Genomic DNA, 57671 nt, shown 5'->3' on the forward strand with positions numbered 1-57671 from the left:
AGTCGGGGGCTTCCCCCTGCAAGAGTAGGACGTCGCTGGGCACAAGGCCGTCTCCTTATGGAGACGGTTTTTTTGCGCAATTTTCGGCGATTCAATCACTCTTTCGAGGGAAAAGGACAAATAACTAATAATTAGAGACAATAGCCAAACACAGCTGAAGCCATCATTTTATTGATAAAAGCCCTCGATGTTTTTAAATGACATTTCACCTGGTTAATTAGGAAAAAAATATGGATATTCCCAACATACTCCTGTCAGTCTTCCACTGTTAATGTTAATATATAGGGAAATAGTATGTATCCAAGATAGGCGTCGCAATGGGGTATGGCGGAGATGTAGAAGAAGCCGCCGTCGTCTTAGGACGCACCGGTGAGACGTTTGTCGTCAAAAGGGTGGATTAAGACTACTTTTCAAGCAGTGAATAAATCATGGAAGAGGAATCAGGGAATAATGGCACGGAAAAAGAATGACCAACTGTATAACGGACTGACCGGGCTTCTATTTGCAGCCGGAGGCTTGACCTACATAAATACACAATCAATTGAAGCAGCTGCGTTTATCTTTTTCGGAGGTTTAATCGGCCTGTTGTTGATTTTCTTTGCCCTTGGATTGCTGAAAGAGCGGAAACTCAATGCATCCGGCATCCGTCAGGTGGACGAGATGAGCGGCAAGGAGTTCGAGCAATTTCTGAAACTGCGATATGAGGCAAGAGGCTATAAGGTTCGCCGGACTCCTTATCAGAATGATTTTGGGGCCGATCTCGTCATGGAGCGGGATGGCCGACGGATTGTCGTCCAGGCAAAACGGTGGAAACAGAATGTCGGCATCAAGGCTGTTCAGGAAATCGTTGCAGCCAAAAGTCATTATAGGGCCGAAGATGCTTGGGTGGTGACGAACAGCCAGTATACAAAAGCCGCCAAGGAACTTGCATTAAGTAATGGTGTTCGCCTTGTCGACCGGGCGCAGCTCATTCATATCCTTTTGGAGAAACAGTCTGCTTGAACCTGATAGAGAAATCATAAGCTGATTCCCTGAAATCGGGTGTCAGCTTATTATTGTTGCCGTCATTGCGGGACACTTTAATGGCACCTTCGAGCCAATTTCCTCATAGCCTACAGGATGAAGAAAGGGGGGAGGGCGCCTGTCCGCTTCCGCGTTTGTCCTGACGATGATCCCTCTTTACCTAATGGCATTGATTGGCTTTGTTGCGAGGAAAATGAACATTCTTAGCCGTCACGCCAACCCGGTAATTATACAACTGATGCTGTACGTCACTTTGCCCGCTCTGATTCTGTTTTCGCTTGATACCACATTTTCAAAGGAACTATTGATGGATTTCTCTTGGCTCATCGCCATGTCTGTATTTGTCATGACGGTTTCAATCGTTATTGGCGCTTTTCTAAGGTGGCGGGCTGCACTTCCCGAGGGGCAGAAAAGTGTGTACGAGAGCCTGATTGTTTTCGGCAATCAGGGGTTCATCGGGTTTGCGGTGATTTATATGCTGATGGGGGAACAGGGGGTGGTCTACCTGACTCTCTTCAACATCTTATATCTGGTACTGATCTGGTCCTACGGGATTTATCTGTTCACCAGGAATGATGCGTCCGTGACTTGGCGGGCACTCTTTCTGAACCCGGGCATCCTCGCCACGCTGGTCGGTCTGGCCATGCTGTTTCTCCCTTTCAACTGGCCGGACATGCTGTTGAGGACGTTTGAGGATGTCGGGAAGATGACGGTTCCCCTGTCGATGATTCTGATCGGCAGTCTGCTTGCGGACACACGGTTTGAAGACTTTAAGTTGTACAGCAAAAATCTTTATATCTGGTCTGCTTCCTTAATGAAGTTATGGATCCTCCCGTTGACTCTGCTTGTTTTTCTCTTTCTCCAAGTCCCCGAACAACTGCTTCTCATTGCTGTGCTGACAGCCGGTATGCCCAGTGCCACGACCACAACGGTGTATGCACAGAAGTTTGGGGCAGACGCGGTTTTCGCCTCTTATGGTGTAATTCACTCCACAACTCTTTGCATGTTGACGATTCCTTTGATGTACAGCCTCTTGCAATGGATGATCAAATAGGGATGAGTGGTTTCGTCATACGCCCGTTTGATTTCGTCACTAAACACAGGATTTTTCGTCATTTGGCGCCAGAACCTGGCTGAATAGCGAAATTCGGACCGCCAATGCAGGAATATCGAATGACGAATCCAGAGTCCGTCTTTGCGTGATATTCCAAGAAAGCTGGTACCCGTTTTCGGGTGCCGGTTTTTTATTGGCTTTTGTTGCTTCCCACAAATAGCCGGCAAGATCTTTGGGCTATTTCCCATATCCCCTCACGACTAATTGAGTTAATATTTAAACAATTCATCTATCAAGGGGGATAGTTGTTATGGCTAAACTTGCAGGCGTAGAAGAACTCGGTCATCCGAAAAAACCGAGCTTTTTCCAAAGAATGCTGAATGGGGTGGAGAAGGCAGGTAACAAACTGCCGGATCCTGTCACGCTTTTTGCCATCTTTACTGTTTTGATCCTTATTGCCTCCGCTATTTTTGCAGTACTCGGCACTTCCGCAGTCCATCCGGGTACTGGTGAGACCATTAAGGTCGTGAACCTGCTGAATGCAGAAGGCATCAGAAGCATTGTCACCACGCTCGTCCCGAACTTTACCGGATTTCCGCCGCTCGGTATGGTGCTTGTTGTCATGCTCGGGGTGGGGCTTGCCGAGTCCACTGGTCTGGTGACGTCTTTCATGAAGACGACTATCCTGAATGCACCGGTAAAAATCATTCTGCCGACTATCCTGCTGATCGCCGTTCTTGGAAATACGGCTGCCGATGCAGCACAGGTCGTTCTTCCACCGATCGCAGCCATGATCTTCGCGGCACTCGGGAGGAACCCGATCGCTGGTCTCGTAGCCGGTTATGCAACTGTCACTGGAGCTTTCAGTGCCAATCTGATCGTTTCGATGCTGGACCCGCTCCTTTTCGGATTTACACAGTCGAGTGCCCAGATGATTGACTCCTCTTATGTGGGGAACCCGGCTGTTAACTGGTATTTCATGATTGCGTCAACATTCGTCCTCATTCCGGTAGCTGCATTTGTTACGACCAAGATTGTAGAGCCAAGGCTGGGAACATTCCAGGGTGAGGTAGAAAAGCTCGAGAAAACAACACCTGAAGAAAAGCGGGGCCTTCTCTGGGCAGGGATTTCCCTTGCAGCCTACACTGCACTGATCCTATGGCTCGTTGTTCCGGAAAACGGCATCCTCCGTGACCCCGAGACAAACGGCATCATCGTCTCTCCATTTATGACGGGCATTGTCCCGATCATGCTGTTCGGCTTCCTGATTCCTGCACTCGCCTATGGTTTTGCTTCCGGTTCACTGAAGAACGATAAAGATGTGGCTGAGCATCTGGGCAAGGCAATGGCCGGAATGGGCGGCTATATCGTGCTTGCGTTTGTGGCTGCCCAGATGATTTCATTTTTCGGAATGAGTAATCTCGGACCGATCATCGCCATCAAGGGAGCTGCATTCCTGAAAGGGATCGGCTTTGAAGGATTGTCCCTCTTCCTCGGCTTTATCGTGATCGCAGCGCTCATCAACCTGCTGATTGCAAGTGCTTCTGCCAAGTGGGCACTGCTTGCGCCGGTATTTGTACCGATGTTCATGCTCATGGGTTATGATCCGGCGGTCACACAGGTGGCTTACCGCGTGGCCGACTCGATCACGAACCCGATCACGCCTATGCTTGCTTACTTCGCGATTCTCCTGACGTTTGCGAAGAAGTACGACAAAAACATTGGTATCGGTACACTCATTGCGACGCTGTTGCCGTACTCCATCGCATTTGCGATCTTCTGGATTATTCTGTTCTCAATTTGGTTCCTGCTCGGCTTGCCTCTCGGACCTGGCGGAGGCATCATGCTGCCATAACAACTTCTAAGGGGGATTTGGATGGTTTTAAAAATACAGAACGTCACGTTATATACAGGCAATGGGGAAAAGCAGCTGAACACATCGATCGTGGTTGAGGGAAAGAAGGTTCTTGCCGTGGGCGAGGAGGCAAACCGCCTGCAGGCCGACACTGTCATTGACGGAACCGGCAAGACGGTCCATCCCGGAATGTTCGACATGCACGTCCATCTCGGGATGGACGGAGTAGGTGACCCATTTGCACAGGTTGCCGGTGATTCGCCTGCACGGTCGGCGTATCGACATCACATAAACGCCCAAAAGCAGCTGAAATCGGGTGTCACGAGTGTGCGTAACCTCGGATCCAAGTGGCATATCGACCTGGATTACCGCAACTCCGTCGCGGATGGGCTGATGACGGGACCTACCGTATACGGCTCCGGGCAGGCGATCGTCATGACAGGCGGTCACGGTTATCCGTTCTCGACTGAAGCGGACGGAGAGGACGGCGTCAGAAAGGCAGCGCGGGAGACGCTCAAGGCCGGTGCGGACGTCATCAAGCTGATGGCCACGGGAGGTGTGATGACTCCGGGCATTGACCCGGGATCCCCTCAATTGTCGGAAAAGGAAATGAAGGCAGCCGTCGAGGAGGCGCTCCATGCCGGCAAGACAACTGCCGCCCATGCGCAGGGAACGGCAGGCATCCAAAACGCAGTCAGGGCCGGGATAACCACCATCGAACACGGAATCTTCCTGGACGATGAGACGATAGAGCTGATGATCAAACACGGGACGGTTCTCGTACCGACGCTTGCCGCTCCTTATTACATCGTGCAGCATGCAGAGTCGGGCGGGATTCCGGCACATGCCGTCAAAAAAGCGGCTGTCTGCTTTAATGTCCATCAGGAAAGCTTCAAAAAGGCGCTAGCCGCAGGAGTCCGGATTGCAGCCGGCACCGATGCCGGAACGCCGTTCAATGTGCACGGAGACTTTGCAAAAGAGCTTGAACTGATGCACGAATATGGCATGGAAGTGAAGGACATCATTTCCGCTGCAACGGTAGAAGCGGCGAAAACGCTGAACGTCGAACAATCGGTCGGAACGCTTGAAAAAGGAAAAGTGGCGGACTTTGTCATACTCGACGAAGACCCGGAATCCGATATCCGTGCGTTCCGCAAAATCCATTCCGTATACAAAGAGGGGGAGTGTGTTCATGAGTCCGCAAACAAACTTGAAGCCGTCGTTGGATGAAGAACTTCAGGCATGTGTGGCAACGCTTGAGAGCCTGTTGCCTGAAATGACCGAAATCAGAAGGCATTTGCATCAATATCCGGAACTGTCCCACCAGGAAGTGGAGACCCCGAAGTTCATTGCAGAATATTACCGAAAACTTGGATTGGATGTCCGGACGGAAGTAGGCGGGCGGGGCGTCGTGGCCACATTCCGTGCATCAGAACCCGTCAAGACGATTGCGTTCAGGGCCGATTTTGACGCACTCCCCATCCAGGACGAGAAAGATGTCCCATACAAGTCGAAGAACCATGGCGTATCTCATGCATGCGGACATGACGGGCATACGGCCGCACTTCTTGGATTTGCCAAAACCTTGGTCGAAAACAAGGACCGGATCCGGAACAACGTCGTGCTGATCCATCAATTCGGTGAGGAGCTTTACCCGGGCGGCGCCATGGCGATGATCGAAGACGGCTGCCTTGATGGGGTGGATGCCGTCTACGGCTGCCATCTTCAGAGCATGATGCCTGCCGCCAAGATGTTTTTCCGGGAAGGCTTTATCCAGGCGGCAGTGGACACATTTGAAATTACGGTCAATGGGAAAGGCGGGCACGGTGCGGTGCCACATGAAGCAATCGACCCGATTGTTGTGGCCTCCCATATCGTGACGGCCCTGCAGACGATTGTCAGCAGAAGCACGGATCCTCTTGAGCAGCTGGTCGTTTCCGCCGGGTCCATCCATGCAGGGGATGCCAACAATGTGATTCCCGGTGAGGCGGTGCTGACTGGAACAATTCGCTCCTATGCTCCGGAAACCAGGAAAATGGCTCGGGAGAAGCTCATAAAAATTGCTTCCAGCGTTGCGGATGCTTTGGACGCCCGTGCCGAGGTCGAACTGGAAAGCGGATATGATGCGCTGTGGAACCATCCCGAAGAAACGAAGGTTGTGAAAAAAGCCATGTTGACTCTCTTCTCGGAGGAGGATGTATTGGAAACGCCGCCGGTGATGCCGGGAGAGGACTTTTCCTACTACACACAACATGTTCCCGGTTCCTTCTTTTTCGCGGGGGCCCGTCCCGAAGGGGAAGCATATCCTCACCACCATGCAAAATTCGACTTTGATGAATCGGCTATGCTGAATACGGCAAAAACATTTATGGCAATCCTGCATCAATACTGAAGCGTTTTTCAAAAGGCACCCTGTCCAGGGTGTCTTTTTTATTTCGAGAAACACTCAATTTAAATATTCCATCTGTTTGGAATTATGCTACGATAGTGAGCATATAAGGGGGGGATCGGATGGTGAATAAACCTCAAGAAGAGCGCCATCTCTCGTCAGCCAGAGCCGAAGCTGTGTTCAATGTGGCCAATGCGGTAAACTCCACATTGGAGTTGGATGAACTATTTGAACTGACCCTTTCTGAAACCATTCGGGCAATTCCAGATGCCGATGGGGGTGCACTGTTTTTATTTGACCCGGCGTCACGGCTCCTGACATGCCGAGCTTATGTGAATTTCGATGAAAAAGTCGAGCAGATCCGGCTTTTGCCCGGTGAATCATTTACAGGAGACTGCTATAAGAAGAGAAAGCCGATCCTCCTTTCGAACAGAAATGAAATCACCGGATACCCCCGCTCAATGAGACCTGAAAACAGGCAATTGCTGAACCATTCCATGGCCATGCATCCCAGCAATAACTCGTACCGGGCGATGAGTGTCCCGCTGATTACGGCCAAAGAGGAATGCATCGGTGTCGTGACACTCAACGGCTTTGCCGAGCAAGGCACGTTTACTGTTGCAGATGTTGAGCTCCTTGAAACAATCGCCGGACTCGCGGCAACCGCATTGGAAAGAGCCAAACTTTACGAAGATATCAAAATTAAAAACCATACATTCAAAACCATGATTGACTATCAGCAGAGCCAACTGGTCAATATGAACTCCGGTAAAGGACTGGACATCATGCTGGAGCAGTTGTTTGAAGTAGTCGGAAAGCCGCTTTCGCTTTTGACGGTCTATGGAGAGGCTTACAATACCTCTTCAATTCCAGTGGATCTGAGGCCGGTCAATGAATATATGATCAGGGACGGGCGTCAGCTTCTCGGCAAATTGCTGATCTACTCAAATAGCTCTAATGACCTTAGGCAGACCGATGATTATTTTATCCAGCAGAGTCTCTTGTTTTTCGCTCTGGAAATCAATAGGCAGGCAGCGGTCCGACAAGTAGAGGTACGTTATAAAACGGAACTGATGGATAAATTGATGAAGGGGATTTTGACTGAAGACTTCCTGGCTAAAGCAGCAAGTCTCGGATTGGATACGGCGGGTGCATTCCTGCCGGTAGCTGTGCGAACCGGGAACTCAAAACCGGCCCGGCCGATTGATCAGCTGATGAAGCAAAATGAAATAGCAGTGTTTCTGGAGATGGAGATTGGCAGGGTGTTTCCGGGAAGTCTAGTCGTATTGCATGATCAAATTTATCTCTTGTTGCTGGCGGTCAACCCAAAAGCGAATGACAAAGAGATACAACGACGTCTGTCGGCAATTGCAGAAGAAACCGAACGATTTTCAAATGAATACGGGGAAACTGCGAATGCCAGATTCGGTGTGGGAATGTTGGTTCAGCGGATCGAAGAATTGCCGGATTCTCTTCAGTCTGCGATAGATACACTCAAACTTATGGAAGAATCCAATTGCCGGGAGCGGATCGCAGACAGTTCCAGATTTCTGCTCGAACGACTGATTTCGGGAAGTTCAGGAAAGGAAGTCGGTCAGTTCATTAATACGTTTCTCGGTCCAATCTACAGATACGACCGGGATAAAGGTACGGAGCTTGTAAAGACATTGCAAGCTTACTGCAGAAATCTGCAACGTCCTGGCCATGCTGCAAAAGAACTTCATATCCATACGAATACCCTCCAGTACAGGATCAAGCAAATCTCCCGTCTATTGGATGCCGATCTGGCTGATCCTGAAATCCTTCTGAATTTACAGCTCGCCTGCCGGCTTGCCGGAGATAATAATATTACAATTGATAATCAGTGACTGAAGCAAGCCGTTGCACAAGCAACGGCTTGTTTCATTTGAACACTATTGGGCAAGCACTTTTGTGAGGTATAGATCTTCTATCCCGAGACATTGTCCTCATTCTTCCAGACATTTGCTTTGGTTAGAATTCCAAAACTATTCTTCCTTGGGATATTGCTTGTAGAAAAAAATAAACCGAAAGGCGTAAGATATGGAGTGAGGCTTTATTCTCATCCTTCTTGCACTTTTGCTTTGGTATGATAGAACAGCAGCAATTATTTTGAAAGTGAATAAAGATATTTTCAAATCACTTTATGGAGGGTGTTAAAATGAAAAAAATCCGTCTAAGTATGATGATGATTGTCTTACTGATCATGTCATTAGCGGCATGTAATTCATCCGCTTCAGATCAAATGAGTTTAGATAAAGAGTTTGAAAAATACCGTGCAGAAGTGATTGAACCTTTAAATGACCGGGCTATCAAAACGGCAGAAATGGGCGGTCGATATACCATGTTGCTCGAAGAGACGGAAGAAGCATATAACTATATCAATGATGAATTGATTCCATATGCAACAGAAACTAGGGACTTGGCTTTGGAAGCACAGGATGGGCTGGTTAATCCGGAGATTCAAGAGTTAAATGAAATCTTGATTGAAAACCTGGAGCTGACACTAAAATCGTTTGCGAAGACAGCAGCCATGACTGAAATGAATATTCCACCAATCGAGGACGAGAAGGCTGCTTACGAAAAAACAGAAAAAATCTATGCTGAGCTCATGGAGTTACAAGAAGAGATCGATCGTACATCAGCTGAATATGAAAAGCGGGTAGATGCGTTAGCGGAAGAATAAAGGTTCTCAATAAAAGATAAGTCCAATATTGGAGTGAGGTAGTATGAAATGAACCGAAGAAGCTTTTTGCTCAGTTTGCTCATGATGGCTTTAATGTTCCTTGCCGCCTGCAGCAGTTCCGGAACTAGCTCCGGCTTGAATCCCGCTGAAGAGTTCGATCAATATCGGACGGAAGGGATCGAGCCGCTCCATGAGCGGTCTTTGGAACTCGCCGAAATGGGTGGTCATCTCAACGCCATGATTCCGCAGCCGGAAAAGGCCCGTGACTATATCACCGACGAGATGATTCCTCATATCAAAGAAACACAAGGGTTGGCCGAAGAGTTGCAGGACGGCCTGATCAATCAGGAAATCAAAGAAGTGAATCAAATTACGATTGATCAACTGAATCTGATGGCCGATTCGTTCAATAAGCAGGCGGAGTTCCTTGAGCTGCACATCTCACCGGTAAGCGATGAATCGTATGCAGAGTCTGAAGCGGTCTATGCGGAGATCATGCAGCTGCAGGAGCAGATTGACGCGAAAACTTCAGAGTACAACACCAGCTTGGATGACCTAGTGCAGAAATACCGAAAATGATACGCGAAATGAGCTGGTGCCCGGGGGCATCGGCTCTTGTTTTAGAAGTAGTTGACCATTTTGATGACGACATAAATAAATGTTGCGGCTATGCATATCAGATAAAGGCTGCCGAGCAGGAAAAAGAGAAGGTTGACGAGGCGGGATTGCGTCTGTCTGGATGTCATGCTGGTCATGGTGAAGAGTGCCTCCTGTCTTTCCGTGTGATTGCTCATAGGACGAAGCATATTCGACGATGGTTCCGGGTCAATCTGACTAAATGAAGTGCACATGGATAAGCGAGTGCGTTTTAAGGATTGTGTTATACTTGGACCATATTTTGTTGTTTGTACAGAAGGTAGGAATCAAATCATGTTTCGAATCGGTGTGGTCGGTCCGGCTCCGTCTGTTGAACGGATTATCGGGGTCGCCAAGGAAATTGAACAGGAAATCGAACTGATCCCTTATCCGTATCAGGAAACAAGGGAAGTAGCGGACGTCGTGCGAAACTATGACCGCCAAGTAGATTATTGGCTGTTTTCGGGTTTCATTCCGTATCAGGTAGCCAAGAAAATCATGCCGGCCGCTGACCGCCTCGTTTACATTTACTCCACAGAATCCAGCATTTATAAGAGTTTCATGGAACTTGTCTATGCACAGGGAAAACTGTTGGAGCGGATCAGCATCGATATGATTCCAACTACGAATATTGGTGAAGGAGAAAGCCTTGAAACACTAAAAGCGATCGTGCAGGAACTGTTTGTCCGTACCATCGAGGCTGACACGGAATCCCAAGACCTGCTCCGGTTCCATATAAATCTGTGGGAAGAGGGAAAAACGGATGGTGCCCTGACCTGTTATCCGACTGTCCGGGACGCTCTGGAGAAAGCAGGGATTCCAGTTCGGCTGATGTCACCAACACGGATAGAAATTTTCCAGACTTTGCGCATTTTCTTTGAGAAAGTCAAAACCTCCTACTATAAAGACACCCAGATTGGTGTGGAAAAAATTGAAATCAAGGATTTTGATGTAATCAAGGAAAAGATGGAAAAAACGTATCAGATACAGTATTTGGAGCTCCGGCTCAAAGAGACACTGATCCAACTCTGCGAAAAGATTGATGGTTCCCTGGTCGACGAGGGAAATGGCAAGTATTCCATTTTCAGCTCGCGCGGTGCCATCGAGCGCGAACTCCAGGCACTCAAGGACAAAGCCCGCTTTTTGTCGGTTGAAGCGGATACCCCCGTCTCTGTAGGAATCGGGTTCGGCACTACGGTTCTGGAGGCGGAAATCCATGCGCACCGAGCACTCCAGACATCAAAAAAGGACAACGGTCAGGAGATTGTCATCATTCAGGATGATGGTACCCTCATCGAAGCTGCAGGGGATCAGGAAGAACTCACCTATTCCTACCGGACCGATGATCAGGATATTCTGGAGAAGCTGAGGGAAGCCAAAATTAGTGTCAAGTCGTATAAGAAAGTCGAAGCCCTCGTCCAAAAAATGGGCTGGCACCAGTTTACGACGAAGGATCTGGCAGCCCATCTCCAGATGACGGAGCGGAATGCCCAGCGCATCGTTTCAGATTTATGCGAAGCAAAGCTGGTCGAAAATGTTGGGGAGGAAGCCCAGTACACACGCGGAAGGCCGATAAAAATTTACCGGTTAAAATAAAACGGAAATGAGCATCCCAACTGGGGTGCTTGTTTTTTTGAAAAAATATATTGCGCAACAAAGAAACCTGTTATAAAATCAATAACGAAAGTTTCGCTTTATAGTCGCTAATAAACATCTGAAACTTATGTAAACGCTTTTTATAAGTTGGAAGCGTTTCATCTCTAGACCAACCACCAAGATTTGCATCTTAAAGAATAGGAGTTGAAATTCATGCTTCCAAAACGCGAACGCAATCTCATTCTGATCCTGCTTTTCCTCGGCTGGTGCCTGGGTAACCTGGACCGCTATATCATGAACTACGCTGTCCTTCAGATCACGGAGGATTTGAGCTTGAGCGCATCCGCAACAGGGATTATCCTCAGCAGCTTCTTCCTGGGCTATGCGATCATGCAGATGCCGGGCGGCTGGCTTGCTGACCGATTTGGGGCCCGGAAAGTGCTATTGGCCTCTGTCATTTTATGGTCCATCTTCACTGGGCTGTCGGGTGCCGCATGGTCTCTTGCTTCCATGGTCATCATCCGCTTCCTGTTCGGAATCGGGGAGGGCGGTTTCCAGCCGTCCAGCTCCAAAATCATTTCGAACACATTCCCGGTCAAGGAGCGGGGCAGGGCGATGTCCGTCATGCTTTCATCAAGCGGGATTGTCGCCCTAATCATCCCTGTATTGTCTGCATTTCTGCTGACTGCAATCGGATGGCGGACGACATTCGTCGTTTTCGGTGTAATCGGCGCCCTGATCGCTTTCCTTTACTGGAAATTTGTCCGGCTTCCTGAGGATCAGCCGGAAGAAAAGCTGGCGCGTGCCACTAAGCCTTCAGAAAAAGGTCTTGTCGGTTCACTGATGAAAACTCCGCTGATTTGGAATATGGTCATTGCGTATTTCTGTATTTATGCAGTGAACTGGGGACTGGCCACCTGGATTCCGACCTATCTTGTACAGGACCGAGGCCTTGATCTGATCTCAATCGGCTGGGTTCAGACGATTCCTGGAGTTACCTTGCTGCTGGGCATTTTCCTGAGCGGTTATCTGGTTGATAAACTTCCTGAAGGCAAGGAAAAGATCGTCGGTGCCATCGCCTGTGCGCTGACCGGGCTGATGCTTTACCTGATGTTCACCGCACCAAGTGTCGCAGCGTTCATCACTTACCAGACTATCGTCAATCTCTTCATCGCCTTCGTCATCACCCTTCTTCCGGTCATCATACTTAAACAATTGCCGACTTCGGTTACCGGTACTGCGATGGGGATCGCCAATACTGGAGGGCAGCTGGCCGGATTCGCCACACCGATGGCGATCGGATTCATCGTCGATGCATTCGACGGCTCGTTCAATGCAGCATTCTGGATGCTGATCGTATTCGCGGTCATCTGCATCATCGCCATCCTCACGATGCGCAATAAAGGTGAATTGTTCGACCGTGCCAAAGCAGAAGCATCTGCGTGAGCTAACTCAAGGAGGCGCTGAGTGTGGAATTACATGAAATCATTTCGAATTTGATAGAAAAGAAAAAAGACAGATATATCGAACTGAGCGATCAAGTATGGAGCTGTCCGGAACTTTACTTTGCCGAACATCGCTCTTCGGAAATTCTGGCCGGAGCGCTGGAGGAAGAGGGATTTGAGGTGCAGCGGAAAGTAGCCGGACTCGAGACCGGGTTTGTTGCGAGCTTCGGCAGCGGCAAGCCGGTCATCGCGGTCCTTGGCGAATTCGACGCATTGGCAGGGCTGAGCCAGAAAAAAGGGCTCACCGAACATAATCCTGTTGAAGCAGGAGGAAATGGCCACGGCTGTGGTCATAACCTTCTCGGTACCGGTTCACTGGCCGCTGCGATTGCAGTCAAGGAGTACATGCAGGAAACCGGATTACAGGGAACCATCCGTTATTACGGCTGTCCTGCAGAGGAAAATGGGTCGGGAAAAGCCTATATGGTACGCGCGGGGCTGTTTGAAGATGTCGATCTCGCCTTTTCATGGCACCCGATGACCAAACCGAGCGTCTGGCATGTCAGCACACTTGCCAATTACTCCGTCAGGTTCAAGTTCAAAGGGAAAAGCGCCCATGCGGCCGCTGCTCCTCATCTGGGAAGGAGCGCCCTTGACGCGGTTGAGCTGATGAATGTTGGTGTGAACTATATGAGGGAACATATGGTGCCGGAAGCCCGAATTCATTATGCGATAACCGATTCCGGAGGCGCATCCCCGAATGTGGTCCAGGCTAATGCGGAGGTCCTCTACCTGATCCGTGCTCCGAAAATGCAACAGGTTCAGGAGCTCACCGAACGTGTAAACAATATCGCGGAAGGGGCTGCCCTCATGACCGGAACATCGGTTGAGGCAGTGTTTGAAGGAGCGGCTTCGGACCTGCTGCCGAACACTGTCCTTGCGGAGACCATGTACCAGCACCTTACCGCAATCGGTGTCCCTGCGTATGACGAACAGGACTACCGGTTCGCAGAAGAAATCCAGGCCACGCTTTCTCGAGAAGATATCGAGGCTGACCTGAGTGGCCCTGACCGGGAAACAGTCAGGAAGCTGAAAAATAAGGCCATCGCGGACTTTATCGCACCGTTTGCAGAGGAAGCAGCAATGGCCGGATCTACTGACGTTGGTGATGTCAGCTGGGTCGTACCGACGACACAATGCCTGACTGCCTGCTTTGCGCTTGGCACGCCGCTGCACACCTGGCAGGTGGTTTCGCAGGGCGCCATGCCGATTGCCCATAAAGGCATGCTGCAGGCAGCCAAGATCATCGCCTGCACCGCGGTTGATGCAATGAAAAACCGGAAAATCATCGACAGGGCGACTGCTGAATGGAAAGAACGTCTGGACGGCGAGTCTTATGTCTCCCTGATTCCTAAAGACAAAATGCCGCCGAAGAGATAAATAAAACTGGAAGAACTGGTGAGAATCATCGCATTCTCATCATTTCTTTTGCCTGAAAGGAAGGAGAATCCGGCATGTCAATGGTGAAAGAAACGCTGCCGAATCATCACGAAACCACTCATGACCTGCAACGATTTGCCGCGCAGCTGGACAAGTGGGTGGAGAATGACCGTTTCTATACAGCTGAAGGAGCGTGTGCTTCCTATATCCCAGCCCTGCAAAAAGCCGATCCTGCGCAGCTTGGTGTGGTCATGGTCGGATCGGATGGAACGGTCCTCCAATCCGGAGACAGCGAAGCCTCGTTTACCCTGCAAAGCATTTCGAAAGTGATCAGCTTCATGGCCGCCTGCATCGACTTTGGAACGTCGTATGTCTTGGACCGTGTGGATGTTGAGCCGACAGGCGATGCGTTCAACTCGATTGTCCGCCTAGAACTTCACAAGCCGGGCAAGCCGTTCAATCCAATGATCAATGCAGGTGCGCTGACCGTGGCATCAATGCTCGGAAAGCGGACCCCACAGGAAAAAGTGGAATCGTTCGTTTCGCTGATCAACAGAATGACCGGTAGACGCCCGGCGATCAATGAGGAAGTCTTCCAGTCTGAATGGATCACTGCCCACCGCAACCGCGCACTCGCTTATTACCTGCAGGAAAACGGCTATCTGGAAGCAGATGTGGAAGATGCACTTGAAGTGTACCTGAAGCAGTGTTCGGTGGAGATCAATGCCACGAACATAGCCATGATCGGCCTGGTCCTGGCACACGATGGCTATCATCCGATTCTAAAAGAACAGATTCTCCCGGTGCAGGTCGCCCGCATTACCAAAGCACTGATGGTGACATGCGGCATGTACAATGCCTCCGGGAAGTTTGCGGCGTTTATCGGCTTGCCGGCAAAAAGCGGCGTATCCGGAGGCATCATGGCGGTTGTTCCGTCACACGCAGGCTCCCCGCAGTCCCCGTTCCCGAATGGATGCGGAATCGGAATCTATGGGCCGGCCATCGATGACGTCGGTAACAGTGTCGCTGGCAGCAAGTTGCTGAAGCAGATTGCAAGGGAATGGAACATGAGCATCTTCTGATGAGTTCATATATTAAGACATAATTTGTTAATTTTCCGGGTACAAAGAGAAGGGAGACATTGTTTCCTTTCTCTTTTTTATTTCTTTCGACCGTTTAGGCATCATTGCAGCTCTCAAAAGGAGCCTTTCGGCACCTGCCGTTAATCCTATACTTACAGTCCTTTCACTTTGCTATGATAAAAGTAACTGAATTGGAAAAGGAGATTTCGCGCGATGGCCTTATTAACTGCTTTGATCGCACAATTCCAACTGAAGAAAGAACAGTTGAGAAGACTGACTGTCTGTGCGGTGAATCTGGGTAATTTGGACGGAGACTTCTCGCAAAACAGAAGTCTTTTGGAGGAGCCGGAGCTAACGGTAAAAACATGGAAAGGAATGCTTTCGGATAAGTTTCTTGAATATCGTGACGTAATGGCTGTGCAATACGACGATATTTCCAGTGTCCAGCTCACCCTTTCCAGACAGATGCTCAGTGAAAAGATTGCCCAAATCAAACTGGAAATCATGGCGCTTGAAGCCAGCATCGCAGCGGAGCGGACAAGGCTGGCTGCTATTCGTGCAGGAAAGGACTGATGTCATTGACTAATCAGATCAAGGTCGAATTTGAAACCGTCAGGCAGTCGGTTTCAAACATGGAAAGCATGACCGAATCTCTGGACCCCGCTCTTCCCAAGGATCTTGCGGGAAGCAATGTGCTGGATCTTATTAAGAAGATCAACCAGCTCAACCTTATCCTTGAACAGCAGGGGGAGGAATTCAAGAGGATCCTGAGGCTTAATCACGAGTCGGTCAGGGAATCAGCGGATATGCTTGATGAAACAGATCATCAGCTGTCCATTTCAATGGATGCGAATTAAGGGGGTGAAGACATGAAAACGCTGGAGGTAAGCTCGCTGCTGGAAGGAATCGATGCGGTTGTCCGACAGATCGAGTCTCAGACGGCACAATTAAAGGAGCTTGAAAGAGCGGTTGCGTCATTCACCGATCTCGGAGATTCGTTCACGGGAGAAGGCGGGAACGCCATACGCCGTTTTTATCGGGAATGGCATCTTCCTCTGATTGCCTACAGGTCACTGACACTGGAAAAGTATGAAGGACTTTTGCAAAACCTGAAACAGGCGACATCAGCCCTTGAGCCTGCTTCTGACGGATATATTCTGGAATCGTTTCTTGAGGGGCCGCTGATGAATGGAGTAACAAAGTCGGAAAGTGTAACGGCAGCTCTGGTCGACGAAGGGAACAGCTACATGGATGCGGTGAGCGACATCATCAGCTTGCCGAGGCTAAAGGACGATGCATTTCGGGAGGGTGTCCGTGACGCAAAACGGCATATCCTTCAAACCAGCCAAGATCTAAATACATATAATCATAGCCAGACCGGGGAACTGTCCGCACTTGACGCTGATTTAGATCTGATGGACGGCTACTTGAAAGACTTGTCCGGTATCTTTGGAGATTCGTCATTCCGGATTGAGACATATGATCTCCAGGTTCAGGATTTCAGCGGATATCAAAAGCTGCGCGTAAATCTGGCGATGGAGCACTTCAAAGAGTTCTCCGTTAGATTTTCAATGTTCTTCTCAAGTTTCTGGGCGATATTTGGCCCACACCTCATCCAGAGCGGAAAATCCGATGAATTCGTTTATGAGATGCTCCGTGGTTACGAGCGACGTTATGAAGAGCTAGAAAGGATAATTGAGTCTGATTTGGAATCCCGGGGGGAGGAGTTTATCCGAGGTCCTCACCAGGTGGCACGAGGGAAAGAGATCGACCTGGCCGCTATTGATGCAATGGACGGTATTTCAATTGAAACATACAATTTGAGGGGCGTTCCCCTGCACTATGCCATCATTAATGAAAAGTTGGTCATATTTAGGGATAATCCGAACCTTTGGTACTCGATTCAGAATGCAGAAGTCACGCTCCTCGAGGAAGCTATGGCAACCACCGCGAAAAACGTTGCTATGGAAGCTGGGGATAGGTTTCTCGGCAAGTTAGGCAGTAAACTGCCTGGCTCAACTACAGTCACAGGGAAAATTGAGGGGTCTCCGGAAATTCCATTCACAGGGAAAAAGTCAGGAGAAATCGTCAAAGAAGAGATTTCAGAAAACATCCAGAAGAAGATCCCGCTTTGGGGTGAAATCATTTCTGCCGATGTTCCTAAAGCGGGAACCAAACAGGTCATTGTTTATCTGTCCGGTGATGGTGTCCAGTATGATCGCCGGGTGAGCATGACACTTGGAAAGGACGGGGTACTCTCCATCAAGGAGTGGTATACCGGTGAGCTGAACACTCTTAAGCAAAAAGATCACGATGAAGTTACTTTCAGCGATCTCTGGAATTGGACACAGAATAATACAGACCCGAACTTCAGTAAAGATTCGCCGGAAGAAGCGAAACAGGCAGTGAATGATTTTGCGCTCAAGGGAAATCAGCCGGAAGGATCTGTGAAGGGAATGGGCTTGGACCTCAACAAACTTGAATTTACAGATGGAGTGGATATCAACACAACAACGGTAAACGAAGTCCCAATCAATTACAGTGTGGTCGGTCAGGAACTCGTGATATTCCCGGATAATCCCGATGTTCATTACTCAATTCAAAACGTAGAGCACGGCAAACTCAATGAGGTGCTCGGAAGTCTTGCCAAGCGGACGCTGGAGAGTGCCGTCGATGAGCAAATCGGGAGTGGCATCGGAAAAATCAAGGGTATGGACGGTTTTGACGAGTATCTGAAACGGCTGCCTGGACAGGACACGTCTGAAGTGATCAAAAGCTCAGCCTCTCAGTTTGCGCAAAACCAGATTCCCGGATGGGAAAAAATCAAAAGTGCACCAGGTCCGTCAGCAGGTGAAAAGGAAGTTCTCCTGACCATCAGCGAAGACGGTAAAAAACCGTCGGGCGTCAAACTGTTCCGGCTCAATACGGACGGAACCATCACACTGTATTAAGATATACGGGATGAAATCGCCGAAGTTTAGGAGTAAAAGTAATGAAACGATCTATATTTATGTTTTTCCTGGTGTTACTGTTGGCGTTATTCCTCGCTGCCTGCAACAGTGGCAATGGAGCAGAATCACAGAATATCAGTGTCGAAAAAGAATTTGAAGAATATCGGAAGAATGTCCTCGAACCACTGGATGAGCGATCCTTCGAGTTCGCGGAAATGTTCAACCACTCTGCTTCCATCATCGAACAACCCGAGGAATCTCACCGCTATATGGAGGAAGAAGTGATTCCCTTTATGGAAGAGACCCGAAAAATTGCAACTGATGCCCATGATGGACTGGTAAATGAAGAAATCAAGAAACTGAATGAGACTACGATCAAGTATTTGGATCTGACGGTCGATTCCCTTCAGAAGAGCGCTGAGTTATCGGCAATCGAAGTTGCTACGGCGGATGTTGATACGGTGACCGAAGAAACGTACCAGAAGGCTGTTAAGATCCATGAGGAGAACATGGAGCTGCAAGAAAAAATAGAACGAACCGGAGCGGAAATGGACCGGCAAATCGATGCACTCGTCAATGAACAATGATTCGGGCCGTATGGCCGGAACGCCATTAAGAGACCGGTGAATTGGAGGTGCATCATGAAAAGATTGATCCGGCTGATGGGGCTGTTGCTGGTGTTCGCGCTGGCGGCTTGCAGTGGTCCGGGAATTGCAGCCGAATATAAGGAATACAAAGAAGAGGGCAGCACTCCGATCTACCAGAATTCCATGGAACTGATTATGATGAGCACTCAGTTGAATGCCATTCTGGACAGTCCGGAGCAGGCCAATCAGTACCTGAAAACAGAAATGCTCCCGCTGGTTGAAGAATCCAAGGCATTGTCGGAAGATTGGCAGGGCCGTCTGACCCACGAAGAGCTCAAGGAGCTGAACGGGCTGAAAGGTCAGGAACTGGCCTTGCAGATTGAGTACCTCGGAAAGCTTTCCGAAGTACTTGAACTGACCGCAGAGCCAGGGGAAGACTTTGAACAAAAGATAGCTGAACTGTCCAGAGGAATTTCTGATAAACAGGAGCAGCTCGATAAGGTTACAGATGATTATGCAGCGAAGTATGAGGAACTGGATGGGAAGTACGGATCTGAATAACATGAAAATTTCCCGGGAATGCACGCTTCCCGGGTATTTTTTATTCAGGCGAAATAACGGTAAATCTTGTTGTTGTTTTGCACACTTCAAAGAAGGGGATGATTTAGGAAGGGATACATAACCGGTACATCCGGAAGAAGATGAAGGGAGGTTTATAAATGGGGGCAATCTGGAGATTTTATCGGGACCAGTCATTCATGCTCAAAATGTCCGTCGGTTTTCTGTTGGGCATCGTTGTCGGACTCATTTTTGGGGAATCGGCAGGCGTGCTGTCGCCGCTCGGGGATCTGCTGCTGCGACTGTTGAATCTCATTGTGATCCCGCTCATTGTCTTTACGCTGATTGCAGCGGTGGATCAGCTGAATCCCGCGAAACTTGGAAGAATCGGCGGGAAAGTGTTTGTCTTCTATTTTATCACCACAGGAGTTGCCATTGTTTTTGGCATTCTGCTTGCGCTTCTGATCAGGCCGGGTGTGGGTCTTACACTCCCAAATGCACAGGTGGATGTACCGGAGCGTCCATCCATTGTGGATACCTTGCTGGCAATTGTACCGAATAACTTATTTTCGTCATTGGTGAATGCTGATATTCTTGCGCTGATCTTTGTTTCGGTCGTTATCGGATTATCCATTTCATCGATGATCCATTCCGGTGAAAAACGGATCAGCAAGATGGGGCACTTCCTCAATGATCTGACTGCCAGCCTGAGTGAAGTTACATTCCGGGTACTGAATGGCATCCTCCAATATGCGCCTATCGGCATCTTTGCGATTGCGGCTGCAGCAATCGGCTCTCAAGGACTTCAGACACTGATTTCTCTGGGCAAACTGGCAGCAGTAATTTATGGAGGAATTGCACTCCAGTTTGTACTGGTATATTTTGTGATCATGAAGCTCTTTGGAGTGCAAATCAGGGAGTTCTTCAGGAATGTCAAAGATGCAATCGGGACAGCATTTATGACCTCATCCAGTTTGGGAACACTTCCTGTCACGCTCAAGGCAGCAAAGCGTGCCGGCATCAGCGAAGATGTTGCCACATTCTCGTTGCCGCTTGGCGCCACAGTCAATATGGATGGGGCGGCGATCCGGCTCGGTGCGTCGGTAGTGTTCGCTGCTGATATTGTGGGTCTGGAGCTTGGCTTTGCTGCCATCCTCGGCATTATCGTAACCGGCACACTCGCTTCGGTCGGTACCGCAGGAGTCCCGGGTGCAGGACTGATTGCTCTGTCGATTGTCCTTACACAGGCCGGCCTGCCCATCGAAGTTGTGGCACTGGTCGCCGGTATCGATGCGATTCTTGGAATGGGCGCAACGGCCACCAATGTGACTGGAGATCTCGTCGGTGCCGCTGTCGTGGACAAGAGTGAAGAAAAACGTATGGCAAACCTTCATAGCGCCTGATTAAAGCGATTCGTCCAAAAAGGCGGATCGCTTTTTATCTTTGATGAATAATTATGTGAAACTTTTCACAGGCAATGGCCGTAAATAAGATATAAGGAAGTCATACAGATACCATACACAACAAAGTAGGGGATGCATGTGGAAGTAACCATCAGAAAAAGCTTGCCAAGGGACTTTGAGACAATCAGCCATGTGGTGGAGCAGGCCTTCCGGGATGTTGAAATGAGCGATCAGAATGAACACATTCTGGTCGGCCGGCTTCGTGTATCCGACGCCTACGTTCCGGAATTATCAATCGTGGCTGAAAATAAGTCCGGGCAGATTGTCGGTCACATCCTGGTTACCAAGATCCGGATTGTTGAGGGAAAGAACTCTGAAGGCTCGCTTGCGCTGGCACCGGTATCCGTCCTGCCAATATTTCAGAACCAGGGGATCGGGAGCCGGCTGATCAAAGCGGCACTGGAAAAGCGAGAGAACTTGGTTTCCAATCGGTAATTGTTCTCGGACATCCTGACTATTATCCGAAATTCGGCTTCAGAAAAGCAGCTGATTGGGGCATCCATCCACCATTTGATGTTCCGGAAAATGTGTTTATGGCGCTTGAACTTGTTGCAGGATCGTTAGACCAAGTGAGTGGAGTAGTGGAATACCCAGAGCCTTTCAATAATCAGTAACCAAGCCGATGTGAAATCCGCATCGGTTTTTATTCGCTAACGAGAATGTTGCATTTGCACTAACTTAAAAGTAAAATCGGGTTAAGTATGATGTTGCAAATGCAACTATAGGGGAAAGGAGATGACGAAATGGAGCTTCTTCGGGAAATCGGCATGATCGCGAGGTCGCTGGATTCCATCAGCAACATCGAATTCAAGGAAGCCAATCTCTCAAAGGGCCAGTATCTGTATATGGCAAGAATCTGCGAGAATCCGGGAATCATCCAGGAAAAGCTGGCCGAAATGATTAAGGTGGACCGGACGACGGCTGCGAGGGCGATCATGAAGTTGGAAGAGAGAGGGTTCATCGAGAAACGGGATGATGAAACCAATCGGAGAATCAAGAAACTCTTTCCGACTGATAAGGGCCTATCTGTGTACCCATTCATCGTAAGGGAACATGAGCATTCCAACTCAATTGCACTTGAGGGTTTTTCTGAGGATGAAGCGGACATTCTCCTCCGCCTGCTTCGGCGGGTCAGGAAAAACGTGGAAAAAGACTGGGAGTACGTGAAGAAAGGAAATAAGCGAAACTATTGAACAAGGAGGGACAGTCATGGTTGTCGAAATTAGGCGGTGTACATATGAAGACCTGGAACCACTCCGGAATATCAGCATTGATACGTTTCGGGAGACGTTCGGAGCACAGAACTCACCCGAAAGCCTAAATGCCTATCTCGAACGGGCGTTTGATCCGGAACGGTTAAAAGGAGAAATAGACCATCCTGAATCTCGATTTTTCTTCATTGAGAAGGATGGGAAAACCGCAGGCTATCTGAAGGTCAATACAGGAAAAGCCCAGTCGGAGGAGATGGGCGACAAATCGCTTGAAGTGGAGCGGATCTATATCAGTGGCAGGTTCCAGAATCAGGGACTTGGGAAAATGCTGTTTGGCCACGCATTGGACCTTGCCAGAGAAGAAGGAAAAACTAAAGTCTGGCTGGGCGTCTGGGAGGAAAATGAGAAGGCCATCGCATTTTATGAGAAGCTTGGTTTCATCCGCGCAGGCGAACATACATTCTTCATGGGGGATGACGAACAGACCGACTTTATCATGGAAATGAAATTCGATTAAGGGGGGATTCCGATGTTCATACCGAAGCTGTTCAAGGTCACGGACTTTGAAGAAATCAGGAGCTTTGTTGAGTAGCACGCTTTTGGTTCGGTGGTGACCGTACATAACGGAAGGCCGGTCGCGACCCATCTGCCTTTCCAGTTTAGGAGGATCGGAGAAGAATGGTTTGTCACGGGGCATTTCGCCAAGGCGAACCCTCAGTGGAAGACGATCGATGAGCAGGAAGTGCTTATCATGATACAAGGCCCGCATGCCTATGTCTCGGCATCCTGGTATACCCATGAAAATGTTTCCACCTGGAACTACCAGGCAGTCCATCTGTACGGGCAAGCAAAGCTGATGGATGAAAACGAGCTCGAGGAAGAACTCGCGTTGCTGATGAGGAAATATGAACAGCATCGGGAAAATCCGGTACTGTGGGAAAACCTGTCCGAGGATACGAAAAAGCAGATAAATGGCGTTGTCGGCTTTAAGGTCAGAGTGGATGAAATCCAGGCTGCATACAAACTTAGCCAGAACCGGAACAGCACCGATTACAAAAACATCATTGACGGGTTGCGCGGAGAAGGCGGTGCCGAGTCAGACAGGATGGCGGCACTGATGGAGGCAAAAAGAACTGATTAATGAGAGAAGCCGATGCGTCAGTCCGCATCGGCTTCTTGTTCATTTTTATCAGGATAGACCACTTCGCCGTCGTCCCGCATTACCGGCTCGGCACCCCAGCGACCCGGCTGATGCGGCTCAATAGTAGTCTCTCCATCATTACTGTCAAGAATATGAAACACCTCAACTCCGTGAAGGGCGATGTAATTACTGATGAGCATGCGGTGGCAGCGAGCAGGGTGGCGTTCTGAACAGCAAACTGCCGCACGCTTTCCTGCTGCCGCATCCTGCAGTTTTTGTAGTCCTTCCTTGAACTCCTTTTCCTGCGTATAGTCCGCGTAGTTGTGGAAGGAGCGGTTGTTCCAGCCTGCATTCACCTCCTCGCTGACAACCTTGGATTTCCTGCGCCGTCCTCCAAGCTCACGGATATGCAAGTAGCCGACCCCGTTTTCCGGAAGCCACTCCTTCATCCGATCCGTATGGAACCAAGGGAATTTCCGGCTCCCCGGAAAAGCACGCACATCGACAAGCAGTTCAACACCCGCATCATGGAGCAGCTTGAGGAATTCCTCTTCATCATGCGTGGAGTGCCCGATCGTATAGAGTTCCATTTCTTCACCTTCTCTGTCTGACTGTTATTGATTTCGTTCCCTCAATTCGCCGATGGCAATCTGGTCGATAAAATAATCTGCGTATGCAGACCATGAAAAAAAGCAAAGGCGATTCCTTTGCTTTAAATCTTATTCAGGTTCCGACAATTCATCTTCAGTGACCCATTTATGATTCTTCACTTCTTCGCCGCTTTCAGCTGATACGAAATCAACCATATAGACGGTTGTCTGCTTGGCAGACTCGATAATGGCTTCCGCGTCATCCATTCCCGGCATATGATCCGCTTCCAGAGTGACGGTTGTGCCTTCTTCAAGCGGGGCATCACCTGGGTTTTGGAGTTCTTCGTGGACGATCCACTTATGGTCTTCTACCGGTTTGCCCCCGTCAGTTGGAGTGTACGTCACCGAGTAGGCGGTTGTGTCATACGCGCCAGTGACCGTTGCCTTCACGCCGTCCATGCCCGGCATATGATCGGCATGCATGACCACTTCGGAACCGACGGGGAATTCAGGGTTTTCTGCCGCTTTCAGGCTTTCCGGAACTTCTCCTGAACCGCCACCATGCATGTTGTGCATATCCGAACGGTCGTCGGAGTCATGCATCTCGTACGGGTCATTGGATTCGTCCCGGTCATATTGCTGTTCCTCGCCTGTCGGGTTTTCTTCCGGCTGTGCATCATCCTGTCCGTCATTTGCCCCACAGGCAGATAAAAGCAAGATCAGTGTGCTTAAAGGGATCAGTGTTTTCCTAAAGGTCATGTTCTTTCCTCCCGTGTTGGTGAATTAATAATCACTTACCCGTTTACCGGGAATGGTATGTAAAATGAGGAACAGGCAGGAAACCGGGTTCCCCGCCTGCAGTCGCTCCTCAACATGTCGGTTTGTCCTTTGGCTTATGCGGCATTGCGGCATGCTTCCGCGCACTTCATGCACGCTTCTGCACACTTCTGGCAGTGCTCATGGTCGTGCTTCCTGCACTCTTCACCGCAAGCTTCGCAGATGTCCGCGCAAACTTGGGCGAGTTGCCTGACAAATGGTGAATTTCGGCTGATCGCCGCTTCCAGGAATCCGCACATGTCCGCGCATTCCCGGTCGAGCCGGATACACTCTGCCATCATCTTCACATTTTCTTCCTTCAGGCATGCATCAAAGCAGTGGTTGCAGGCTTCCATGCACTCGCGCAGCGTCTTCAAAAGCTCCTGATGCTGTTCATGAGCCATCTTGGAATCCCTCCTGTTTGACCGAAATCTTTGTACAATCATGTTGTTCCCGTTTCAGACGTGACGAAACAGGAGAAATTTCGACAAGTTCATGTTTTCGGGAGCGAAAGCGCGGGAAATATGGTAACTTGAATAGGTAAGGAGTGATGAAGATGACACACGTGATTACGGCACCGTGCATCGGCGAAAAAGCCGGTGAATGTGTGGACGTATGTCCGGTAGATTGCATCATCGAAGGAGAAGACCAATTCTTTATCGATCCGGATCTCTGCATCGACTGCGGCGCATGCACAGCAGTCTGCCCGGTGGATGCAATCTTTTATGAAGACGATCTGCTTCCGGAAGACCAGCCGTTCATCGAAAAGGCTAAACAGTTCTTTATGGAAGCTTAAACCGGAGCCGAAAAGGCTCCGGTTTTCTTTTTTTGTCCGTTTTTCATCATCCCATCCTGGGAATGATAGCAGGTAGCACTGCCGATCATTTTCGGCACGGAGAGGATGAGATGATGACGAACCGATTTGAAGGAAAAGTGGTTTTGATGACGGGTGCGGGTTCCGGACTGGCAGGGCGGCTGCGCTGCAGGTTGCCAAGGAAGGGGCCAAACTGACTCTGGTCGATTTGACTGCACAAGGTCTTGAAGAGACCAAACAGGCGATCATGGAGGCGGCCCCGGAAGCAGAAGTTCTTCTCCTGACAGCAAACGTGGCAGAGGAGGAGCAGGTCAAGAAGTATGTCGATGACACCATGGCACACTTTGGCCGGATAGACGCATTCTTCAACAATGCCGGCATCGAGGGCAAACAGAATCTCACAGAAGACTTTGGCATCGATGAATTCCAGAAAGTCGTCAGCATCAACCTGAACGGTGTTTTCTATGGCATGAAGTATGTGCTGGCGGTCATGAAAAAACAGGGTTCCGGCTCCGTCGTCAACACAGCGTCAGTCGGAGGCATCCGGGGCGTCGGGAACCAGTCGGCTATGCGGCCAGCAAGCACGGCGTTGTCGGCCTGACCCGCAACTCCGCGATCGAATACGGACAATACGGTGTCAGCATTAAAGCCATTGCTCCGGGAGCGATCATGACGCCGATGGTCGAAGGCTCACTCCGCCAGATGGCCGGCGACAATTGGGAAGAAGTCGGAAAGGAATTCGTCCAGCCGAACCCGATGAAGCGATTCGGCAAGCCGGAGGAAGTGGGCTATCTGGTAGCTTTCCTCCTTTCCGATCAGGCCGGCTTCATCAATGCGGCGGTCATCCCGATTGATGGCGGTCAGTCTTATAAGTATTAAATAGGAAAGGTCAGGAGGATCCCGAAAGTCGGGGGTCCTCATTTTTTTGCTTCCAACCGGGCTTTACGAACAATTAATAATATATTTTAGTGCTAGGTAAGTAGTATTTCAGAATATCATTTCCAGCTAATATCAGATTGAGAGTATGCGTTTCAGGGATGAATAACTGTATCGTCTGAAAATATCCCGTTGAAATAAAAGGAGTATATACAAATGGTTAATATTGATAAGAGATTGACAGACCGGGGTTTGTTCAATATATTTTATTCATTCAGACAATTGAAAACGCTTTCTGTAGGTTTTAACGGCGGTTCACCGCCGACACATAATCAAAGGAGGTTGTCAGCTTGTACGTTTCGGACCGGATCATGTACTTATTTTCAGGACTCATTGTACTGTCTTTGGTCGGCATGTTCTTGGAATCTTGGAGACTCATTCTGTATCCGTATCTGGTTGTCATCGGTGTGGCCATTACGGTCGGGATGTGGAACGCGGTCAAGAAAAAGCGAGGATTGCTTTGGGTCCCGCTCGTAATTGCCGGAGGTTATCTGACACTGTTTATCATTCTTGACGTGATTACGCGGAGTGATCCGGCTGGAGGAAGTTCCTACATTCTGGGGATGACTCCGAGCCTTGCGATTTATCTGCTCGGTATCCTCCCGCTGGCCGTCATTGCCTCTCTCATCTATGCTCTGATATTTGATCCGGGCGATACCGAGGAGATGGAGAAAGAATTCAGGACGGGGGAGGTTGCTGAATGAACGTCACGATTATCAGCATCGTTGCGATCTATCTGGTTATCTGTATCCTGATCGGCGTCTGGGCTACAAGAAGGACAAAGTCAGCCAGTGATTTTCTGGTTGCAGGCAGAAGCCTCGGCATGTTTGTCATGGCCATTGCGGCGTTCACGTCCATACAAAGCGGTTTCGGACTTCTTGGAGGGGCCGGGCAGACCTTTACAGGGGGAATGGGCTTTGCCGCAGGCGTCCTGATTGCGGCTCCGCTTGGATTTGCTCTGACCTGGTTCCTGGTCGGCAAGCGAATCTGGATGATGGGTGAGCACGGGGACGTTTTCACACTTGGAGACGTGGTGGAGAAGCGGTACAACAGCCGATCCGTCCGCGGATGGCTCGGACTTGCCATTACGCTTGGCGTCATCGGGTATCTGGGCACACAGGTACAGGCGATGGGTGTCATCATGCACTCCATTTTCGGCGTTTCCCCTGCCGTTGGGGCACTGATCGGCCTTGGAATTTTGGCCTTCTACTCCGTCGGCGGAGGAATCATTGCATCGGTCTATACCGATTTGTTCCAGGGCGTCATCATGATCGCTGTTTCAATCGTGATCTTCTTCTTTGCATTGAATGTCGGCGGCGGCATGCAGAACATTACGGAAACGCTGCAGTCATCCGATCCGTTGCTGGCATCGCCTTTCGGGAACTTCTCTCTGATTACCATTGCGTGCTGGTTCCTGCTGTTCAGCCTCGGAGCCGCGGGACAGCCTCATTTCATCAATAAATTCCTGATGATCAAGAGTGCCAAGGAACTGCGCTGGGGCGCGTTCACTGCAGGACTTGCTTATGCAATCACCGTACTTCTTGTTGTCAGCATCGGACTGACTGCACGCACACTTCAGATTCAGGGCAGATTCCCGGAAGTCGCCTCTGCCGACGATTCACTCGTCGTGTTTGTCACGGCATTCACCCCATCCGTCATCAGTGGATTGGTCCTTGCCGGCCTCCTTGCTGCCATCATGTCAACGGGATCCGGTTTCGTGACGCTCGGTGCAGCAAGTCTCGTTCGGGATATTCCGCGTGCATTTGGGAAGGAAGTCAAAAACGAGCTTCTCTGGAACCGGATCGTCGTATTCGGACTGCTCGTCGTTTCTACCTTGTTCTCATTCTATATGGATACACTTGTTGCGCTACTCGGTGTATTTGGATGGGGGACATTCGCAGCCGCCGTTTTCCCGGCAGTTGTGCTCGGGCTGGTATGGAAGCGGGCTACCAAGCAGGGGGCGGTCACCAGCATCATTCTCGGGGTATTCCTGAACTTTACTTTTGAAATCCTTAAAAAGTATGGAATCACCATTCTCCCTGAAGGCGTCGTGGTCGGGGCGATCTCGCTCGTCATTTCGATTCTCGCCTTTGTGGTGGTCTCCCTGATGACACAGCCTCAGGAAACAGCGGAAATGGAACAGCCTCCTCTCGAAGTGATGGAAGGCTGATGATCAACTGACAGGAGGGGCCGCACATGGAAGTCGGATACTTGCTGGACCGGGTGGAACCCCGTCTGCAGACACTAAGATCTGATAAGGAAGCACTGGCACTGGAAACAGGGGAAACCTGGACGTATGGGAAGCTCAATGAGAAAGCCAACCGGTACGCCAATGCCCTTCTGGACAAGGGCGTCCGGAAAGGGGATCGCGTAGGCATTCTGATGTTCAACTCGCTAGAGTATTTTGCCGTTTACTTTGCGATCGCCAAAATCGGCGGAATTGCAGTCAGGATCAATTTTAGGCTGGAGACGGAGGAACTGGACTACATCCTCAATGATTCCGGTTCAAAAGTGCTTTGCTTTGACTCGGCACTGGCGGAGCGTCTTGACCCGATCAATGACCGCACACCTGTGGAATCTTTCATCTGCTATGACAGGGACGGTGGTCAAACGCCGGCTTGGGCCGAAAAGTGGGAAACTCTTGAAAAAGGGAATCAGCTGCTGGACCGCCGGCCGAAGATAGAAGAGACAGATCCGATCATGCTGATGTACACATCCGGCACGACAGGCCGTCCGAAGGGCGCGCTCTGGACGCACCGGAACACGATCTGGTTCGCCGCGATGCAGTCGCTGAAATGGAATTTTGACGGCAACACGGTCGGCATGACCACGGGGCCCCTTTATCATGTAGGGGCCATGGAAGATGTGGCGCTTGCCGTCCTCCTGTCCGGGGGCACTGTCGTGATATCGGGAAGCGGTAACTTTGAAATCAGGCGGACGCTTGAGGTGATCGAAGAAAAGCAAGTGTCGGATATATTCCTTTTCCCATTCATGATCTACGAAATGCTGAAGCTGAACGATATCGAATCGTATCAATTGGGTTCACTGAAGACGATTTACTCTGGAGGCGACCCGATCATTTCCTGGGCAATTGACCGCCTGCATGAGCTGTTCCCGCATATCGGCCTTGTGCAGGTGTATGGCCTGACGGAAGGAACGCCGATTGCCGTCTCCCTCGACCCGGCGGATGCAAAAAGCAAAGGCTACACCGCCGGGAAGCCGATGCCGTTCACTGAAGTGAAGGTGGTCGATGACCAGGGGGAACCGGTCGCTGCAGGGGAGATCGGGGAAATCTGCACGAAGGGTCCCGCAGTCGTTTCGGAATACTGGAACAAACCGGAGGCAACCGCCAAGACATTCATTGACGGCTGGTGCCATACGGGAGACCTTGGTATTCTGGATGCGGAAGGGTTCCTGACGATATCCGGACGCAAAAAAGACATGATCCGAAGCGGCGGAGAAAACATCTACCCTGTGGAAGTGGAAGATGTGCTGATCCGGCACGATGCCATCCAGGATGTCGCCGTCATCGGCATTCCGGACCCGAAATTCATCGAGACGGTCTGCGCTGTCATCGTATCCAAGCCCGGCCGGTCCGTCACGGAAGAAGAGATTCTGGAGTTCATCGATGGCAAACTGGCACGGTATAAAAAACCGCGTTCATTTGTTTTCCTGGATGAACTGCCGAGGACTGCATCCGGTAAGGTACAAAAGTTCCGGCTTCGGGACGAATACAAGCATTTGAGAGAACAGCAAGTGAATTACTGAAGGGGGAGATTGGGATGTTCAACAAATATTACGAGGAAGTCGAAGTCGGAGAGGAATGGGTATCGGGCGGCCGTACAATCACTGAAGCGGACATTGTTAATTTTGCAGGGGTGAGCGGAGACTTCTATCCGCTGCATCTGGACCGGGAATATGCGAAGAATACACCGTTCGGCGAACCGATTGCCCACGGCATGCTCGTATTATCGATAGCGACCGGTCTGATGAATTTCACGCCGGGAGTCATTGCTGCTTTTTATGGGATGGATCATATCCGATTTGTCCGGCCGACGCTGATTGGAGACACCATTAAGGTCAGAATGAAAGCGGCTGAGAAAATGGAGCGGAAAAACGGAACCGGGGTCATCGCCTATAAGACGGAAATCGTCAACCAGCACGGTGATGCAGTGATTGCGGGAAAACTCAGATTGCTGCTCAATCAGGCACCAGTCACAGCGGAAGTCTAAATCGTTCAGGGCCATCTGACAGATGGTCCTTTTCTTTGGTATGGAGACCGTTTGCCTGGCTGGCAGGAAACTTTCAAATCTAACAACTTTTCTAATTTCCGCTTTTATCGGTTTTTTGTCTGGTTTAATGGGAATATTGTATGAAACGGGAGGGGATGTGGTTGAAAACCTTGAAAACCATCGATGAATTTGTTGAGGCGGCGATGGGATTCGATGCGGAGGCGCATCCGGGGAACCTGTTCGTGAGCCAGGCGCCTGAAAACGGGTTCGGGGCGGATGAAGTACTGATGGGTGATGAGGACTCGGTCAGGAAACAGGTCATGCAGGTATTCGAAGTCTTGCTCGAAACCGAGCGCGGTTCGTACTACTTCCATTACCCGTTCAGTGATCCGGCAGAGATAGAAGAGATTGTGGCGAAGCTTGAACCGGTCTACGAACGCTTCCCAAAACTTGTTTTGCAGAGTGAAGAGATGGCTGAAAAGGTAGCTGTCGCATAATGGAGTCTAAGCCGGTGCCGATATGGGCGCCGGTTTTTTGTGTATTCTCGTCTTGAGATCATCTGTGCAATAAATTGCGTTATTACCAATTCTGCTGTGCAAAAAAGCACCCAATCCCCTTGAAACAGCTAAAATCGCCGTGATTTAGAACTGTGTTCCCCATTGCTGTTCAGTGAAATAATTAATTTGTGTAAAAGTATTTAAATCTGTCTGAAAATATGTATAATAAGGTCATTATTTCTTTTTCATGAGTATACGATATATCGCGTACCTTGAATATCAAGGAGGAAGATGTGTGATGGGGAATATGAAGATCAGCATCAATGAGAGCCAGGAGCGTAAAACGAAGCCATCAACTGACGGCATCGCTTTTGGACGCAACTTCACAGACCATATGTTCATCGCTGACTATACGGAAGGGATTGGCTGGCACGATCATCGCATTGTGCCGTACGAGCCGATTACGCTTGATCCGTCCGCGATCATCTTCCATTATGGACAGACGGTATTTGAAGGCCTGAAAGCATACAGGGCAAAAGACGGAGCGATCCGCCTTTTCCGTCCGGAAGAAAACTTCCGGAGGATGAATGAGTCCTGCGACCGTCTCTGCATGCCTCAGATTGATGAAGAGGATGCGCTCGAAGCGCTGAAAACACTGATCAAGGTTGATAAGGATTGGGTACCGGAAGCAGAGGGCACTTCGCTTTATATCCGTCCCTATATGATTGCGACCGAGCCTCACCTCGGTGTTGCACCATCTCTTACGTATAAGTTCATCGTGATTCTGTCTCCGGTCGGGATGTACTACAAGGAAGGGATCGCTCCCGTCAAAATCCTTGTCGAGAATGAATATGTACGCGCAGTAGCGGGGGGCACAGGTGCAGCGAAGACTGCAGGCAACTACGCGGCATCTCTGAAAGCACAGGCGGTCGCCGAGAAGATGGGATATTCCCAGGTGCTCTGGCTCGACGGCGTTGAGAAGAAGTACGTCGAGGAAGTCGGCAGCATGAACGTCTTCTTCAAGATCGACGGGGAAGTCATCACACCTGCACTTAACGGCAGCATCCTCGGCGGCATCACGCGCAAGTCAATTATTGAAATGCTAAAAGCCTGGGGTGTCCCGGTGACAGAGCGCCGCATTTCCATGGAGGAAGTCAAAACCGCCCAGCAGGAAGGCCGTCTAGAGGAGGCATTTGGCACCGGCACCGCGGCTGTCATCTCCCCGATCGGCGAGTTCAGCTGGAAAGGTGAAGCTTTCACCATCAACGGCGGCCAGGCCGGCGAACTGTCGACTAAACTCTATGAAGAATTGACTGGACTGCAGAGCGGCGAAAAAGAGGATCCGTTCGGCTGGGTCACTGAAATCCGTGAAGAAGCGGCTGTCCGCAACTGAACATTCAAAAAGCTCCCGTCTGCGGGAGCTTTTTTATTGCCGTCGTTTTGAGGGATGACAGGTGGGTAGTGCTTAGCATTTTGACAGGCTGGCTGAACATTCACCAGAAGATGTCCGACGCTTTACTAGTGGCCTGCCCGTTCGGATGAGATTCTCTGCTTAATAGCGGCAAGTAGATCTCAACGTCTTCACCGTGGTCCGCAGGAAAATAGATTTCGACGATATATTCATTTTGGTCGATCTTGTATCCATGGCAGGCTGCCCATTTGAGCAAATCGGCGTGAAGATCCTTCAAGCCAGTGGTATTTCCCCTTGCCGTTGCGAACTTGCCTTCAATTTCAATGTACGTCATGCCGACGGGGACGTCGCGCATGGGCTGTTCCACCAACAATCCGGCAATAAACTCACCTTGGAGATGGTCATCGCTTCTCTTAGGCTCGAAGACAGCGATTTCCGTGCCTGACGACGATTTGATCTCACATGACCGCGCCATGACTTCCCGGGCGACATCCGGAACGATTGTCCCGAACTCCGCGAAGGGCCCATTGCTCCTGATGCCAACCAACCGGAACTTTCTTCTTCCTATCAACTCTTTCATTTGCCGCCTCCTTAGCCAATCACTTATAGTAGTTCTGCATAGCTAAATCCCATTCCTCTCAAAAACTAAACGAATTCGTTTCTGCCATGCACGAAAAGGGCATATTGATAATAGAGATCAGACGGAGGGGCTATCATGAACACTTTGGAAAACAAGATGCTAGTAAAAGAAGATTTCAACAAACGGGACGATCTTCCCGAATGGCTGTTGCGTGAATACGAGACATTCCGCAAGACTGTGACGAATAAGACCTTCCCCTGCTATTTCGGGATGGCTGCAGAGCTCGGCGGAGAGTTGCGGTATGCCTACATTGAAAGGGACGACTGGTCCAATCTGCCAAAAGCGCTGATGGAATTTCTGGAGCTATTCGAGAATCCGAAGCACAAGCGGCATGGCTTTTTCGTATTTGTTGAGCCGTTTGAGGAAGAGGGAGCCCTGGACGATTACCGGAAGGAGTTCTGGGACATCCTCCAGTATCTGCACGAACAGGATCCGGTTGAATGGCCGGAGGACGCACCGAAGGACCCTGACCATTTTCTCTGGGATTTCCGCTTTGGCGGCGAGCCAATTTTCGTCTTCGGCAATGCGCCGGCCTACAAGCAGCGAAAAACCCGCGATCTCGGCAACTCGATGGTTCTCGGGTTCCAGCCGCGCAAAATCTTCAAAGGGCTTGAAGGAACCGAGCCGGGCGGCATCAATTCCCGGGAGAAAGTCCGGGAGCGCGTGGAGAAATGGGATAACCTGCCGAAACATCCTGACATCAGCCACTTCGGCGACCCGACGCATAATGAATGGAAACAGTTCTTCATCGGTGACGACACGGTTCCGATTGAGGGGAAATGTCCGTTCAGACATAAGGACATGAGCTGAAAGTCCAAAAGCAGAACGCCTCCTGGTGCCGGGAGGCGTTTTAATGATTGGGCTGCTGTCAGACAGATACTGCTTGTAAATCCGGTTGTCCGGGTATATTTTGACGAGGATTACTGGGACCGTCTGATGGCGGTCGACTTGAAAGGAGCCGCCCTTTGCATGAAGTACGAGCTGCAGATGATCAAGCAGGGTGTGGGCGGCTCCATCATCAACATCTCTTCTGTCAGCGGATTCCGCCCACAACCAGATAACATCGCTTACGTTGCTGCAAAACATGGAGTGGTCGGCATGACTAAAGTTGCTGCTCTTGAAAACGGCAAGTACAGCATCCGTGTAAACTCGGTAGCACCGGGTGCAATCGACACGCCGATGCTGCGCGGTGCTCTTGAGCAATTCAACTTAAATGAAGAAGACTACGCGCCTTAGCTCTGCCTGCTGAACCGTTTCGGACAGCCACGGCAAGTCGCTCAGGCAACACTTTGGTTGGCATCCGATGCATCTTCTAACGTGACTGGCACAACTCCATGCGGATGCGGGTTACACCTCCCGCTGATAATGGAACGCCGCCACCCCATCAGGGAGGCGGCTTAACTTATGGAATAACAGCAAAACGCCTCCCGATAATAGGGAGGCGTTTGCTGTTCATTTTATGATTCAAAGGCCACCAGGTCGTCACGGACGACTTTCTTGTATCCGACGATTTCCTGGATTTCATCACCGTCGATCGTTTCTTTCGACATGAGCGCGTCAACGAGACGGGCGTACTCGGCAGCATAGCGCTTGATGAGCAGCTCAGCCATCTCGAGGGCTTCATCAAACAGTTCCTGCATGCGGGCTTCTTTTTCATTATTGTTGAATGTCAGTTTGAAGCCTTCCTGAAGAAGACCGGTGTCGACCATTTCCTCAAGCAGATGTTTGGCCTGTTTGACGTCACCGCCCACACCAAGGCTGTGCTCGCCGAGATGAAGCCGCTCGGCGACGCCGCCTGCAAGAATCATCGCGACACGGTCAAGCTGCTCGCTCACGGTCGACAGATGCAATTCCTTTTGGAGAGGGGCCACATATCCGAGCGCCATGCCGCGCGGGATGATGGTCGCCTTCCGTACTGATCCCGGATTCGTGAGCGCCTGAACAAGTGCGTGTCCGGCTTCATGGATGGCGACACGGTACTTTGTTGCAGGGTCGTTCAGGGAGCGGGCCGTACTGCCGAGAATAGTCCGGTCGATCGCAAAGTCAAGGTCGCGCTTGGCGATTTCGGTACGGCCGTCCCTGAGTGCCCGACGGCTTGCCATTTCAAACAGGGAGCTTAGTTCGGCGCCGGAGAAGCCTGAGGTGCTTTCCGCCAGTGCATCAAACGACGCGGCGACTTCCGGCGCAAAGACCTTGCCTTTTGTATGGATATCGATGATCTCACGGCGTCCCTGGGTATCCGGAAGAGGAACCTGGAACTCGAAATCAATCCGGCCGGGACGGACGAATGCGTCGTCCAGCATGTCCTTCCGGTTCGTAGCCGCGATAAAGAGAATACCATCATTATCGTTACCGCCATCCAGCTGTACAAGAAGTTCAGTGAGGGTTTTTTCGGATTCTTCGCCGCCATGCTGCTTCCGCTTTCCGGCAAGTGCATCGACCTCATCGATAAAGATGACTGCAGGCTTCTGTTTGCGGGCGTTCTGGAAAAGGGTGCGCACGCGGGAAGCGCCGACCCCGACAAACATTTCGGTGAAGGCGGCACCGCTTGAAGAAAAGAACGTTGCGCCGATTTCCCGGGCAATAGCCTGTGCAAGCAGGGTTTTCCCGGTACCCGGAGGTCCGTATAGGAGGATGCCCCGGGGCGGCGTCAGGCCGACTTCCTCGGCGGCTTTGGGATCTTTCAGGACGGCAAGCGCCTGTCCGATCTCATCCTTCATCTCATCCGGAATGCCCCCGATGTCGTCAAGTGTGACATCCGGAAGCGGCGCGGATTTTGCTGCGCTTTGCTTCATCGAAGAAGCTGTGCCCAGCTTGCCCTTCCGGTAGAGAATGAAAAAAGTCACCGCGATGGCACCGAGAATCCCTGCAAGAAGGAGCCGGTCGCCGGTGCTCTGTTTGGAGTACTCATAGTTAACCGCGTGATTTACTACCAACTGCTCGACACTCTGGCTGTTCGGAGGCACGTTGGTGCGGTATGTTCCGTCCGGTGTCTTGAGGGTCAGTGTTCCGGAAGCCGATTCGGTGAGCGTCATCATATGGCCGGTATCAGATCGGATCAGTTCCTGCATCTGTGCGAACGGAACCTCTGCCGGCCGGGTGCTGTCATACCAGAACCACCCTGCGCCACCGACTGCCGCGACAAGAAGCAATGCGACAAGAAACACTTTGGAAGATAGTTTGGAAATCGGCTTCAAGACCGTCAACTCCTAAGTCAGAATAAGCCCATTATAGCGGATTTCTGAGTTTCTTTGTAGGGAAATGTGTTGAGTGATATCTTACAATTTATTGTCGGTGGAAGTAGTAGAGGAGTTCTTGAGTTATGAATGGCCATTCATTTTCGCTTGACAGGCGTTGTGCAGGAGTTGAGAATAAAGGTGAAAGAGTCTTTCTATTCTAACGATTTAAAAGGGGCGTGGGGGTATGCAAAAGTTGCCGGTGATCGTAGCACCGATGTTTTTGGTGTCCAATCCGGAGATGGTCATCGAATCCGGTAAAGCGGGCGTGATCGGGACGTTTCCGCTGCTGAATGCGCGGCCGGTCGAGGTATGCGCGGAATGGCTGCAGCAGGTGAAGGATGGACTGGGCGATACGCCCTGGGGGGTCAACTTCATCTGTCATAAAAAAGCGAATCAGAGGTACAGTGACGACCTGGCATTGATCAGGGAATATAAACCGCCGATCGTCATTACATCTCTCGGTCATCCGGGTGAAGTAGTGGAAGTGGTTCACGCATATGGAGGGAAAGTTTACTCGGATGTAGCGAATGTCAAACATGCAAAAAAAGCGGCTCAGACCGGAGTGGACGGCCTGATTCTCGTCTGCGCAGGCGCAGGCGGACACGGAGGCCTGTTGAATCCTTTCGCCTTCATCTCGGCGGTAAAGACATTTTACGATGGGACGATCATACTCTCAGGCGCGATGTCCAGCGGAGCGGACGTGGCCGCGGCCCGTGCAATGGGCGCTGATTACGCCTATCTGGGCACCCGTTTTCTCGCCGCGGAAGAAAGCGGGGCATTCGAAGACTACAAGCAGATGGTCATCGACTCGACGGTGGAAGACATCATTTACACCGATGCCATCAGCGGGGTGCCGGCGAACTTCCTGACGCCGTCTCTTGTGCGGCAGGGATTGGATCTTGAAAATCTGAAGGGGACGACGGGCAAGCTGGATTTCTCCGGTGAAGATGAAATCAAAGCATGGCGGGATGCCTGGTCTGCCGGACAGGGTGTCACCAACATCACAGAGCGTGGAACCGTGGCTGAAATTGTGGAAAAGCTGTCAGAGGAATACGAGGCAACCATAGCCAGGCTCGCGGAAGACCGGAGCGGGATTGTTCATTAATAAGTGAGGCACCGGCTGATGCCGGTGTTTTTTTATGGGTCCGAAAAGTGACGTGAAACACGTCCGTTTGCGGACGCGAAAAGGTGAGTTGCCGTCGCGAAAATTAAGGTTGCGGACGCGAATTGCCGGTTTGCCGCCGCGAATTCCGAGGTTGCGGCCGCGAAACGGCATGCTGCAGTCGTGAATTTAAGTGTTGCGGTAGCTAATTTTTTACGGCCGCGAACCCACACTTGGCGGTCGCGACATCTTAGCTTGCGTCCCGAATCCACTCGTTGCCGTCGTGAATCGAATCACCACGCCCCCAAATCTCTCACATCCAAATAGGGGATTGGGAACCTGTCGGCTGATGCGCTATAATGAGAGTCACAATGAAGGATCGGGGGATCGTCATGGACCGGATCATGCTGATCGGGCCGGGCGGGGCAGGAAAGTCGACGCTCGCCCGACAACTGGGGGAACGGCTCGGCATCACCGTCCATCATCTGGATGCGCTTCTGTGGAAGCCGGGATGGACGCTCACGACACGGGATGAACAAAAGGAAATTCAGCGGGGCCTCTTTGACGGGGAACGCTGGATTGTTGACGGCAACTACGGGGCGACGATGGATCTCCGGCTGCAGGCGGCCGATACGGTCATTTTCATGGATATGCCCAGGCGTGTCTGTATGTACGGAATTCTAAAGCGACGGATCCGGTATCACGGAAAAACGAGACCGGACATGCAGAAAGACTGCCCGGAACGACTCGATTTTGATTTCGTCAAATGGGTCTGGAATTATCGAAAAAACAAAAGGCCGGGGATTCTCAGAAAACTGGAGAGCCTCGGTCCGGACAAACAAGTGATCATATTGAAAAGCAGAAAGGACGTCCGCCGGTTTCTTGAAGAAATCGGACGGCGTCCTTCATGATTGGAGTGTCAACCATGCTCGAGCAGGCGCATGAACAACTAAAAACATATTTCGGCTATCCGTCTTTCCGTCCGGGACAGGAGCGGGTGATCGGCCAGGTGCTGACCGCCGAGGACACCCTATGTGTCATGCCGACCGGCGGCGGGAAGTCGGTGTGCTATCAGATTCCTGCGCTCGTCAGGGAAGGCACGACGCTCGTGATCTCCCCGCTTATTTCGCTGATGAAAGACCAGGTCGATGCACTGAATGAAATCGGCATTCCAGCGGCCTACATCAACAGCACGCTGTCACTGGATGAATTCCGATATACGATGGAGCGGGCAAGGGCGGGCGCCTATAAACTTCTATATGTCGCGCCGGAGCGATTCGAATCAAATTTCTTTCTCCAGGACCTGGTTCGGATGGATATCCCGATGGTGGCGGTAGACGAGGCGCACTGCATCTCACAGTGGGGCCATGACTTCCGTCCAAGCTATCGTCTGATCGGCAGTGTCGTCGAAGCGCTGCCCGAACGGCCGGTGATCCTCGCGCTGACCGCCACCGCAACTCCAGAGGTGCGTGCGGATATCTGCCGGCAGCTGGGCATTCCTCAGGGAAATACGGTTCTGACCGGATTTGAACGGGAAAACCTGTCCTTCTCGGTTGTCAGGGGGCAGGATCGCGGCAAATTCGTAAAGGACTTCCTGAAGAAAAACCGGGAGGAAGCCGGAATCATTTATGCGGCAACACGGAAAACGGTCGATTCCCTATATGAAAACATGAAAAAGGCCGGACTGCCGGTTGCCCGTTATCATGCAGGGCTTCCAGAAGAGGAGCGGCGTGATGCGCAGGATGCGTTCCTGAATGACGAAGCGCGTATCATGGTGGCGACGAATGCATTCGGCATGGGCATCGACAAGTCGAATATCCGCTATTGCATCCACTATCAGCTTCCGAAAAATATGGAAAGCTATTATCAGGAAGCAGGGCGTGCAGGCCGTGACGGGCTGCCAAGCGAGTGCATCCTTCTATATTCTCCACAGGATGTCCAGACACAGCGTTTCCTGATCGACCAGACGGATGACCGTGACGGCATCCCGCGCGAGCTTGAAAAGTTGCAGTCAATGGTGGACTACTGCCATACCGAAGACTGCCTCCAGCAGTACATCGTGCGTCACTTCGGAGATTCAGATACTGACAAATGCGGTCGCTGCGGCAATTGTACCGATGACCGGGAAGATATTGATGTGACGGAAGATGCTCAAAAAGTGCTTTCCTGCATCATCCGGATGGGCCAGCGGTGGGGCAAGGCAATCACTGCCAAAGTGCTCTGCGGATCTGCAGATAAGGCGGTGAAGGATCGCGGCTTCGAAGAATTGTCGACCTATGGTATCCTGAAGGGCGCCTACAGCATGAAGGAAGCGACGAACCTGATCGACTTCATGATTTCGCGGGACCTGATCGGAGTGAGCCAGGGAGAGTTTCCGACCATCTTCGTCACTGAAAAGGGCAAAGAAGTCCTGACTGGAGGCGAACGAGTCACGCGCAAGCAGGCGGTCGTCACCGTTGCAATTGGCGATGCCGATCCTCTTTTCGAAAAGCTGCGTGATTTGCGGAAGTCTCTTGCTGATGAGGCGGGTGTTCCGCCGTATGTCATTTTCTCGGACAAGTCGCTCAAGGACATGTGCGCCCGCAAGCCAATGGACGAGGAAAGTTTTCTCGAAGTCCACGGTGTCGGGGAAAACAAACTGGCGAAGTACGGGGAGCCGTTCTTGGAAGCGATCCGCGAGTTTCAAAGCGCGGAAGTATAAAGTCATAATCAGCGTCACTGGGTCATTGGATGACCTGTGACGCTTTTTTCTTAACACCAAAAGGGAATATTTATCTCACATAAGATATTATTATTATGTAAACCACAAGCGTAACAAACAACACCCCGTACAGAAATAAAGCTGTACGGGGTGTTCGTCTTAAAATATATGCTGGAAAAACGACCGGATCACATCAGCGCCCCCAATGAAAGTGCCGAGCGAGCTGCCGATGTTGCCGAGGACAACGACGAGCAGCACACGTGTCGCTTTGTTTTGCCAGAAGCCCTTTACACTAAGGACATCCTCCGTAAGTCTTTGGAAATCCTTGACGCTCGGGCGGGTAAAGTAGGCCTGAACGAGTCCGGAAAACCAACCGACAGCCAAAAGCGGATTCAGGGAAGTGAACGGTGCTGCGATAAAGGCGGTCAGGACGGCAAGCGGGTGCCCCTTGGCAAGGATGGTTCCGAGTGCCGCAAGGGAACCATTCCAGAGCAGCCAGCTGAGCATCTGGCTCGTGGCGACATCGCTGTTCTGCATGAATGTATAGGCGATGATCCCGATGATCAGGAGAGGGATCGTCCAACCGACGATTTTTGGCCAAACCGGTTTTGGCGGTCTTTCAGTCAGTTTCTTCAGATCATGTTTCCGGTGGATTTCCTTTGTGATGCCGGGAACATGAGCTGCGCCGAGCACCGCAACGACTTTCTTGCCCGGAGCGGTGCGGATCTTTTCGGCCAGATACTGGTCACGTTCGTCAATGAGCGGAGTTTTCAGCCGCGGGAATGCTTCCGTGAACTCAGCCAGCACAGCGTTCAGCGTATCCTGTGACTTCATCTTCTCCATCTCTTCTTCAGTGATGTCTTCCCTGCTGAAAATACTGGCGACTACAGAAGTGAGCAGCTGTGATTTCCCGCCGATGCCAAGATTGCCCCAGATACGGGAAAACGTAGTCTGGATATTCCGGTCGGCAAGGACGAGCTTGGCATCGATTTCTTTAGCCGACTCGATTCCCTGGATCATCTCGGCGCCCGGCTTGACGTCGAATTGTTTGGCCATCCTGTTCTGGAACGATGAGATGGCCAGGTTCATCAGAAGAAGAGAAGCTTTCTTTTCTTTAATGATCTTGAAGATGTCCATTTCTTCCCAGCGATTTCCGTTCGTGATGGCATCGAAACGCTGCTTGTCCAGCTCAACTGCGACGGTATCAGGCTGTTCGCGGTCGATGACTTCCTTTACCTGCTGTGCACTCAGTTTAGAAACGTGTGCAGTGCCAATTAGGATGATTTCCTTATCTTCCAGCTGGATTCGGGTGACGTTCTCCTCCTCCAGGGCAGATGCCTCTTCGGGCAGTGTGAATTGATTTTCTTCCATATTATTATATTCCTTCGTTTCTATAGTGGTCATACCGTTAATGATGACGGAAGAACGGTTAAAGTTCAATATTTTGGGCAAAAGAATTGATTAGATGGATGAAACGGCGTATACTTATCTCGAATTCAAGATATAAAATTTGGAGGCGACATCATGCAAAGTTTGAAAGGGATGCACCACGTGACCGCAATCACGAGTTCGGCGGAAAAGAACTATGAGTTCTTCACGTATGTACTTGGGATGCGGCTTGTCAAAAAAACGGTTAATCAGGACGACATCAGCACTTACCACCTGTTTTTCGCAGATGATCGGGGCAGCGCAGGTACAGACATGACATTCTTTGACTTCCAGGGGATTCCGAAAGGGACTCACGGTACTGATGAGATCCACAGAACCTCATTCCGTGTACCGGATGATTCGGCACTGGACTACTGGGTGAAGCGATTTGACCGCCTGGAAGTGAAACATGATGGCATCAGGCAACAATTCGACCGCAAAGTCCTTCCGTTCACCGATTTTGATGGCCAGCTGTATCAGCTCATCTCTGATGAAGGGGATACGGGTGTCGCAGCAGGCATTCCATGGCAGAATGGGCCAATTCCGCTTGAGTACGCCATCACCGGACTTGGACCGATCATCTTGCGTGTCAGCAACATCGACTATATGAAGCAGGTCATGGAAAAAGCGCTCGGCTTCAGTGAAGTCAATAAGGATGGATCGGTCTACCTGTTCGAAGTCGGAGAAGGCGGCAACGGCGCCCGTGTCATCATTGAACACAATGCCGTTCTTCCGCGCGGCATGCAGGGCTTCGGTACGATCCACCACAGCGCGTTCCGCGTTGAAGACCGCTCCGTACTCGAAGACTGGATCAAACATATGGAAGGCATGGGCTTCAATACTTCCGGATATGTGGACCGCTTCTACTTTGAGTCCCTGTACGCACGAGTAGCACCGGGAATCCTGTTCGAATTCGCGACTGACGGCCCGGGCTTCATGGATGACGAGCCGTACGAAACACTCGGTGAGAAACTTGCCCTGCCTCCGTTCCTCGAACCGAAGCGGGAACAGATTGAATCTTACGTGCGTCACATCGATACGATGCGCAGTGACAAGGAAATTGAAAAAGAATACGAGTAATCAACCGAAAGCGCAGATCGGACCCGGAAGATATTTCCAGGTTCGATTTTCATTTAAGCAGATTCGATTAAGTACATCCCATAGTAAAGCCGCATACGCGTCCAGGGTTTGCGTATAAACACAAAATGAGGGCCACCGGGTGAATCCCTACCAACCAGTGGCCCAGTTTCTACGAAGTCTCTCTGAATCACTACATCACACCCCTTGAGTTACAACCCGCCCTCATTGAATCACTACCTCCCGGTTATCCTCCAAATGAGCCATCGTTACTCCAAATCGGACAGCCATGCTCCAAATGAGCCATCATTACTCCAAACCGGCTGGCCATACTCCAAATGAGCCGCTGTTACTCCAAACCAAATAGCCATACTCCAAATGGTACCCCCGAAGCGAAAAGGTATTTCCGAAAAAGAAATGTTGGCTAGACAAATCGGCTGCAGCAAGCCGGTCAGCCGAACCATCACACGTCTTCACGGACACCCGCTTACTTCTCCGTATCAATAGCCCGTCCGGCGCATACGTTGTAAGAAACACAGCACTGACTGGAGGCGAGCAAGTGGACATCCTGGAGAAGGCTAAACGGCATCGTGAAGAAGAGGACCGGCTAAAGTGGGAAGGGACATTCGCTGATTATCTGGAGATTGTGAAGGAACGGCCGGAAGTGGCGCAGAATGCACACTCGCGTGTTTACAATATGATCAAGAGTCATGGAATTACGGAAGTTGACGGGATCCGAAGATACGGCTTTTTTGGTGAGCAGATATTCGGCCTGGAAGAAGCGGTGGAGCGGCTCGTCGAGGAATATTTCCATCCTGCCGCAAAGCGCCTGGACGTGCGCAAACGTATCCTGCTGCTGATGGGCCCGGTCAGCGGGGGTAAGTCGACGATTGTCACACTTCTGAAACGGGGGCTCGAGTCTTATGCTCGGACGGATGAAGGGGCGGTGTATGCCATCAAGGGCTGCCCGATGCACGAGGACCCGCTTCATCTGATCCCGATTCATCTGCGGGAAGATTTCCGTCGGGCATACGGAATCCGTATCGAAGGAACACTCTCGCCGCTGAATTCGATGCGGCTGGAGCGGGAGTATGGCGGACGGATCGAAGACATGCCGGTAGAGCGCATCTTCCTTTCCGAAGATAAGCGGGTCGGCATCGGTACATTCACGCCGTCCGATCCGAAATCCCAGGACATCGCAGATCTTACAGGAAGCATCGATTTTTCGACCATTGCGGAATTCGGTTCAGAATCGGACCCGCGAGCTTACCGCTTTGACGGCGAACTGAACAAGGCAAACCGCGGGCTGATGGAATTCCAGGAGATGCTGAAGCTTGACGAAAAATTCCTCTGGCATCTGCTGTCTCTCACACAGGAAGGAAACTTCAAGGCGGGAAGGTTTGCGCTCATCAGTGCAGATGAGCTGATTGTGGCCCATACGAACGAGACCGAGTATCGCTCGTTTATAGCGGACAAGAAAAACGAAGCGCTGCATTCCCGCATCATTGTCATGCCGGTGCCATACAACCTGAAGGTATCGGAGGAAGAACGGATCTACAGGAAAATGATCTCCGACAGCGACATGTCACATGTTCATATAGCACCGCATGCACTGCGTGTCGCAGCCATCTTCTCCGTACTGACCCGTCTGAAGCCGTCGAGGAAACAGGGTGCGGACATCGTGAAGAAAATGCGCCTGTATGATGGCGAAAATGTCGAGGGCTTCAGCACTGTGGATGTAAATGAACTGAAAAAGGAGTTCCCGGACGAGGGAATGAGCGGGATCGATCCGCGGTATGTCATCAACCGGATCTCATCTGCCATCATCCGGAAAGAAGTTCCGGCCATCAATGCGCTTGATGTCTTGAGATCTCTCAAGGACGGTTTATCCGATCATGCATCAATCAGTGCCGAAGACCGTGCAAGGTACATGGAATATATCGGGATTGCACGAAGGGAATATGATGATATTGCGAAGAAGGAAGTCCAAAAGGCTTTTGTCTATTCCTATGAAGAGTCTGCGAAAACGCTGATGGATAATTATCTGGATCATGTCGAAGCGTTCTGCAACAAAAACAAGCTGCGTGACCCGCTCACGGGCGAGGAGCTGCCGCCGGATGAAAAACTGATGCGCTCGATTGAGGAACAGATCGGCATCTCGGAAAATGCGAAAAAAGCGTTCCGTGAAGAGATCCTCATCCGCATCTCCGCCTATGCCAGGAAAGGCAAGCGGTTTGATTACAACTCACACGACCGCCTTCGGGAGGCGATCCAGAAAAAGCTGTTCGCAGACCTGAAGGACGTTGTGAAGATCACCACCTCGTCAGCCACGCCTGACGAATCGCAACTCAAGAAGATCAACGAAGTCGTCGCACGTCTCATCGATGAACACGGATACAACAGTACTTCCGCGAATGATCTGCTCCGGTATGTCGGGAGTCTGCTGAACAGGTAAGTTGCCGACTAGAGGCAAGATTTGCTGCGACATGGATGTACAGGACCAAAGTATAAAGCAGGTGACCGCCGGACAATGGAAATCTGGCGTTCCCCTGTTTTTTCAATTGCCCCGGCCAGTGCCCGAATTTCCGTTATATTCTTTCATAATTCAGAACATTGTCAAGCGTCCGCTCCGTACTGCATAAGATAATGGAAACTCTAAAAGAGGAGAGGCGGGTGGAGCATGAACAAATATGGCCGGTTTGTCGTGTCGCAGGATGATTGGAGCCTCCACCGGAAAGGCCACGAGGACCAAAAGCGTCACATGGACAAGGTGAAAAAGGCGATCCGGAATAATCTCCCAGACCTGATCAGTGAAGAGAATATCGTGATGTCGGACGGGCGCAAGGTTGTGAAGATCCCGATCCGCTCGCTCGATGAATATAAAATCCGCTACAACCATTCCAAGTCCGAGCATGTCGGCCAGGGAAAGGGAGATAGTCAGGTCGGCGACGTCATCGCAAAAGATGGCAGCGGACGTCCTGGACAGGGTAAGGGCAAGGAAGCAGGGGACGCGCCGGGGGAAGATGTCTACGAAGCGGAAGTGTCGGTGGCAGAGCTGGAGGAAGCGCTATTCTCAGAGATGGAGCTTCCGAACATGGAGCAAAAGGAACAGGCGGACATTATTACAGATAAAATTACATTTAATGATATCCGGAAAAAAGGCCTTATAGGTAACATCGATAAAAAACGGACGATCGTTTCTGCGCTAAAGCGCAATGCGATGGAAGGACGAAGCGGGATCATGCCGATATTGGACGACGACCTCCGCTTCAAGACTTGGGAAGACGAAAAACGGCCTGAGTCCCGTGCCGTAGTTATTGCGATGATGGATACCAGTGCCTCAATGGGCGCGTTCGAGAAGTACATGGCGAGAAGCTTCTTTTTCTGGCTTACACGCTTCCTCCGCACCAGGTACAGTTCAGTTGACATTGAATTCATCTCCCACCAGACAGAGGCCAAGGTGGTGACTGAGGAAGAATTCTTCACCAAGGCGGAAAGCGGAGGAACCAGGTGCTCGTCAGCCTATAAGCTGGCCATGGAGCTGATCGGGGAAAAGTACAGCCCGGCCCGTTACAACATTTATCCGTTCCATTTCTCTGACGGGGAAAACATGACTTCCGACAACAAAGAAGTGCTCCGGCTCGTTGGAGAACTGCTGGATGTCTCCCGCATGTTCGGATATGGGGAAGTTAACGAACACAGTCGCTACTCGACAATGCTGACGGCGCTCCGTACGGTGGACGATCCGAAGTTCAGGCACTATGTCCTGAAAGAAAAGGCGGATGTGTACCATGCGCTGAAAAGCTTCTTCCGGAAAGGGGAGGCAATCGGATCATGACTGATGCAAAGGCGCTGGAGCGCGCGATCGCGGAAATCACAGAGGTGGCGGAAGGATTCGGGCTCGACTTCTATCCGATGCGCTATGAAATCTGTCCGGCTGACATCATCTATACGTTTGGCGCATACGGGATGCCGACCCGGTTCAGCCACTGGAGCTTCGGCAAGCAATTTCACAAGATGAAGCTGCAGTATGACCTCGGACTCAGTAAAATCTATGAACTCGTCATCAATTCGGATCCCTGCTTCGCGTTTCTTCTGGACTCGAACTCGCTTGTCCAGAATAAGCTGATCGTCGCACACGTTCTGGCGCACAGTGATTTCTTCAAAAACAATGTACGGTTTTCCAATACACGGGGCGACATGGTCGAAAGCATGTCTGCGACAGCTGACCGGATCGCCGATTATGAAATCACCTACGGCAAGGACCGAGTGGAGAAGTTCCTTGATGCGGTGCTTGCCGTCCAGGAACATGTCGATCCGTCACTGATCATTGCGGATTCCGATGGGGAAGGCGGAGAAAGTCCGCAACTCCGGACAACGCCATATGATGATCTCTGGGCACTTGATCGGACTCCGGGCAAGGATGCCAGACAGCAGACACCGGCGAGAAAGAAACTACCCGAAAGCCCGGAAAAGGACATCCTTCATTTTATCCAGGAGAACGGACGCGAACTGGAAGGCTGGCAGCGCGATATCCTCACCATGATGAGGGAAGAGATGCTCTACTTCTGGCCGCAGCTTGAAACGAAAATCATGAATGAAGGCTGGGCGACATTCTGGCACCAGCGCATTATGAGGGAGCTTGATCTGACACCTGCCGAGACGATCGAATTCTCCAAGCTGAATGCAGGGGTCATCCAGCCGTCCGCAACATCAATCAATCCGTACACACTTGGTTTGCGGATTTTCGAAGACATTGAGCGAAGATACGATCATCCCGATGAAAGAATGAAGCAGAGGGGCATCGAGCCGGGCAGCGGAAGGGAAAAAATGTTTGAAGTCAGGGAAATCGAGTCGGATACATCATTTATCCGCAACTACCTGACAAAGGAACTGGCGGAACAGGAAGATCTGTATTTGTTCGGCAAACGCGGCCAGGAATACCGGATCACGGAGAAGGATTTCGAGAAAGTGCGCGATACGCTCATCTCATCCAGGGTCAACGGCGGTTTCCCGTATATCGTCGTAGAAGACGGGGATTACTTGCGAAACGGTGAGTTGTATCTGGCACACCGATTTGAGGGAACCGAACTCGACCTGCCTTATCTTGAGCATGTGCTGCCGCATCTGCATGTTCTCTGGGGGCGTACCGTTCATCTGGAAACGATCGTGGAGGGAAGGAAAATCTGCTTTTCCTGTGACGGTAAGAAAGTAACCCGGCGGGCCTTATAATAATGACAGTCACAACCCTCCTTCCCTTCATTGGAAGGAGGGTTGTTTACATAATGTAATTATTTGTGCATTAGGCAGTTTCTTGGCATCACGGCGGGGCAGGAAGGTATGATAATTGTGAGAGAAGGAGTGATCCGATGAAGTTGATCCGAGAAAATGCGAAGAAATTTGAAGGAATTCCGCTGTCAGTCCTCGACCTGGTTCAAGTCAGAGAAGAAGACACACCGGCAGACGCGATAGAAAACAGCGCAAAGCTGATCCGTCGGGCGGATGAACTAGGTTATAATCGTTACTGGCTTGCGGAACATCATAACTTCGAAGGCATCGCGAGCTCCGCAACAGCCGTGCTGATCGGCCGTCTTGCTTCTGAGTCAAAGGAGATCCGCGTCGGGTCCGGCGGTGTGATGCTGCCGAACCACGCTCCATTGATCATCGCCGAGCAGTTCGGTACGCTCGATGCGATGTACCCGGACCGCATCGATCTCGGTCTCGGCCGCGCACCCGGCACCGACCAGCAGACGATGTGGGCGCTCCGACGGAATTTAAAGGGCGGACCGGATGAGTTCCCGCGTGATGTGGCGGAACTGGAAGCTTACTTTGAGGGCGGGGAGGACATGCCTGTACGTGCATTTCCTGGTGACGGCCAGGATATCCCGATCTGGCTCCTCGGTTCCAGCGGTTTCAGTGCGCAGTTGGCAGCAAGGAAAGGCCTGCCGTTCTCTTTCGCCAGCCACTTTGCGCCGGGGTACATGGATGCGGCTCTTGAACTATACCGGACAGGCTTCGAGCCTACTGAGAGAATGAAAAAACCTCATGCAATGCCGGGTGTCAATGTCCTGATCGCCGATACGCAGGAAGAGGCGGAATACCTGATCACAACGCATATGCAGCAATTCCTCTCCATCATCCGGAACAGCCGGGGCAAGATGCAGCCGCCGGTCGAGGATATCGAAGCGCTGTGGACACCGTACGAGCGTCAATATGTCATGCAGACGCTTGATCCGAGGACGACGTTGTTCGGTACGAAGGACAAGGTCCGGGAAGGTCTTCTCCGTCTGATAGACGATACTCAGGCTGACGAACTCATCGTCAACACAGTCGCCTACGATACCGACAAGCGGATCCGTTCCTACGAATTGCTCGCTGAAATGATGGAATAATGAATAGACCCGCTGCCTGATGGGCAGCGGGTCTGATTTTTATGGTTATTTGGCAACAGCATCAGCGGGAACAACCTTCCCGGTTTCAGGGACTCCCTTTTTGGACCAGTAGGTCGCCAGGATTGGCCCTGAAATGTTATGCCAGATGGCACCCCATACACTCGGCAGTGCGGCAAGCGGGCTGAAATGGGCTGTCGCAAGAGCGACACCGAGGCCCGAGTTCTGCATGCCGACTTCGATCGAGATCGCCCTGCGGTCGTTTTCGCTGAGGCCGAATGCTTTGGCAAGCACATAGCCGAACAGCAGGCCAGCACCATTATGCAGGAATACCGCAATGAAGACAACGAATCCGGCCGTCGCGACGTTTCCGGCATTGGCAGCTGTCACTGCCATGACAATCATCAGGATGGCGATTACCGAGATCAGCGGAACGACAGCAACACTTTTTTGGACAAGCCCGGGAAGAAAACGCTGAACGATAAATCCGAGCGCAATCGGAATGATGATCACCTGGACAATCGACATGAACATTGCTTTGGCGTCGACAGGTAGCCACTGGCCTGCCAGAAGAAGCAGGATAGCCGGAGTCGCAAGCGGTGCAAGAAGCGTCGAAATCGACGTCATCGCGACCGACAGAGCGACGTTCCCCCTTGCCAGATAGACCATCACGTTGGAAGCCGTCCCGCCCGGAACGCAGCCGAGGAGGACAAGGCCTGCAGCGAGTTCTGCAGGCAACTGCAAGAGTGTTGCAATAACGAAAGCTGTAAGCGGCATCACCGTATATTGGAGGGAAACACCCGCTATCACAGGAATCGGGTTCGTAAAGACAAGCTTAAAGTCAATCGGTTTTAATGTCAGGCCCATGCCGAACATGACGATTCCCAGAAGTATGGTGATAAAAGCGCCAAACGGAAGGAACGGATCCGGAATCAGGAAGGCGATGATGGCCGCGGCGATGACGAATACAGCAAAGTTGCGTCCTGCGAAACTGCTGATGGATTCAAGAACCTTCATTTAATTTTCCTCCTTTGATGCGGGGAACAGTTTGCCGGGATTCATCAGGTTGTGCGGGTCAAGAGCACGCTTGATGGTTTCCATGACTGCCAGGGCAGCACCGTGCTCGCGGGCCTGGTATTTCCGTTTGCCGACGCCGACTCCATGTTCACCGGTACAGGTGCCGTTGCGGTCCAGGGCATAGCTGACGATGGCTTCATTCAACACCTCTGATTTGCTGACCTCGTCCGGATTGTTCATATCGATCATAAGGATGATATGGAAGTTACCGTCACCCACATGACCGGTAATTCCGCCGATCAGCCCCATCTTGTCTACGGTTTCCCGAGCATGATGTACCGCTCCGGCGAGCTCGGATATCGGCACGCAGACGTCTGTGACCATCATTTTACGACCGGGGTGGCTGTGGATATAGGAATAGGCGAGGTGATGCCTTGCTTCCCACAGGCGGTTCATGCCTTCCTGGTCCATTTCGAACTCGAGGTTGTCGCACCCGAGATCTGAAACGATTTCTTCCGTAAACTCGATGTCCTGACGGAGCCCCGCCTCGTTGCCGCTGAATTCCAGGAACAGGGTCGGTTTCACCGGATAATCAGTCCCGGCGTGGCGGTTGACCTGCTGCATCGATGGTTCGTCGACAAGTTCCACACGCGAAATCGGCACACCGGCCTGCTGGATCGAAACCACTGCTGTGACCGCATCATCGATTGTCGGGAAAGAAGCTCTCGCAGCAGCAATCTGTTCAGGAATTCCATAAACGCGGAGGGTCAGCTCGGTGAAGCAGCCGAGCGTTCCCTCAGAACCGACGAACAGCCCATTCAGATGCAGTCCCGAGGCTGATTTTGCTGCAAGGCTCCCGGTTTTGATGATGGACCCGTCGGCAAGAACCACCTCAAGATCACGCACCTGGTCCCGCATGACACCATATTTGACTGTAGTCGTGCCGCTGGCGTTCGTTGCCGCCATGCCGCCGATTGTTGCATCCGCACCGGGGTCAACGGAAAAGAAGAGTCCCCGTTTTTTCAATTCTTTGTTTAGCTGGGTTCTCGTGACTCCAGGCTGCACCTTAACGAGAAAGTCATTTTCACGGACTTCAATGATTTTGTTCATTAAAGAAAAATCGATCGTGATTCCGCCGCCGTAAGGGATCACGTGGCCTTCCAGGCTCGAACCGAGGCCGAACGGCACAATCGGCATCTTGTGTTTGGCTGCCGCCTTGACGATTTTACTCACTTCATCGCTAGTCTCGGGGAATACAACAATGTCCGCAGGACGGACGGTATGATATGACTCATCCCTTCCGTGCAGGTCACGGACGGTATCATTTGCGGTAGCGCGCTCATCGCCCAAAAGCTCCTTTAGTTCCTCCAATATCAGACCGGTTGATTGTACAGTCAAAATACTCCACTCCTTTTCCTGTTGCAGCTTGCCAAAGATGAATAATACTGAAAATTATACATGTACATTTTTGAATTACAAGGCGATTTGAAAAGTAACAATTATTTAAACGCTTTCAATTAAATGCGTACATTAAAATTAAATCCTTTACATAATTGGAGAGGAAAAAGAACATCATAAGCAAAAAGGAAAGGAGGAAAATCATGAACAAGATTTTATTGGGCTTGGCCTCTCTGGCACTTGTTATGGGACTGGCAGCATGCGGTAACAATAACAACGATCCGTCCACGACATCGAATGGACATGAGGAGAATGATGTCGGCACCGACACGAACACCAACCAGAACGGCAACAATGCGGACAACGGAGCGATGGATAACAACGGGGATAACAATAACGGAGAAGGGGACGCGAACAACCTGGAACATGACAAGGAAGTTGCGGACCGGGTATCCACTGTAGACGGAGTAGAAGGTGCGACCGTCCTGTTATCTGAGAACAATGCTTATGTCGCCGTTGATCTTGCTGAAGGCACGGATGAGACCGAGGAATTGAAAACGAAGATCCACGATGAAGTAAAGGCGGCCAAGCCAAATGTAGAAAATGTGTACGTATCGGCCGATCCGGACTTTGTAAAGCAGTTCAAGGATTACGGAAATCAGATCGAGCAGGGGCATCCTGTAAAAGGATTCTTTAATGAATTCACCGACCTGATAAAACGCACATTCCCTGACGCGAAATAACCGGATGATCAGAAGGCTTTTGGGTTTTTCGCTCCGGCAACCTGATGCCTGTCTTGATCTTGAATTTTAAAGCAAAGCCGAAATGGGCCGACAGTCCCGTTTCGGCTTTGTTTTTCTTCGAGAAGATGAATCTTTCGGGAGGGGAAATGTGAACATTTATCGAATTTCACAAACTTGCTTTTTTTCGACAAACATTGCACAAAACACGTTGTATGATGAACAGGCTGCTTTAAACCATCATAAATATACAAATGCGGAGGCAAAATGGACATGTATGTGTCGAAGAAGATTTTGAAGAATCGGATTTACTGCAGGAGAATGTTAATGTACTGGAAAGCCCGCCAGCATGGACTGACTCATCCGAAAACAGTCGAATGCAGCCAGATGCTGGATGACTTGCTGAACAGGTATCAGAGATACGATCAGCATTGTTCCTGATACGTGAAAAATAGAAAAGGCGCCGATCCAATAAGAGGATCGGCGCCTTTTAAAATAGCGTCCCAGGGGAGATTCGAACTCCCGACCTACAGCTTAGGAGGCTGTTGCTCTATCCTGCTGAGCTACCAGGACATGAAATAACGACATTTCTTATTATACACCAATCGGACGTCGGGCAAAAGGGCAAAATTCTTTTAAAGGATTTAAATGACATCAAGCTAATCGGAAGGCGCTTGTCTTATCACTTAAAGCTAGTCAGTAGTCAAAGGTGCAAAATATCCTGACAATTCAACATGAATTTTGCCTTTACCTGCAAAAATTATTCGATTATGATCAATACAGCGCTTTCATTTATGCTTTAAGGGGGAAACTGCATTATGAAATCTGTCGATAAAAATCAAGATAAAGGAAATAATCAACGGGAGTTTAAGCTTTTATGGGCTCTTCTTCCTTTGATCGTCATGATCGGAGTTATGCTCTACACGGTGGTCAGCCTTGAACAGGGCCCACATATTCCATTGATCATCGGAACGGTGACGGCAGCGCTTGTCGCACTGAAGGCAGGGTTTAAATGGAAGGAAATTGAGGAGATGATGTATAAGGGGATCCGGCTGGCACTTCCGGCAGTCGTCATCATCATCCTCGTCGGAATGATCATCGGTTCCTGGATGGGGGGCGGAATCGTCGCTTCGATGATCTTCTACGGCCTTAAGCTGCTCAACCCGTCGTTTTTCCTGGTTGCGATCTGCCTGATCTGTTCAATCGTGTCTCTTGCCATCGGCAGTTCCTGGTCAACGATGGGGACGATTGGGGTGGCGGGTATGGGCATCGGGATGGCCATGGGCATTTCTCCGGGCATGGTAGCCGGTGCGGTGATCTCCGGTGCTTATTTCGGCGATAAGCTCTCGCCGCTTTCGGATACGACCAACCTTGCATCCGGTCTGACAAACACTGATCTGTTCGACCACATCAAGCATATGTTGTGGACAACCATCCCCGCGCTGGTCATTGCGCTCGGTATTTACGCATTCCTTGGTCAGAATGTCAGCGGCAATATCGACGCCGCACAAATAGCTGCCACTTCTTCGGTGATGCAGGATAGTTTCCTTATTTCACCGTGGCTTCTGCTTGTTCCTGTAATCGTCATTGGCATGGTCGCAATGAAGGTCCCTGCCATTCCGGCACTTGTGATTGGCGCGGTGCTCGGGTTCCTTTCTCAGGTGTTTGTGCAGGGTGACACGATCACAGCTGCCATCGTTTCCTTGCAGGAAGGATACGCCATCGAGACCGGAAATGCCCTGGTCGACAACCTGTTCAATGGCGGCGGTCTGGACTCGATGATGTACACCGTCAGTATGACGATCGTGGCAATGACATTCGGCGGCATTCTTGAGTACTCCGGAATGCTCAAGTCCATCATGAACCAATTGCTGAAGCTGATCCGGAACACCGGCTCGCTCATCGCGTCGACGATCGGTGCCGCTTTCCTCACGAATGCCTCCTGTGCGGAACAGTATATTTCAATAGTCGTGCCATCCCGGATGTTTGCAAATACATACCGGAAGATGGGACTGGCATCGAAAAACCTTTCTCGGGCGCTTGAAGACGGAGGGACACTCACGTCGGTATTCATCCCATGGAATACATGTGGCGTGTTTATCCTCGGCACACTCGGTGTTGGTGTAGTAGAATACGGTCCTTATGCATTGCTTAACCTGCTTTGCCCGGTCATTTCAATCATTTACGCATTCACCGGATTTACGATTGCAAAGATTGATGATGGGGGCGGCGGAGCCGGCGGAGAGAAAGAGCCTACAGAAGTGAAGACGGAACTGCAGCACGTGTAATTTTAAAAAGAAGCCCTGCCTTGGGGCTTCTTTTTTATGTTATTTGGCGGCTCACTATAGCCAGGTTTACTCATTCGAGGATTCATTTTCATCATTCATGAGCCTGATAAAAACATTAAGCCTGCAATCTAATCATCGTTCCTTTTTCTTTTGGACGGTCAATTTTCCATCCGGAAGGTATTCTGCATAAAACACTTCTGAAACGGAGGTGATGTTTTGCTTTCTCAGTTCACTGATCAGCCACTCCGGCGATAATCCGAGTTCGTTCATCTCATGGCTGGACATCTGTCCGTCAAGGACGACGGTGGTCGGAAGGTTCCTGTGTGTTTTTTGGGGAACTTGCAAATCTTCTTTTGTGACAGGAAGTTTTTCCGGTTTCATCAGGACACTGAGCTGGCCATTCGGCTCTAGAATGGCATATTCGACTGAGGAAATTGAGAATGCTTTTTCCCGCCGCAGCAGCATGCTCAGATCGTCCATGTTCAGCCTGAGCTGCGAGAGTATGTCTTCCTGGACGATTCCCTTGCGGATGAGGATGGAGGGTTCTCCATCGATCAGCAATCGGGTTTTCTTGGACTTCAGCCCGGCTATCCCCAGAAGAATGACCAACATGCCCCATACAAAAAGAGCGATCAGATCATGGAAGGAATCATTGCCTGCTGGCCTGACCGCAAGATCGGCTGTGATTGAACCGATGGTGATGCCTGCGATGTAATTAAAATAAGTCAACTGGCTCATCTGTTTTTTTCCCATTAGCCGAGTGAGAAGAAGCAGGGCGAAGAAGGCGAACAGCGAGCGCAAAATGGTGACGAAGTATTCATTCATGCCGTCCATTTCATACCACTCCCAAATATTAATCATCAGTATAGGGTGTGGAAAGTGAATCAGACTATACAAAAAGCACCGATTTTCCAATTGGAAAATCGGTGCCGTTAGCGGAGATGAGAGGATTTGAACCCCCGCGGCGCGTGAACGCCCTAACTGATTTCGAGTCAGTCCCCTTCAGCCTCTTGGGTACATCTCCATGATTTGATGACAAAAGAAATTATAGCACCTCAGAAAAAAGGGTGCAACCCTTCTGCCGGTATTTTTTTTTGGAGGGCGTAAAGTCATGTGCGGCTGGTCGTTCCGACCTAACGTGGAAAACGGGGATAAGTTGAATTCAAGCCAATTGAACCATCCCTTTATTCGGATTTCAAGAGGAGGTGAGCCTGATATGATTAAACTGTCTGAATTATGAAATGGAGGAGGCTGTTAATTGAAAAAGAAAACCATCGCATTTTCACTCGCGGCAATGCTGGCTGCCGGCGCTGCTTTGCCCACTGCGGTCATTGCCCAGCCGCTGGAAACAGGCTACCAGGAAGCGCTTGACCAGTTTGACCAGAAAGCCATCCGGAAAATCGACGTGGACCGGATCTACAATCACATCGCGATTCTTTCTGAGGCACCGCGTGTGGCCGGGACGGATGTGGAAAACCGGGCTGTGGAATATCTCACAGAAGAGTTCGAGTCGTATGGTTATGACGTGGAAGTCCAGCCGTTCACCTACACCGGTTATACAGAGCCGACGCGTATTGAACTCACTGTCGCGGGATATGACCGGGAGCTGAGCCCGGGCAACTTCACATATGGCGTTTCCGGAGATGTTACAGCAGGACTCGTTAATGCGGGAATCGGCTCGAAGGCTGATTTTGAACGCATCGAGGCCGAAGGGAAGATTGCAGTCATCCAGCGCGGAGAATTCAGCTTCGCGGAGAAGGTTATTAACGCCTCGGAAGCCGGGGCTGCAGGCATCATTATTTACAATAATGGACCGGGAGCCCTGAACGGAACGCTTGGCGGACATGACGACCGCTATATCCCTGCAGTTTCGCTTTCACAGGAACAGGGCCAGGCACTATTGGAACTTCTGGAAGCAAACGCCGGGGCAGAGGCCCGTGTTCTGGTCGAAGGAGCGGAAACAGGCGAGCATACCTCACATAACGTGATCGCGACCAAGCATCCGACAAACAAGAAGAAGGACACAGGTGAAGTCATTTTAATCGGCTCCCATATGGACTCGGTTCCGGAGGCGCCCGGCGCAAATGACAACGCATCCGGTACTGCGGTGACACTGGAGCTTGCACGCGCGATGAAGAACTTGCCGTCCGACACTGAAATCCGTTTTGCTTCGTTCGGTGCTGAAGAGCTCGGTCTGATTGGTTCCCACCATTATGTCAGCGAACTCTCAGAATCGGAAAAAGACCGCATCATCGCCAATTTCAATCTTGATATGGTCGGAAGCCGCGATGCGGGCGATCTGATCGTCGCATCCGTGGACGGCGAACCGAACCTCGTAACTGAACTGACCCAGAAAGCGAGTGAAAAACTGAACGGAGAGCCGACCACCCGCGGACGGAGCGGTTCCAGTGACCATGTACCGTTCCACCAGGCCGGAATCCCGGCGGCCCTCTTTATCCACAGCCCGCTGGAGCCTTGGTACCACACGCCTCAGGATACGCTCGATAAGATCAGCAAGGAAAAGCTTCAGGATGTCGCCGAGATCGTGGCAGCAGCGGTATATGACCGTGCCCGTTTCGACAACCAAAAACCTAAAGAGAAAAAGCGGACCGAAACATCTATCCCGAAAGAAGCGTACTTCGAACAATCGATACGCTAACTGTTCGGAAAGAACAGAGCGACAAGTCATACTTGAGAGCCGTCACCCCGGCAGCCGGGGTGACGGTTTTAATTTCAAGTGGCGGACCCATGTTTCAAGCATCGAGCCCATATTGCAAATGGAGGATCCATGTTGCAAGTTGCACCCCCATGTTTCAAGTTGTAAACGAATCCTCCTTTCCAGCCCCCTTAATCCAGCCGTTTAGCGATATAGAGGCTTTTTTTCTATTTCCCGTCACTGTATAATCCGGAAATAAGAGGAGGTGAATGCGTTGGAGAACCAAGTTACTGCCCACGAGGTGGCAAAACTTGCGGGGGTTTCGCAATCGTCGGTTTCCCGGGTCTTTACAAAGGGAGCAAGTGTCTCCGGAAAGACCAGGGAAAAAGTTCTGAAAGCCGCGGAACAGCTGGGCTATCGGCCGAACGAGTATGCCCGGAGTCTGATTATGAGAAAATCAAGCCTGATCGGTCTGGTCATGAAAGGCGTATCCAACCCTTATTATCCGCACGCTGTGAAGAAGTTCACTTCGGAACTGAAAAAGCTTGGATATAGCGTACTCCTG

At 50.8% G+C, this 57671-nt stretch carries 52 protein-coding genes, 2 tRNA genes and 3 pseudogenes (1 of these 57 running past the window's edge); 45 read left to right on the plus strand and 12 right to left on the minus strand.

Annotated features, from left to right (window positions below; all coding sequences use genetic code 11):
- Window positions 1-450 precede the first annotated feature (450 nt).
- From DZC51_RS09700 to DZC51_RS09735, 8 genes are all read left to right on the plus strand, one after another.
- Window positions 451-1002: a restriction endonuclease gene (locus DZC51_RS09700; protein WP_157295247.1), complete on the plus strand. Its 552-nt coding sequence runs from the start codon at window positions 451-453 to the stop codon at window positions 1000-1002.
- A gap of 214 nt (window positions 1003-1216) precedes the next feature.
- Window positions 1217-2077, plus strand: coding sequence for an AEC family transporter (locus DZC51_RS09705; protein WP_232524111.1), 861 nt, complete (start codon window positions 1217-1219; stop codon window positions 2075-2077).
- A 310-nt stretch (window positions 2078-2387) separates the two neighbouring features.
- Window positions 2388-3932: an AbgT family transporter gene (locus tag DZC51_RS09710; protein WP_157295251.1), complete on the plus strand. Its 1545-nt coding sequence runs from the start codon at window positions 2388-2390 to the stop codon at window positions 3930-3932.
- Between the two features lie 21 nt (window positions 3933-3953).
- Complete coding sequence (locus DZC51_RS09715; protein ID WP_157295253.1) at window positions 3954-5162, plus strand: metal-dependent hydrolase family protein; 1209 nt, start codon at window positions 3954-3956, stop codon at window positions 5160-5162.
- Window positions 5125-6324: a M20 metallopeptidase family protein gene (locus DZC51_RS09720; protein ID WP_157295255.1), complete on the plus strand. Its 1200-nt coding sequence runs from the start codon at window positions 5125-5127 to the stop codon at window positions 6322-6324. Before DZC51_RS09715 ends, DZC51_RS09720 begins: the two co-directional genes overlap by 38 nt.
- A 119-nt stretch (window positions 6325-6443) precedes the next feature.
- On the plus strand, window positions 6444-8189 hold the full coding sequence (locus DZC51_RS09725) for a helix-turn-helix domain-containing protein (RefSeq protein WP_157295257.1): 1746 nt from the start codon (window positions 6444-6446) through the stop codon (window positions 8187-8189).
- Window positions 8190-8500: 311 nt separating this feature from the next.
- Window positions 8501-9025, plus strand: a complete 525-nt coding sequence (locus tag DZC51_RS09730) for a hypothetical protein (protein ID WP_157295259.1) — start codon at window positions 8501-8503, stop codon at window positions 9023-9025.
- A gap of 48 nt (window positions 9026-9073) precedes the next feature.
- Window positions 9074-9604 carry a hypothetical protein gene (locus DZC51_RS09735; RefSeq protein WP_157295261.1) on the plus strand — a complete coding sequence of 177 codons (531 nt, stop codon included), beginning with the start codon at window positions 9074-9076 and terminating at the stop codon, window positions 9602-9604.
- Between the two features lie 41 nt (window positions 9605-9645).
- On the opposite strand, the gene DZC51_RS16280 is transcribed toward DZC51_RS09735, so the two are convergent.
- Window positions 9646-9780 carry a YueC family protein gene (locus DZC51_RS16280; protein ID WP_232524112.1) on the minus strand — a complete coding sequence of 45 codons (135 nt, stop codon included), beginning with the start codon at window positions 9778-9780 and terminating at the stop codon, window positions 9646-9648.
- A 175-nt stretch (window positions 9781-9955) separates the two neighbouring features.
- Between DZC51_RS16280 and DZC51_RS09740 the strand changes: the two genes are divergently transcribed.
- The 14 genes and pseudogenes from DZC51_RS09740 to DZC51_RS09805 all read left to right on the plus strand — a co-directional run bounded on the left by DZC51_RS09740 (window position 9956) and on the right by DZC51_RS09805 (window position 23135).
- On the plus strand, window positions 9956-11257 hold the full coding sequence (locus tag DZC51_RS09740) for a hypothetical protein (protein ID WP_157295264.1): 1302 nt from the start codon (window positions 9956-9958) through the stop codon (window positions 11255-11257).
- 213 nt (window positions 11258-11470) lie between these two features.
- Window positions 11471-12703, plus strand: coding sequence for an MFS transporter (locus tag DZC51_RS09745; protein ID WP_157295266.1), 1233 nt, complete (start codon window positions 11471-11473; stop codon window positions 12701-12703).
- A 23-nt stretch (window positions 12704-12726) separates the two neighbouring features.
- Complete coding sequence (locus DZC51_RS09750; protein ID WP_157295268.1) at window positions 12727-14142, plus strand: M20 family metallopeptidase; 1416 nt, start codon at window positions 12727-12729, stop codon at window positions 14140-14142.
- Between the two features lie 74 nt (window positions 14143-14216).
- Complete coding sequence (locus DZC51_RS09755; RefSeq protein WP_232524113.1) at window positions 14217-15224, plus strand: glutaminase; 1008 nt, start codon at window positions 14217-14219, stop codon at window positions 15222-15224.
- Window positions 15225-15437: 213 nt separating this feature from the next.
- Complete coding sequence (locus DZC51_RS09760) at window positions 15438-15797, plus strand: hypothetical protein (RefSeq protein WP_157295270.1); 360 nt, start codon at window positions 15438-15440, stop codon at window positions 15795-15797.
- Complete coding sequence (locus tag DZC51_RS09765) at window positions 15797-16081, plus strand: DUF5344 family protein (RefSeq protein ID WP_157295271.1); 285 nt, start codon at window positions 15797-15799, stop codon at window positions 16079-16081. The genes DZC51_RS09760 and DZC51_RS09765 overlap by 1 nt, the downstream gene beginning before the upstream one ends.
- A gap of 12 nt (window positions 16082-16093) precedes the next feature.
- Window positions 16094-18175 carry an LXG domain-containing protein gene (locus DZC51_RS09770; protein WP_157295273.1) on the plus strand — a complete coding sequence of 694 codons (2082 nt, stop codon included), beginning with the start codon at window positions 16094-16096 and terminating at the stop codon, window positions 18173-18175.
- Between the two features lie 41 nt (window positions 18176-18216).
- The gene (locus tag DZC51_RS09775; protein ID WP_157295275.1) at window positions 18217-18762 is read left to right on the plus strand and encodes a hypothetical protein; all 546 of its coding nucleotides are present in this window, start codon (window positions 18217-18219) and stop codon (window positions 18760-18762) included.
- Between the two features lie 54 nt (window positions 18763-18816).
- Window positions 18817-19323 carry a hypothetical protein gene (locus DZC51_RS09780; protein WP_157295277.1) on the plus strand — a complete coding sequence of 169 codons (507 nt, stop codon included), beginning with the start codon at window positions 18817-18819 and terminating at the stop codon, window positions 19321-19323.
- Window positions 19324-19481: 158 nt separating this feature from the next.
- Window positions 19482-20723: a dicarboxylate/amino acid:cation symporter gene (locus tag DZC51_RS09785; protein WP_157295279.1), complete on the plus strand. Its 1242-nt coding sequence runs from the start codon at window positions 19482-19484 to the stop codon at window positions 20721-20723.
- Window positions 20724-20855: 132 nt separating this feature from the next.
- Window positions 20856-21397, plus strand: a pseudogene (locus DZC51_RS09790) (GNAT family N-acetyltransferase).
- 129 nt (window positions 21398-21526) lie between these two features.
- On the plus strand, window positions 21527-21976 hold the full coding sequence (locus DZC51_RS09795) for a MarR family winged helix-turn-helix transcriptional regulator (RefSeq protein ID WP_157295281.1): 450 nt from the start codon (window positions 21527-21529) through the stop codon (window positions 21974-21976).
- A gap of 16 nt (window positions 21977-21992) precedes the next feature.
- Window positions 21993-22511, plus strand: a complete 519-nt coding sequence (paiA, locus tag DZC51_RS09800) for a spermidine/spermine N(1)-acetyltransferase (RefSeq protein WP_157295283.1) — start codon at window positions 21993-21995, stop codon at window positions 22509-22511.
- Between the two features lie 12 nt (window positions 22512-22523).
- Window positions 22524-23135 (plus strand): annotated as a pseudogene (locus DZC51_RS09805) (FMN-binding negative transcriptional regulator).
- A 17-nt stretch (window positions 23136-23152) separates the two neighbouring features.
- Here the strand turns inward: DZC51_RS09805 and DZC51_RS09810 are convergent.
- The 3 genes from DZC51_RS09810 to DZC51_RS09820 form a co-directional block, all read right to left on the minus strand.
- Window positions 23153-23725 (minus strand): DUF488 domain-containing protein, encoded by a 573-nt coding sequence (locus DZC51_RS09810; RefSeq protein ID WP_157295285.1) that lies wholly within the window; start codon window positions 23723-23725, stop codon window positions 23153-23155.
- 129 nt (window positions 23726-23854) lie between these two features.
- Window positions 23855-24484, minus strand: coding sequence for a YdhK family protein (locus tag DZC51_RS09815; RefSeq protein ID WP_157295287.1), 630 nt, complete (start codon window positions 24482-24484; stop codon window positions 23855-23857).
- A 134-nt stretch (window positions 24485-24618) separates the two neighbouring features.
- On the minus strand, window positions 24619-24945 hold the full coding sequence (locus DZC51_RS09820) for a four-helix bundle copper-binding protein (protein WP_157295289.1): 327 nt from the start codon (window positions 24943-24945) through the stop codon (window positions 24619-24621).
- 152 nt (window positions 24946-25097) lie between these two features.
- Here DZC51_RS09820 and DZC51_RS09825 point away from each other — a divergent pair, with 152 nt between their 5' ends.
- The 8 genes and pseudogenes from DZC51_RS09825 to DZC51_RS09860 all read left to right on the plus strand — a co-directional run bounded on the left by DZC51_RS09825 (window position 25098) and on the right by DZC51_RS09860 (window position 32413).
- Window positions 25098-25337 (plus strand): ferredoxin family protein, encoded by a 240-nt coding sequence (locus DZC51_RS09825; protein WP_063178750.1) that lies wholly within the window; start codon window positions 25098-25100, stop codon window positions 25335-25337.
- 113 nt (window positions 25338-25450) lie between these two features.
- Window positions 25451-26234 (plus strand): annotated as a pseudogene (locus tag DZC51_RS09830) (SDR family oxidoreductase).
- Between the two features lie 347 nt (window positions 26235-26581).
- Window positions 26582-26995: a hypothetical protein gene (locus DZC51_RS09835; protein ID WP_157295291.1), complete on the plus strand. Its 414-nt coding sequence runs from the start codon at window positions 26582-26584 to the stop codon at window positions 26993-26995.
- Window positions 26992-28461 carry a sodium:solute symporter family transporter gene (locus DZC51_RS09840; protein ID WP_157295293.1) on the plus strand — a complete coding sequence of 490 codons (1470 nt, stop codon included), beginning with the start codon at window positions 26992-26994 and terminating at the stop codon, window positions 28459-28461. Before DZC51_RS09835 ends, DZC51_RS09840 begins: the two co-directional genes overlap by 4 nt.
- A 26-nt stretch (window positions 28462-28487) precedes the next feature.
- Window positions 28488-30059: a class I adenylate-forming enzyme family protein gene (locus tag DZC51_RS09845; protein ID WP_157295295.1), complete on the plus strand. Its 1572-nt coding sequence runs from the start codon at window positions 28488-28490 to the stop codon at window positions 30057-30059.
- A gap of 14 nt (window positions 30060-30073) precedes the next feature.
- Window positions 30074-30523, plus strand: coding sequence for a MaoC/PaaZ C-terminal domain-containing protein (locus tag DZC51_RS09850; protein ID WP_157295297.1), 450 nt, complete (start codon window positions 30074-30076; stop codon window positions 30521-30523).
- 161 nt (window positions 30524-30684) lie between these two features.
- Window positions 30685-31020: a hypothetical protein gene (locus DZC51_RS09855; protein WP_157295299.1), complete on the plus strand. Its 336-nt coding sequence runs from the start codon at window positions 30685-30687 to the stop codon at window positions 31018-31020.
- Between the two features lie 298 nt (window positions 31021-31318).
- Window positions 31319-32413: a branched-chain amino acid aminotransferase gene (locus DZC51_RS09860; protein ID WP_157295301.1), complete on the plus strand. Its 1095-nt coding sequence runs from the start codon at window positions 31319-31321 to the stop codon at window positions 32411-32413.
- Between the two features lie 100 nt (window positions 32414-32513).
- Here DZC51_RS09860 and DZC51_RS09865 read toward each other — a convergent pair whose 3' ends face one another.
- A complete protein-coding gene (locus tag DZC51_RS09865; RefSeq protein WP_157295303.1) occupies window positions 32514-33011 on the minus strand; it encodes a GyrI-like domain-containing protein in 498 nt (165 codons plus the stop codon).
- 135 nt (window positions 33012-33146) lie between these two features.
- Here DZC51_RS09865 and DZC51_RS09870 point away from each other — a divergent pair, with 135 nt between their 5' ends.
- Both DZC51_RS09870 and DZC51_RS16285 read left to right on the plus strand, forming a co-directional pair.
- Window positions 33147-33881 (plus strand): YqcI/YcgG family protein, encoded by a 735-nt coding sequence (locus DZC51_RS09870; RefSeq protein WP_157295305.1) that lies wholly within the window; start codon window positions 33147-33149, stop codon window positions 33879-33881.
- A gap of 159 nt (window positions 33882-34040) precedes the next feature.
- Window positions 34041-34307, plus strand: a complete 267-nt coding sequence (locus tag DZC51_RS16285) for an SDR family NAD(P)-dependent oxidoreductase (RefSeq protein ID WP_232524114.1) — start codon at window positions 34041-34043, stop codon at window positions 34305-34307.
- A 221-nt stretch (window positions 34308-34528) separates the two neighbouring features.
- Here DZC51_RS16285 and DZC51_RS09880 read toward each other — a convergent pair whose 3' ends face one another.
- Window positions 34529-36268: an AAA family ATPase gene (locus DZC51_RS09880; protein WP_157295307.1), complete on the minus strand. Its 1740-nt coding sequence runs from the start codon at window positions 36266-36268 to the stop codon at window positions 34529-34531.
- Window positions 36269-36494: 226 nt separating this feature from the next.
- Between DZC51_RS09880 and DZC51_RS09885 the strand changes: the two genes are divergently transcribed.
- From DZC51_RS09885 to recQ, 3 genes are all read left to right on the plus strand, one after another.
- Window positions 36495-37415, plus strand: coding sequence for an NAD(P)H-dependent flavin oxidoreductase (locus tag DZC51_RS09885; protein WP_157295309.1), 921 nt, complete (start codon window positions 36495-36497; stop codon window positions 37413-37415).
- 389 nt (window positions 37416-37804) lie between these two features.
- The gene (locus DZC51_RS09890; protein ID WP_157295311.1) at window positions 37805-38323 is read left to right on the plus strand and encodes a DNA topology modulation protein; all 519 of its coding nucleotides are present in this window, start codon (window positions 37805-37807) and stop codon (window positions 38321-38323) included.
- Between the two features lie 14 nt (window positions 38324-38337).
- Window positions 38338-40113, plus strand: a complete 1776-nt coding sequence (gene recQ, locus DZC51_RS09895) for a DNA helicase RecQ (RefSeq protein WP_157296043.1) — start codon at window positions 38338-38340, stop codon at window positions 40111-40113.
- Between the two features lie 159 nt (window positions 40114-40272).
- Here the strand turns inward: recQ and DZC51_RS09900 are convergent, their stop codons facing one another.
- On the minus strand, window positions 40273-41484 hold the full coding sequence (locus DZC51_RS09900; RefSeq protein WP_157295313.1) for a TraB/GumN family protein: 1212 nt from the start codon (window positions 41482-41484) through the stop codon (window positions 40273-40275).
- A gap of 153 nt (window positions 41485-41637) precedes the next feature.
- On the opposite strand from DZC51_RS09900, the gene DZC51_RS09905 reads away from it, so the two are divergent.
- From DZC51_RS09905 to DZC51_RS09925, 5 genes are all read left to right on the plus strand, one after another.
- Window positions 41638-42621, plus strand: coding sequence for a ring-cleaving dioxygenase (locus DZC51_RS09905; protein WP_157295315.1), 984 nt, complete (start codon window positions 41638-41640; stop codon window positions 42619-42621).
- A 556-nt stretch (window positions 42622-43177) separates the two neighbouring features.
- Window positions 43178-45073 (plus strand): PrkA family serine protein kinase, encoded by a 1896-nt coding sequence (locus tag DZC51_RS09910; protein ID WP_157295317.1) that lies wholly within the window; start codon window positions 43178-43180, stop codon window positions 45071-45073.
- 225 nt (window positions 45074-45298) lie between these two features.
- Complete coding sequence (gene yhbH, locus DZC51_RS09915; RefSeq protein WP_157295319.1) at window positions 45299-46456, plus strand: sporulation protein YhbH; 1158 nt, start codon at window positions 45299-45301, stop codon at window positions 46454-46456.
- Window positions 46453-47850, plus strand: coding sequence for a SpoVR family protein (locus DZC51_RS09920; RefSeq protein ID WP_157295321.1), 1398 nt, complete (start codon window positions 46453-46455; stop codon window positions 47848-47850). The genes yhbH and DZC51_RS09920 overlap by 4 nt, the downstream gene beginning before the upstream one ends.
- Window positions 47851-47987: 137 nt before the next feature.
- Entirely contained in the window at window positions 47988-49010 is a 1023-nt protein-coding gene (locus DZC51_RS09925) for an LLM class flavin-dependent oxidoreductase (protein WP_157295324.1), read from the plus strand.
- A 45-nt stretch (window positions 49011-49055) separates the two neighbouring features.
- Here the strand turns inward: DZC51_RS09925 and DZC51_RS09930 are convergent, their stop codons facing one another.
- Complete coding sequence (locus tag DZC51_RS09930) at window positions 49056-50024, minus strand: bile acid:sodium symporter family protein (RefSeq protein ID WP_157295326.1); 969 nt, start codon at window positions 50022-50024, stop codon at window positions 49056-49058.
- Window positions 50025-51422, minus strand: a complete 1398-nt coding sequence (locus tag DZC51_RS09935) for an FAD-binding oxidoreductase (RefSeq protein ID WP_157295327.1) — start codon at window positions 51420-51422, stop codon at window positions 50025-50027.
- A gap of 203 nt (window positions 51423-51625) precedes the next feature.
- Here DZC51_RS09935 and DZC51_RS09940 point away from each other — a divergent pair, with 203 nt between their 5' ends.
- On the plus strand, window positions 51626-52165 hold the full coding sequence (locus DZC51_RS09940; RefSeq protein ID WP_157295329.1) for a YhcN/YlaJ family sporulation lipoprotein: 540 nt from the start codon (window positions 51626-51628) through the stop codon (window positions 52163-52165).
- 270 nt (window positions 52166-52435) lie between these two features.
- On the plus strand, window positions 52436-52603 hold the full coding sequence (locus tag DZC51_RS09945) for a Spo0E family sporulation regulatory protein-aspartic acid phosphatase (protein WP_370513687.1): 168 nt from the start codon (window positions 52436-52438) through the stop codon (window positions 52601-52603).
- A 58-nt stretch (window positions 52604-52661) separates the two neighbouring features.
- On the opposite strand, the gene DZC51_RS09950 is transcribed toward DZC51_RS09945, so the two are convergent.
- Window positions 52662-52735: transfer RNA gene (locus DZC51_RS09950), tRNA-Arg, on the minus strand.
- 245 nt (window positions 52736-52980) lie between these two features.
- On the opposite strand from DZC51_RS09950, the gene nhaC reads away from it, so the two are divergent.
- Entirely contained in the window at window positions 52981-54450 is a 1470-nt protein-coding gene (gene nhaC / locus DZC51_RS09955) for a Na+/H+ antiporter NhaC (protein WP_157295333.1), read from the plus strand.
- A 132-nt stretch (window positions 54451-54582) separates the two neighbouring features.
- Here the strand turns inward: nhaC and DZC51_RS09960 are convergent, their stop codons facing one another.
- Window positions 54583-55284, minus strand: coding sequence for a YetF domain-containing protein (locus tag DZC51_RS09960; RefSeq protein WP_157295335.1), 702 nt, complete (start codon window positions 55282-55284; stop codon window positions 54583-54585).
- A gap of 102 nt (window positions 55285-55386) precedes the next feature.
- Window positions 55387-55474 (minus strand) — tRNA-Ser (locus tag DZC51_RS09965).
- A 234-nt stretch (window positions 55475-55708) separates the two neighbouring features.
- On the opposite strand from DZC51_RS09965, the gene DZC51_RS09970 reads away from it, so the two are divergent.
- Entirely contained in the window at window positions 55709-57109 is a 1401-nt protein-coding gene (locus DZC51_RS09970; RefSeq protein WP_157295337.1) for a M20/M25/M40 family metallo-hydrolase, read from the plus strand.
- 271 nt (window positions 57110-57380) lie between these two features.
- Window positions 57381-57671, plus strand: the start of a protein-coding gene (locus DZC51_RS09975; RefSeq protein WP_198304099.1) for a LacI family DNA-binding transcriptional regulator. It continues 693 nt past the right edge of the window; 291 of the gene's 984 nt are visible here — the first part of the coding sequence; its start codon is at window positions 57381-57383; its stop codon lies off the right edge, out of view.

Source organism: Bhargavaea sp. CC-171006 (assembly GCF_009761675.1).
GTDB lineage: Bacteria > Bacillota > Bacilli > Bacillales_A > Planococcaceae > Bhargavaea > Bhargavaea changchunensis.

Excerpts from the sequence above, each read along its gene's own strand:
- DZC51_RS09705 (WP_232524111.1), top strand. The coding sequence starts at position 1,217 with ATGAACATTCTTAGCCGTCACGCCAACCCGGTAATTATACAACTGATG.
- DZC51_RS09905 (WP_157295315.1), top strand. The coding sequence starts at position 41,638 with ATGCAAAGTTTGAAAGGGATGCACCACGTGACCGCAATCACGAGTTCG.
- paiA (WP_157295283.1), top strand. The coding sequence starts at position 21,993 with ATGGTTGTCGAAATTAGGCGGTGTACATATGAAGACCTGGAACCACTC.
- DZC51_RS09760 (WP_157295270.1), top strand. The coding sequence starts at position 15,438 with ATGGCCTTATTAACTGCTTTGATCGCACAATTCCAACTGAAGAAAGAA.
- DZC51_RS09770 (WP_157295273.1), top strand. The coding sequence starts at position 16,094 with ATGAAAACGCTGGAGGTAAGCTCGCTGCTGGAAGGAATCGATGCGGTT.
- DZC51_RS09795 (WP_157295281.1), top strand. The coding sequence starts at position 21,527 with ATGGAGCTTCTTCGGGAAATCGGCATGATCGCGAGGTCGCTGGATTCC.
- DZC51_RS09755 (WP_232524113.1), top strand. The coding sequence starts at position 14,217 with ATGTCAATGGTGAAAGAAACGCTGCCGAATCATCACGAAACCACTCAT.
- DZC51_RS09740 (WP_157295264.1), top strand. The coding sequence starts at position 9,956 with ATGTTTCGAATCGGTGTGGTCGGTCCGGCTCCGTCTGTTGAACGGATT.
- DZC51_RS09945 (WP_370513687.1), top strand. The coding sequence starts at position 52,436 with ATGTATGTGTCGAAGAAGATTTTGAAGAATCGGATTTACTGCAGGAGA.
- DZC51_RS16285 (WP_232524114.1), top strand. The coding sequence starts at position 34,041 with ATGAAGTACGAGCTGCAGATGATCAAGCAGGGTGTGGGCGGCTCCATC.
- nhaC (WP_157295333.1), top strand. The coding sequence starts at position 52,981 with ATGAAATCTGTCGATAAAAATCAAGATAAAGGAAATAATCAACGGGAG.
- DZC51_RS09785 (WP_157295279.1), top strand. The coding sequence starts at position 19,482 with ATGGGGGCAATCTGGAGATTTTATCGGGACCAGTCATTCATGCTCAAA.
- DZC51_RS09870 (WP_157295305.1), top strand. The coding sequence starts at position 33,147 with ATGAACACTTTGGAAAACAAGATGCTAGTAAAAGAAGATTTCAACAAA.
- yhbH (WP_157295319.1), top strand. The coding sequence starts at position 45,299 with ATGAACAAATATGGCCGGTTTGTCGTGTCGCAGGATGATTGGAGCCTC.
- DZC51_RS09810 (WP_157295285.1), bottom strand. The coding sequence starts at position 23,725 with ATGGAACTCTATACGATCGGGCACTCCACGCATGATGAAGAGGAATTC.
- DZC51_RS16280 (WP_232524112.1), bottom strand. The coding sequence starts at position 9,780 with ATGACCAGCATGACATCCAGACAGACGCAATCCCGCCTCGTCAACCTT.
- DZC51_RS09710 (WP_157295251.1), top strand. The coding sequence starts at position 2,388 with ATGGCTAAACTTGCAGGCGTAGAAGAACTCGGTCATCCGAAAAAACCG.
- DZC51_RS09900 (WP_157295313.1), bottom strand. The coding sequence starts at position 41,484 with ATGGAAGAAAATCAATTCACACTGCCCGAAGAGGCATCTGCCCTGGAG.
- DZC51_RS09725 (WP_157295257.1), top strand. The coding sequence starts at position 6,444 with ATGGTGAATAAACCTCAAGAAGAGCGCCATCTCTCGTCAGCCAGAGCC.
- DZC51_RS09960 (WP_157295335.1), bottom strand. The coding sequence starts at position 55,284 with ATGGACGGCATGAATGAATACTTCGTCACCATTTTGCGCTCGCTGTTC.
- DZC51_RS09735 (WP_157295261.1), top strand. The coding sequence starts at position 9,074 with ATGAACCGAAGAAGCTTTTTGCTCAGTTTGCTCATGATGGCTTTAATG.
- DZC51_RS09730 (WP_157295259.1), top strand. The coding sequence starts at position 8,501 with ATGAAAAAAATCCGTCTAAGTATGATGATGATTGTCTTACTGATCATG.
- DZC51_RS09765 (WP_157295271.1), top strand. The coding sequence starts at position 15,797 with ATGTCATTGACTAATCAGATCAAGGTCGAATTTGAAACCGTCAGGCAG.
- DZC51_RS09890 (WP_157295311.1), top strand. The coding sequence starts at position 37,805 with ATGGACCGGATCATGCTGATCGGGCCGGGCGGGGCAGGAAAGTCGACG.
- DZC51_RS09815 (WP_157295287.1), bottom strand. The coding sequence starts at position 24,484 with ATGACCTTTAGGAAAACACTGATCCCTTTAAGCACACTGATCTTGCTT.
- DZC51_RS09845 (WP_157295295.1), top strand. The coding sequence starts at position 28,488 with ATGGAAGTCGGATACTTGCTGGACCGGGTGGAACCCCGTCTGCAGACA.
- DZC51_RS09920 (WP_157295321.1), top strand. The coding sequence starts at position 46,453 with ATGACTGATGCAAAGGCGCTGGAGCGCGCGATCGCGGAAATCACAGAG.
- recQ (WP_157296043.1), top strand. The coding sequence starts at position 38,338 with ATGCTCGAGCAGGCGCATGAACAACTAAAAACATATTTCGGCTATCCG.
- DZC51_RS09840 (WP_157295293.1), top strand. The coding sequence starts at position 26,992 with ATGAACGTCACGATTATCAGCATCGTTGCGATCTATCTGGTTATCTGT.
- DZC51_RS09775 (WP_157295275.1), top strand. The coding sequence starts at position 18,217 with ATGAAACGATCTATATTTATGTTTTTCCTGGTGTTACTGTTGGCGTTA.
- DZC51_RS09700 (WP_157295247.1), top strand. The coding sequence starts at position 451 with ATGGCACGGAAAAAGAATGACCAACTGTATAACGGACTGACCGGGCTT.
- DZC51_RS09745 (WP_157295266.1), top strand. The coding sequence starts at position 11,471 with ATGCTTCCAAAACGCGAACGCAATCTCATTCTGATCCTGCTTTTCCTC.
- DZC51_RS09940 (WP_157295329.1), top strand. The coding sequence starts at position 51,626 with ATGAACAAGATTTTATTGGGCTTGGCCTCTCTGGCACTTGTTATGGGA.
- DZC51_RS09850 (WP_157295297.1), top strand. The coding sequence starts at position 30,074 with ATGTTCAACAAATATTACGAGGAAGTCGAAGTCGGAGAGGAATGGGTA.
- DZC51_RS09885 (WP_157295309.1), top strand. The coding sequence starts at position 36,495 with ATGCAAAAGTTGCCGGTGATCGTAGCACCGATGTTTTTGGTGTCCAAT.
- DZC51_RS09715 (WP_157295253.1), top strand. The coding sequence starts at position 3,954 with ATGGTTTTAAAAATACAGAACGTCACGTTATATACAGGCAATGGGGAA.
- DZC51_RS09930 (WP_157295326.1), bottom strand. The coding sequence starts at position 50,024 with ATGAAGGTTCTTGAATCCATCAGCAGTTTCGCAGGACGCAACTTTGCT.
- DZC51_RS09780 (WP_157295277.1), top strand. The coding sequence starts at position 18,817 with ATGAAAAGATTGATCCGGCTGATGGGGCTGTTGCTGGTGTTCGCGCTG.
- DZC51_RS09865 (WP_157295303.1), bottom strand. The coding sequence starts at position 33,011 with ATGAAAGAGTTGATAGGAAGAAGAAAGTTCCGGTTGGTTGGCATCAGG.
- DZC51_RS09925 (WP_157295324.1), top strand. The coding sequence starts at position 47,988 with ATGAAGTTGATCCGAGAAAATGCGAAGAAATTTGAAGGAATTCCGCTG.
- DZC51_RS09820 (WP_157295289.1), bottom strand. The coding sequence starts at position 24,945 with ATGGCTCATGAACAGCATCAGGAGCTTTTGAAGACGCTGCGCGAGTGC.
- DZC51_RS09825 (WP_063178750.1), top strand. The coding sequence starts at position 25,098 with ATGACACACGTGATTACGGCACCGTGCATCGGCGAAAAAGCCGGTGAA.
- DZC51_RS09720 (WP_157295255.1), top strand. The coding sequence starts at position 5,125 with ATGAGTCCGCAAACAAACTTGAAGCCGTCGTTGGATGAAGAACTTCAG.
- DZC51_RS09860 (WP_157295301.1), top strand. The coding sequence starts at position 31,319 with ATGGGGAATATGAAGATCAGCATCAATGAGAGCCAGGAGCGTAAAACG.